General features: G+C 45.3%; 50 protein-coding genes. 28 read left to right on the top strand and 22 right to left on the bottom strand.

Annotated features, from left to right (window positions below):
• Positions 1–899 precede the first annotated feature (899 nt).
• Together QUB39_RS17075 and QUB39_RS17070 are read right to left on the bottom strand one after the other, a co-directional pair.
• Positions 900–3,893, bottom strand: a complete 2,994-nt coding sequence (locus QUB39_RS17075; protein WP_333058295.1) for a PAS domain S-box protein — start codon at positions 3,891–3,893, stop codon at positions 900–902.
• A 517-nt stretch (positions 3,894–4,410) separates the two neighbouring features.
• On the bottom strand, positions 4,411–4,665 hold the full coding sequence (locus tag QUB39_RS17070; protein WP_333058294.1) for a hypothetical protein: 255 nt from the start codon (positions 4,663–4,665) through the stop codon (positions 4,411–4,413).
• A 69-nt stretch (positions 4,666–4,734) separates the two neighbouring features.
• On the opposite strand from QUB39_RS17070, the gene QUB39_RS17065 reads away from it, so the two are divergent.
• Genes QUB39_RS17065 through QUB39_RS17055 form a run of 3 tightly spaced genes read left to right on the top strand, consistent with a single transcriptional unit; the run spans position 4,735 to position 6,223 of the window.
• Positions 4,735–4,905 carry a hypothetical protein gene (locus QUB39_RS17065; RefSeq protein ID WP_333207649.1) on the top strand — a complete coding sequence of 57 codons (171 nt, stop codon included), beginning with the start codon at positions 4,735–4,737 and terminating at the stop codon, positions 4,903–4,905.
• A 12-nt stretch (positions 4,906–4,917) separates the two neighbouring features.
• A complete protein-coding gene (trpD, locus tag QUB39_RS17060) occupies positions 4,918–6,033 on the top strand; it encodes an anthranilate phosphoribosyltransferase (RefSeq protein WP_333058292.1) in 1,116 nt (371 codons plus the stop codon).
• A 58-nt stretch (positions 6,034–6,091) separates the two neighbouring features.
• Complete coding sequence (locus QUB39_RS17055; RefSeq protein WP_333375064.1) at positions 6,092–6,223, top strand: hypothetical protein; 132 nt, start codon at positions 6,092–6,094, stop codon at positions 6,221–6,223.
• Between the two features lie 234 nt (positions 6,224–6,457).
• Here QUB39_RS17055 and QUB39_RS17050 read toward each other — a convergent pair whose 3' ends face one another.
• A complete protein-coding gene (locus tag QUB39_RS17050; RefSeq protein WP_333057153.1) occupies positions 6,458–7,102 on the bottom strand; it encodes a retropepsin-like aspartic protease in 645 nt (214 codons plus the stop codon).
• Positions 7,103–7,712: 610 nt separating this feature from the next.
• On the opposite strand from QUB39_RS17050, the gene carA reads away from it, so the two are divergent.
• From carA to QUB39_RS17020, 6 genes are all read left to right on the top strand, one after another.
• Positions 7,713–8,870, top strand: a complete 1,158-nt coding sequence (gene carA, locus QUB39_RS17045; RefSeq protein ID WP_333057154.1) for a glutamine-hydrolyzing carbamoyl-phosphate synthase small subunit — start codon at positions 7,713–7,715, stop codon at positions 8,868–8,870.
• Positions 8,871–9,058: 188 nt separating this feature from the next.
• Positions 9,059–9,415 (top strand): STAS domain-containing protein, encoded by a 357-nt coding sequence (locus QUB39_RS17040; RefSeq protein ID WP_333037230.1) that lies wholly within the window; start codon positions 9,059–9,061, stop codon positions 9,413–9,415.
• Positions 9,416–9,798: 383 nt separating this feature from the next.
• Positions 9,799–10,245, top strand: a complete 447-nt coding sequence (locus tag QUB39_RS17035; RefSeq protein ID WP_333057156.1) for a ribonuclease III domain-containing protein — start codon at positions 9,799–9,801, stop codon at positions 10,243–10,245.
• 216 nt (positions 10,246–10,461) lie between these two features.
• Positions 10,462–11,643, top strand: a complete 1,182-nt coding sequence (locus QUB39_RS17030; protein WP_333057157.1) for a transposase — start codon at positions 10,462–10,464, stop codon at positions 11,641–11,643.
• A 162-nt stretch (positions 11,644–11,805) separates the two neighbouring features.
• Complete coding sequence (gene rlmB / locus QUB39_RS17025; RefSeq protein ID WP_333057158.1) at positions 11,806–13,191, top strand: 23S rRNA (guanosine(2251)-2'-O)-methyltransferase RlmB; 1,386 nt, start codon at positions 11,806–11,808, stop codon at positions 13,189–13,191.
• A gap of 296 nt (positions 13,192–13,487) precedes the next feature.
• Positions 13,488–13,766 carry a DUF1816 domain-containing protein gene (locus QUB39_RS17020; protein ID WP_333057159.1) on the top strand — a complete coding sequence of 93 codons (279 nt, stop codon included), beginning with the start codon at positions 13,488–13,490 and terminating at the stop codon, positions 13,764–13,766.
• Positions 13,767–13,901: 135 nt separating this feature from the next.
• Here the strand turns inward: QUB39_RS17020 and QUB39_RS17015 are convergent, their stop codons facing one another.
• From QUB39_RS17015 to QUB39_RS17005, 3 genes are all read right to left on the bottom strand, one after another.
• Entirely contained in the window at positions 13,902–14,732 is an 831-nt protein-coding gene (locus QUB39_RS17015) for an alpha/beta hydrolase (RefSeq protein WP_333057160.1), read from the bottom strand.
• 55 nt (positions 14,733–14,787) lie between these two features.
• Positions 14,788–16,092 carry a serine hydrolase gene (locus QUB39_RS17010; RefSeq protein WP_333057161.1) on the bottom strand — a complete coding sequence of 435 codons (1,305 nt, stop codon included), beginning with the start codon at positions 16,090–16,092 and terminating at the stop codon, positions 14,788–14,790.
• A 213-nt stretch (positions 16,093–16,305) separates the two neighbouring features.
• Positions 16,306–16,761, bottom strand: coding sequence for a helix-turn-helix domain-containing protein (locus tag QUB39_RS17005; protein WP_333057162.1), 456 nt, complete (start codon positions 16,759–16,761; stop codon positions 16,306–16,308).
• A 1,244-nt stretch (positions 16,762–18,005) separates the two neighbouring features.
• Here QUB39_RS17005 and gatA point away from each other — a divergent pair.
• Positions 18,006–19,466, top strand: a complete 1,461-nt coding sequence (gene gatA, locus QUB39_RS17000) for an Asp-tRNA(Asn)/Glu-tRNA(Gln) amidotransferase subunit GatA (RefSeq protein ID WP_333057204.1) — start codon at positions 18,006–18,008, stop codon at positions 19,464–19,466.
• A gap of 142 nt (positions 19,467–19,608) precedes the next feature.
• On the top strand, positions 19,609–20,724 hold the full coding sequence (locus tag QUB39_RS16995; RefSeq protein ID WP_333057163.1) for an alpha/beta fold hydrolase: 1,116 nt from the start codon (positions 19,609–19,611) through the stop codon (positions 20,722–20,724).
• A 102-nt stretch (positions 20,725–20,826) separates the two neighbouring features.
• Here QUB39_RS16995 and QUB39_RS16990 read toward each other — a convergent pair whose 3' ends face one another.
• Positions 20,827–21,570 carry a pentapeptide repeat-containing protein gene (locus QUB39_RS16990; protein ID WP_333057165.1) on the bottom strand — a complete coding sequence of 248 codons (744 nt, stop codon included), beginning with the start codon at positions 21,568–21,570 and terminating at the stop codon, positions 20,827–20,829.
• Between the two features lie 306 nt (positions 21,571–21,876).
• Here QUB39_RS16990 and QUB39_RS16985 point away from each other — a divergent pair, with 306 nt between their 5' ends.
• From QUB39_RS16985 to QUB39_RS16975, 3 genes are all read left to right on the top strand, one after another.
• Positions 21,877–22,005, top strand: coding sequence for a hypothetical protein (locus QUB39_RS16985; protein ID WP_333057166.1), 129 nt, complete (start codon positions 21,877–21,879; stop codon positions 22,003–22,005).
• Positions 22,006–22,186: 181 nt separating this feature from the next.
• Positions 22,187–22,837: an ATP-binding protein gene (locus tag QUB39_RS16980; RefSeq protein ID WP_333057167.1), complete on the top strand. Its 651-nt coding sequence runs from the start codon at positions 22,187–22,189 to the stop codon at positions 22,835–22,837.
• Between the two features lie 463 nt (positions 22,838–23,300).
• Entirely contained in the window at positions 23,301–23,600 is a 300-nt protein-coding gene (locus QUB39_RS16975) for a DUF3593 domain-containing protein (RefSeq protein WP_333057168.1), read from the top strand.
• Positions 23,601–23,769: 169 nt separating this feature from the next.
• Here QUB39_RS16975 and QUB39_RS16970 read toward each other — a convergent pair whose 3' ends face one another.
• From QUB39_RS16970 to QUB39_RS16945, 6 genes are all read right to left on the bottom strand, one after another.
• On the bottom strand, positions 23,770–25,362 hold the full coding sequence (locus QUB39_RS16970; protein ID WP_333207650.1) for a helix-hairpin-helix domain-containing protein: 1,593 nt from the start codon (positions 25,360–25,362) through the stop codon (positions 23,770–23,772).
• A complete protein-coding gene (locus tag QUB39_RS16965) occupies positions 25,355–26,134 on the bottom strand; it encodes an LAGLIDADG family homing endonuclease (protein WP_333207651.1) in 780 nt (259 codons plus the stop codon). Before QUB39_RS16965 ends, QUB39_RS16970 begins: the two co-directional genes overlap by 8 nt.
• 1 nt (position 26,135) lies before the next feature.
• Positions 26,136–28,796, bottom strand: coding sequence for a DNA polymerase III subunit alpha (locus QUB39_RS16960; RefSeq protein WP_333207652.1), 2,661 nt, complete (start codon positions 28,794–28,796; stop codon positions 26,136–26,138).
• Positions 28,797–28,892: 96 nt separating this feature from the next.
• Positions 28,893–30,188, bottom strand: coding sequence for a transposase (locus QUB39_RS16955; RefSeq protein ID WP_333207653.1), 1,296 nt, complete (start codon positions 30,186–30,188; stop codon positions 28,893–28,895).
• 201 nt (positions 30,189–30,389) lie between these two features.
• A complete protein-coding gene (locus QUB39_RS16950) occupies positions 30,390–30,809 on the bottom strand; it encodes a lysozyme inhibitor LprI family protein (RefSeq protein ID WP_333207654.1) in 420 nt (139 codons plus the stop codon).
• A gap of 16 nt (positions 30,810–30,825) precedes the next feature.
• Positions 30,826–31,137 (bottom strand): DUF2499 domain-containing protein, encoded by a 312-nt coding sequence (locus tag QUB39_RS16945; protein WP_333154630.1) that lies wholly within the window; start codon positions 31,135–31,137, stop codon positions 30,826–30,828.
• 410 nt (positions 31,138–31,547) lie between these two features.
• Between QUB39_RS16945 and csaB the strand changes: the two genes are divergently transcribed.
• From csaB to trmB, 3 genes are all read left to right on the top strand, one after another.
• Positions 31,548–32,594, top strand: a complete 1,047-nt coding sequence (gene csaB / locus QUB39_RS16940) for a polysaccharide pyruvyl transferase CsaB (RefSeq protein WP_333057177.1) — start codon at positions 31,548–31,550, stop codon at positions 32,592–32,594.
• Between the two features lie 13 nt (positions 32,595–32,607).
• Positions 32,608–33,339, top strand: a complete 732-nt coding sequence (locus QUB39_RS16935) for a Uma2 family endonuclease (RefSeq protein WP_333207655.1) — start codon at positions 32,608–32,610, stop codon at positions 33,337–33,339.
• Positions 33,340–33,487: 148 nt separating this feature from the next.
• The gene (trmB, locus tag QUB39_RS16930; RefSeq protein WP_333057179.1) at positions 33,488–34,120 is read left to right on the top strand and encodes a tRNA (guanosine(46)-N7)-methyltransferase TrmB; all 633 of its coding nucleotides are present in this window, start codon (positions 33,488–33,490) and stop codon (positions 34,118–34,120) included.
• A gap of 204 nt (positions 34,121–34,324) precedes the next feature.
• Here trmB and QUB39_RS16925 read toward each other — a convergent pair whose 3' ends face one another.
• The gene (locus tag QUB39_RS16925) at positions 34,325–35,839 is read right to left on the bottom strand and encodes a phospholipid carrier-dependent glycosyltransferase (protein ID WP_333207656.1); all 1,515 of its coding nucleotides are present in this window, start codon (positions 35,837–35,839) and stop codon (positions 34,325–34,327) included.
• Positions 35,840–36,134: 295 nt separating this feature from the next.
• On the opposite strand from QUB39_RS16925, the gene QUB39_RS16920 reads away from it, so the two are divergent.
• Positions 36,135–39,497 carry a CHAT domain-containing protein gene (locus QUB39_RS16920; protein WP_333207657.1) on the top strand — a complete coding sequence of 1,121 codons (3,363 nt, stop codon included), beginning with the start codon at positions 36,135–36,137 and terminating at the stop codon, positions 39,495–39,497.
• A gap of 121 nt (positions 39,498–39,618) precedes the next feature.
• Here the strand turns inward: QUB39_RS16920 and QUB39_RS16915 are convergent, their stop codons facing one another.
• The 3 genes from QUB39_RS16915 to acsF form a co-directional block, all read right to left on the bottom strand.
• Positions 39,619–41,028, bottom strand: coding sequence for a site-specific DNA-methyltransferase (locus QUB39_RS16915; protein WP_333057183.1), 1,410 nt, complete (start codon positions 41,026–41,028; stop codon positions 39,619–39,621).
• A complete protein-coding gene (locus QUB39_RS16910) occupies positions 41,013–41,894 on the bottom strand; it encodes a hypothetical protein (protein ID WP_333057205.1) in 882 nt (293 codons plus the stop codon). Before QUB39_RS16910 ends, QUB39_RS16915 begins: the two co-directional genes overlap by 16 nt.
• A gap of 160 nt (positions 41,895–42,054) precedes the next feature.
• Positions 42,055–43,131: a magnesium-protoporphyrin IX monomethyl ester (oxidative) cyclase gene (gene acsF, locus QUB39_RS16905; RefSeq protein ID WP_333057206.1), complete on the bottom strand. Its 1,077-nt coding sequence runs from the start codon at positions 43,129–43,131 to the stop codon at positions 42,055–42,057.
• Positions 43,132–43,547: 416 nt separating this feature from the next.
• On the opposite strand from acsF, the gene QUB39_RS16900 reads away from it, so the two are divergent.
• Both QUB39_RS16900 and rpmF read left to right on the top strand, forming a co-directional pair.
• Positions 43,548–44,024 (top strand): TM2 domain-containing protein, encoded by a 477-nt coding sequence (locus tag QUB39_RS16900; protein ID WP_333057184.1) that lies wholly within the window; start codon positions 43,548–43,550, stop codon positions 44,022–44,024.
• Positions 44,025–44,200: 176 nt separating this feature from the next.
• Positions 44,201–44,374, top strand: coding sequence for a 50S ribosomal protein L32 (rpmF, locus tag QUB39_RS16895; protein WP_006632406.1), 174 nt, complete (start codon positions 44,201–44,203; stop codon positions 44,372–44,374).
• 42 nt (positions 44,375–44,416) lie between these two features.
• Here the strand turns inward: rpmF and queA are convergent, their stop codons facing one another.
• Positions 44,417–45,559 carry a tRNA preQ1(34) S-adenosylmethionine ribosyltransferase-isomerase QueA gene (queA, locus tag QUB39_RS16890; RefSeq protein WP_333207658.1) on the bottom strand — a complete coding sequence of 381 codons (1,143 nt, stop codon included), beginning with the start codon at positions 45,557–45,559 and terminating at the stop codon, positions 44,417–44,419.
• A gap of 148 nt (positions 45,560–45,707) precedes the next feature.
• On the opposite strand from queA, the gene QUB39_RS16885 reads away from it, so the two are divergent.
• On the top strand, positions 45,708–46,097 hold the full coding sequence (locus tag QUB39_RS16885; RefSeq protein ID WP_006632408.1) for a hypothetical protein: 390 nt from the start codon (positions 45,708–45,710) through the stop codon (positions 46,095–46,097).
• Positions 46,098–46,298: 201 nt separating this feature from the next.
• Here the strand turns inward: QUB39_RS16885 and QUB39_RS16880 are convergent, their stop codons facing one another.
• On the bottom strand, positions 46,299–46,892 hold the full coding sequence (locus QUB39_RS16880; RefSeq protein WP_333207659.1) for a YraN family protein: 594 nt from the start codon (positions 46,890–46,892) through the stop codon (positions 46,299–46,301).
• A gap of 14 nt (positions 46,893–46,906) precedes the next feature.
• Here QUB39_RS16880 and QUB39_RS16875 point away from each other — a divergent pair, with 14 nt between their 5' ends.
• Positions 46,907–47,422: a pentapeptide repeat-containing protein gene (locus tag QUB39_RS16875; protein ID WP_333042425.1), complete on the top strand. Its 516-nt coding sequence runs from the start codon at positions 46,907–46,909 to the stop codon at positions 47,420–47,422.
• A 376-nt stretch (positions 47,423–47,798) separates the two neighbouring features.
• On the opposite strand, the gene dnaG is transcribed toward QUB39_RS16875, so the two are convergent.
• Positions 47,799–49,817: a DNA primase gene (gene dnaG, locus QUB39_RS16870; protein WP_333207660.1), complete on the bottom strand. Its 2,019-nt coding sequence runs from the start codon at positions 49,815–49,817 to the stop codon at positions 47,799–47,801.
• A gap of 250 nt (positions 49,818–50,067) precedes the next feature.
• Here dnaG and QUB39_RS16865 point away from each other — a divergent pair, with 250 nt between their 5' ends.
• From QUB39_RS16865 to QUB39_RS16855, 3 genes are all read left to right on the top strand, one after another.
• A complete protein-coding gene (locus QUB39_RS16865; RefSeq protein ID WP_333207661.1) occupies positions 50,068–51,003 on the top strand; it encodes an NAD-dependent epimerase/dehydratase family protein in 936 nt (311 codons plus the stop codon).
• Positions 51,004–51,163: 160 nt separating this feature from the next.
• The gene (locus QUB39_RS16860; protein WP_333207662.1) at positions 51,164–52,096 is read left to right on the top strand and encodes an Rpn family recombination-promoting nuclease/putative transposase; all 933 of its coding nucleotides are present in this window, start codon (positions 51,164–51,166) and stop codon (positions 52,094–52,096) included.
• Between the two features lie 18 nt (positions 52,097–52,114).
• Positions 52,115–54,319 (top strand): tetratricopeptide repeat protein, encoded by a 2,205-nt coding sequence (locus QUB39_RS16855; RefSeq protein WP_333207663.1) that lies wholly within the window; start codon positions 52,115–52,117, stop codon positions 54,317–54,319.
• Positions 54,320–54,525: 206 nt separating this feature from the next.
• Here the strand turns inward: QUB39_RS16855 and QUB39_RS16850 are convergent, their stop codons facing one another.
• Both QUB39_RS16850 and QUB39_RS16845 read right to left on the bottom strand, forming a co-directional pair.
• Positions 54,526–55,263, bottom strand: coding sequence for a hypothetical protein (locus tag QUB39_RS16850; protein WP_333057193.1), 738 nt, complete (start codon positions 55,261–55,263; stop codon positions 54,526–54,528).
• Positions 55,260–55,586 (bottom strand): MgPME-cyclase complex family protein, encoded by a 327-nt coding sequence (locus tag QUB39_RS16845; RefSeq protein WP_172192102.1) that lies wholly within the window; start codon positions 55,584–55,586, stop codon positions 55,260–55,262. Before QUB39_RS16845 ends, QUB39_RS16850 begins: the two co-directional genes overlap by 4 nt.
• 114 nt (positions 55,587–55,700) lie before the next feature.
• Between QUB39_RS16845 and QUB39_RS16840 the strand changes: the two genes are divergently transcribed.
• The 3 genes from QUB39_RS16840 to QUB39_RS16830 all read left to right on the top strand — a co-directional run bounded on the left by QUB39_RS16840 (position 55,701) and on the right by QUB39_RS16830 (position 57,491).
• Positions 55,701–55,907, top strand: coding sequence for a hypothetical protein (locus QUB39_RS16840; RefSeq protein ID WP_333057195.1), 207 nt, complete (start codon positions 55,701–55,703; stop codon positions 55,905–55,907).
• Between the two features lie 197 nt (positions 55,908–56,104).
• Positions 56,105–56,263 (top strand): hypothetical protein, encoded by a 159-nt coding sequence (locus tag QUB39_RS16835; protein WP_333207664.1) that lies wholly within the window; start codon positions 56,105–56,107, stop codon positions 56,261–56,263.
• Between the two features lie 28 nt (positions 56,264–56,291).
• Positions 56,292–57,491: a glycosyltransferase gene (locus tag QUB39_RS16830; RefSeq protein WP_333207665.1), complete on the top strand. Its 1,200-nt coding sequence runs from the start codon at positions 56,292–56,294 to the stop codon at positions 57,489–57,491.
• The last annotated feature ends 180 nt before the right edge of the window (positions 57,492–57,671 follow it).

Raw genomic sequence — 57,671 nt, 5'->3', positions numbered from 1 at the left:
TCAATAAGCTTTTATGAACAGGCTTTTCGGCCTGTTCCACAAAGAGTGAATTTCCTTGTGGAACAGGCCGAAAAGCCTGTTAAGCGAGAATGGTGCAATATCTCAGTTGGATCTCACATCTTGCACCATTCTCAACTAGCCCTTGCATTTTGTCCCAAAAGGTGAAAGAAAGGGCGTAAAAACAATCAGGTAGGTCAATGTTAACCATTCGTGAACGAACCTGACTGTCAACGGATTACCGTTAGACCGCAGGCTTCTTTTTCCTTTTTTGCAAAGGCTTTTTATAGTGAGGTAGTTCCACCCCCACTTGCTAATATAGTACCAGAGTATTTCCAGGTTATCAAGAGGTATAAAAGAATAATTGTCGCTTTGGGTACCTACACCCGACGAGCCTTTCATCACGCGGGCGTAATTCCCAACGGGGTAAGGGGCGCAGCGCTCAGATTAATCCCCTCTAAATATACGTCCGGGACTTCCCGGCTGGTAGTTAAACAGTAAGTACCAGTATTATTAGTCGCTTTCTCAATCATTACCAATGGTAAGTGCGGGCAGTAATTCGAGTTGAGATCAAAGCCAGGGTTTTAGTAATACAGAACATAAGCAAAACTTCTCTATTTAACTGGTTCCCAAGCTCTGCCTGGGAACCGATGTAAGCGAGGCTCTGCCTCGGCCCAGACTATGGAGGCTCTTCCTCCGGATATGCGTTACCAGGCTCTTCCTGGTAACGAGTATAATCATTTAGGATTGCTATAGTAATACAGAACATAAGCAAAACTTCTCTATTTAGGGTTCCATACCCACGGTACCTTACCGCTTTAGTCCGAGCCAGTTTTATGAGGACTTTAGTCCTCACTAGAAACCGCGACTCGTTATCTCGATACGATCGCCCCGATCGCACTTTAGGATTGTTTGATTGGTTGTTCGATCGGCAACTCTATGATAAACTCGGCTCCGTGACCGAGTGCAGACACGCAGCTAAGTTTGCCACCGTGTTCTTGGACAACTTTGTAGGAAATGGACAGGCCTAAACCGGTGCCTTTGTCGGCGGGTTTGGTGGTAAAAAAAGCCTCGAATAACTGCTGGGAAACTTCTTCTGGCATACCGGGGCCGTTGTCAGAAATCCTAATTACAGCATTAGAGTTTTGGACTTCTGTCCTAATTTTAATCTTGCTGCGGTTAGCTTTGACTTCAGCAACTGAACGCCCTTCGTTGTATTCCTCGATCGCGTCGATCGCATTTCCGATCAAATTCATAAATACCTGATTGATTTTCCCAGCATAACACTCAACCAAAGGCAAATTTCCATAGTCCTTAATTACCGCAATTTCGGGATAGTTACCTCTGGCTTTCAGGCGACTTTGCAGAATCAGCAACGTTCCTTCAATGCCTTCGTGCAGGTTAACTTTGCTCATTTGAGAATCATCTTTGCGGGAGAAATTTCTGAGCGATCGCACGATTTCCCGAATGCGATCGGCCCCAACCTGCATCGAAGACATTGCTTTCGGCAAATCTTCTAACAGAAAGTCTAATTCGATATCCTTAATTTGAGCTTGAATTGCTGCCGGCGGCTGCGGGCAGTGCTTCTGGTACATATCGAGCAAATTCAGCAAATCTTCGGTGTAGTGGCCCACGTGGACGAGATTGCCGCAGACGCTGCTAACAGGATTGTTAATTTCGTGAGCAACACCGGCTACCATTTGACCGAGAGTAGACATTTTCTCAGTGTGAATCAGTTGAGCTTGAGTTTGCTGCAATTCGTGCAAAGTATTTTCGAGTTGAAGTTTTTGTTGGGTTAACTCTGTTTGCGATCGCCGCAAAGCTTCTTCACTGCGTTTCTGCTCGGAAATATCAGTAATTAACCCTTCTAAAGCTATCAATTCTCCCGAGTCGGAAAACACTCCCAAACCTTGCTCCCAAACCCATTTTAATTCGCCATTTTTAGAAGTAATTCGGTAATTTAGCTGATAGGGTCGATTTTCTTGTAAAGCAACTTGCACGGCATTCCACAAATTCTCGCGATCGTCTGGGTGAGTCAATTCCGATATAGAAACTTGCCGAGTGCCGATAAATTCTTCAGGAGAATAGCCGGCTAACTGATAGCAACCTTCGCTGACAAACTCCATACTGCGATCGGCATCGTTGCGAAAACGGTAGGCCATTCCCGGCAAATTGCTCATCAGCGTCGCCAAGGCCCGCTGGCTTTCCCGTAGGGCTTCTTCGGCGTGTTTGCGATCGGTAATATCCGTCATCACCGCCAGCATACAGAGTTCGCCGTCCAAATTAATCAACTCTGCTGACAGCAAACACACCACCACCGATCCCGACTTCATCCTAAACTCACATTCCTGATTGCGAACAACACCTTGTTCGTGTAAAATTTGCCTAAAATTCACTCGATCTTCCGGTCTTACCCAAATATTTAACCCCGGTACTGTATTCCAGGTCGTTTCTTCTAAATCATAACCAGTCATCAACAAAAAACTATCATTAACTTCAATAAAACGACCCTCAGCAAAAGTAGTAATAATCATCGGATCTGGGCTTGAGCGAAAAGCCTTAGAAAACTTTTCTTCCGATAAACTCAACTTTTTAATAGCCTCTTCCAACTGACTTGTCCGCTCTTTAACCCGGCATTCCAATACCTCATTAGCCTGCTTCAATGCTTCCTCAGCCTGCACCCGATAAGTGATATCGCGCACCACGCCTTGCAGCCCAATTTTGCCGCCGATATCCATAGAAGTTAGCAGCACTTCCGCCGGAAACTCAGAACCATCCAAACGACGGTGTCGCCAGTCAAAACGGCAATTTCCCGATCGCAAAGCCGTATTAATTCGCTCTTGAGAAAGACTCATAGAATCTTGTCCGTCCGGTTGCAACGGCGGGCTGAACTCCGAAGGATGCTTGCCGCAAAACTCCGACTCAGTGCTGCATCCAAATAACTTTAAAGTAGCCGGATTGCAATCCAAAAAACCCTCTTCGTCTAGCAGCATTACCGCATCAGTCGTCGATTCGTACAAAGTGCGAAACTTTTTTTCCGACGCCTGCAAAGAAGCAATCAACTGCATCTTTTCCTCAGCCGCCCGCTTTTGCTCAGTAATATCCTGCATTACTTGAGAAAAGCCCTGCAACTTTCCCCTTTCATCGCGCAAAGGAGTAACAATAATATTCGCCCAAAATCGCGATCCGTCTTTGCGAAGCCGCCAGCCTTCATTTTCGTATCTACCTTCGGCCACAGCCCGGATTAATTTTTCTTTGTGCTTGCCGATTTCAATATCATCTTTAGTGAAAAAACACTCCGAATTATTGCCAACTATTTCATGAGATATGTATCCCAAAATGCGTTCTGCACCAGAATTCCAGCTAGCTACATACCCATCTGGATCTAACATAAATATAGCGTAATCCTTAACCCCTTCTATTATTAAGCGCAGGCGTTCTTCGCTTTCTCGAAGTGCAGATTCTGCTTGCTTGCGCTGAGTGATATCTTCTACAAAACCTTCGTAGTAGAGCAATTTCCCTGATTCATCGCAGACAGCCCGCGCATTTTCAGCGATCCAAATTATTGTTCCATCTCGGCGATAAATTTGCGACTCAAAATCTGATACGATGCCCTTTTCTTGCAAAGCACAAACAAACTGATCGCGGCGATCGGGATTGACGTAAAGCTGATCGCTAATATCAGTCAGACAGCCCATTAATTCTTCAGCAGAATTATATCCGTAGATGCGAGCCAAAGCTGGGTTAGCGCTGATGTAGCGACCGGATTGGGTTGTTTGAAAAATACCCGACACAGCATTTTCAAACATACTATAATATTTTGCTTCCATTTGGTGCAGTGCCTCCGCGACATTCAGGCATTCTATTGCTTTATTTCCTAATTTTTGATTTCCCACTTTTGAATACCCTGCTCTTGTGTGTGAGTTGAATATTTTTGCTCTACCGCCTGTTAAAATTTAGCCGTTAGTTAGGCTGAAAGATGGTGTGTCGCAACCGGAGACGAGTGTGTTTATTCATCTGTCCTACTGGGCGGTTAGTTGTTAGTGATTGCTGAAATTTTAGTCGATCGGGTATTTATTTGAGGCTTGACTGGCTGTCACGATCGCATTGGCACATCGATCGGCCTGCGGTGCAGGTGTTCGAGCAAAACCCGCTCCTTGAAATCTCCTTGAATATATTAGCAGTTGAATACCCTGAAATAAGTTAGTAGCAAGGATGTTGTTACAATAAAAGGCCGCGACTTCTACAACCGCAAGAGTCTATTTTTAGGATTTGGGTGAGAGTACGATCGACTCTTACCCGAAGCAACTAACCCACTTGCAAGAGCTAAACGCTCGCTGTCCTTGCTGTCACTCGATTGGAGATTTGAGATTTTAGATTGAAGTTGACTCCACAGATGAATCTGAGGTTCTCCTAATGTCTAAAATTTTTTGCTCTCCACAACTCCTGTCGGAAACTTTTATCGCTCTTTGGGTGCCCTGAGTTACTGTTAAGTATTATTGCTGATAGATCATACAGCAGACTACTGGCAGTTGGGAGCATCTCATATTTGTAAAAACACTTCTTCTGGCTCCTTCCTTCTTCCTCTTCCCTCTTCCCTCCTGCCTCCTGCCTCAAAACTCCTGCCTCCTGTCTCAAAACTCCAATTTCTAGCTTGCCTGCTTTCATTGAGATGCTCCCTGGCAGTTTTACGATTTGGGGTTTCTATGTAAAGTTGGCACAACAATAGGGTAATTGTTGTATCAAAAAATTCATATTCTGCTACTGCGGGCGGAAAAATTCTGTAGCGGTGCTGGCATTTGGGCAAAAATCTGGGCCCGATCGCGCAAAATGTGGTCGGCAAGTCTGGTAAAATCCCGATCGATTCTCAGTTTGGCCACAAAGCTCGATCGAGCTAAATTTGACTAGAAACTAATATTAATGACAGATTCTCCTCTACTAGCAACGCCAGAGTTATCCCCTGCTTCAACCCAGACGCCGGATTCTCCTGTGTGGCCAGCCCTCCTGCAACAACTATTAGACAGACAATCTCTCTCACGCGCCCAAGCAGCCGACTTGATGCAGGGATGGCTAGCCGAAGCTATTCCCCCCGTCCTCTCAGGAGCCATTTTAGCGGCCATCCAAGCCAAAGGCATCTGGGCCCCAGAATTGGCAGGAATGGCTCAGGTATTGCATTCTCAGTCGCTTGCAGGCGAGTCGGAGAGCGTTTTCAATCCCAAATCCTCAATCTCCAATCTCAAATTAATTGATACTTGTGGCACAGGCGGCGACGGCGCTTCCACGTTTAACATTTCCACTGCTGTAGCTTTTGTGGCCGCCGCGGGCAAAGTTCGAGTCGCGAAACACGGAAATCGCTCCGCATCGAGCAAAGTGGGTTCTGCTGACGTGTTGGAAGCACTGGGAGTCAACCTCAACGCCGATCCCGCGAAGGTAAAAGCTGCGGTAGACTCTGTGGGCATCACCTTTTTATTTGCGCCTGGGTGGCATCCCGCACTTAAGGCTGTAGCGCCGATCCGGCGCACTTTGAAGGTGCGGACTATTTTTAACCTTTTAGGGCCCCTTGTCAATCCTATGCGCCCTACAGGGCAGGTAATCGGGGTGTTCGATCCTAGTCTGATATCAACTATTGCTCAAGCTTTGGGCGAGTTGGGGACTGAGTTAGCTGTAGTCGTTCACGGCAGAGAAAAATTGGACGAGGCGGGTTTGGGTGATGTGACTGATTTGGCGGTTTTGTCGGATGGCAAAGTGGAACTCACTACTTTAGACCCGGAAAAGGTAGGATTGACACCAAGTGCGATCGGCTCCTTAAAAGGCGGAAATGTTGAGGAAAACGCCGAGATTTTGCGGAACGTTTTACAAGGCAAAGGTACGCCCGCACAAATGGATGTTGTAGCTTTGAATGCGTCTTTGGCTTTTCAGGTGGGAGGCGCAATTCCTATGGGCTCTCACGCAGCAGGAGTTTCTATGGCTAAGGACATTTTATTGAGCGGTGAATCTTGGTTGAAGTTGCAGCAGTTAATTGAGTTTTTGAAATGAAGTCAGTTGTCAGTTGGGAGTTGGGATTTGGGAGTTGGCAGTTGACAGTTGTTATATCATGTTCTGTCGATTGACCGTGATTCCTGTATGGGCGGGTTCACCAGCAATAGTCGCCAAAAACCGACAATCTCAAAAACCCGCTTCGACTATGTATGATGCGCGATCGATCGGACATGATATTAGTTGTTAGTTGACCCGAAAGCAGTTGGTAGTTGTTAGGAAAGCAGTTGCTATAAATAACCAGTAATCAATAACAAATAACAACTAACAAATAACAACTAAGGAATGAGAATTAAATAACTTTCACTCTTGAAAGTGGGATGGGCGTCCCGCCCGTCATGAGTGGACGGGCGGGACGCCCATCCCACAATAACAATTAAAATTGTAAGTTATTTAATTCGCGATCCTAACTGCTGACTTCTGTTTAAGACCGCGATCGAAATTCAATGACATCTTGCTTAATAGTCACATCTTTATTACCAAAAAAGTCGTGACCCAACAGTCCGATATCTAGGGATGGCGAGATGGCAACAACTACATTGTTAACCGCTAGACCACCTGCTTCCATAGAACTCAGGCGACCGAGGGGAAAAGTAGCCACTCCGTTGGGAGTTTGTGCTTGCACTGTTCCCTGGAGAACAACGCCCAAGGCTTTAGCCATTGCTGGTGTAATTACTGTGCCACTAGCTCCAGAATCTACCATCATCTCGAACTTTTGTTTGCCGTTAAACGTGACTTCTATGACCGGGATATTAGCTGCTCGGCGTTTGATTTTTGCCTGAAACACTCCCGACTTTGCCGCCGCCGAAGTGGTGGGCGTCAATGCTTCGGGGAGAAAACCGCAGACTGATTGGCTGAGGTTGAGGGTTCGCCCTGACGAGCTCCGCATGAAGCATCCCTCACTTTCTTGAGCCACGGCTGGCGAGGAGTTGGCAACACTTCCTAGTAAAATTGAACTGCTTAGAGAAATAACCCCTGCTAAAACCAGTAAAGGTGGGCGCAGGTTTTGAGGGATCGGTAGAGGCTTTTTTGAGTTTGAGAGTAAAGGCAAGGGAGATTTGCTGGCCATAGTTTGATTAAACGCTTTAGCTCGATCGTAACAGCGACAACTGCCTTTTGGTATAGATATAGAATTTCCGCCCGCCTCCTAAGCTGCTGGCAGATAAATTGCTGGCGCAGGGGGAGATGAAGAATTTGCACTTAGGATCGCGAATTAAATAACTTACAATTTTAATTGTTAAGCTGTTGTGCATTTAAATAGAATGTCAAAAAACAATCTAATTCTTGTGGGGTGGGCCGTCTAGCCCGCCCTGAATATGCAATTTAAATGCGTGACAGCTTATTGTGGGATGGGCGTCCCGCCCGTCCACTCATGACGGGCGGGACGCCCATCCCACTTTCAAGAGTGGAAGTTATTTAATTCTCATTCCTTATAGCCCTTGATAAGCGGGCATAGGGCATAGGCCTCCGTGGGCATAGGGCATAGGCCTCCGTGGGCATAGGGCATACCTCACCAAGATTGAGAACTGCTGTATGGCTGCTTGTTGATTATCTCCGGCATAAGTGCCTTGGTTTTGCGAACCCTGGCACAAATTAAAATAATATCTGTACATTGCCGACTAGCATCAAATCCCTGGCAGTGGTAAGAATTAAACCAAACGAAAGTAATTAAGGATGCCATGTCACTTTCAACTGCACAACCCGCTCTCCTAGTCCTGGCTGACGGTACTGCTTACCGCGGCTGGTCGTTTGGCGCTGACGCCACCGTCGTTGGCGAGGTAGTATTTAATACTGGAATGACGGGCTACCAAGAAGTATTGACCGATCCCAGCTATTGCGGTCAAATTGTCACTTTTACTTATCCAGAATTGGGCAATACCGGGGTAAATCTTGAAGACGAAGAATCCTCGCGCCCGCAAATTCGGGGTGCGATCGCCCGGAACGTATGCAGCCGCCCCAGCAACTGGCGCTGCTCACAATCTCTGCAAGACTATCTGAAACAGTACGATATCCCCGGAATTTACGGGATCGACACCCGCGCCCTCACTCGCAAAATTCGCACGGTGGGAGCGATCAACGGTGGCATTTCGACCACGATTCTCGACCAGGCAGAGCTTTTGGAACTCGTGCAAGATGCCCCCAGCATGGACGGGCTGAATCTGGTCCAGGAAGTCACCACCCGCAAGGTTTACGAGTGGTCTGAAGCCACGGACTCGGTTTGGGAGTTCAGTCCTACAGTCAAACCTGAAGAAGGCAAAATGTGGACGGTGGTAGCGCTAGACTTTGGGATCAAGCGCAACATCCTGCGGCGTCTGGCGAGTTACGGGTGTCGGGTCATCGTTGTCCCCGCTGACACGTCGCCGGAGGAAATCCTCAAATACAACCCGGACGGCATTTTTCTGTCCAACGGCCCCGGAGATCCGGCGGCGGTAACGGAAGGGATCGCGACTGCGAAAGCTTTGTTAAAGTCGGACAAACCCGTATTCGGCATCTGCATGGGACACCAAATTTTGGGACTTTCCTTGGGTGCAGAAACTTTTAAACTTAAGTTCGGCCATCGGGGATTGAATCATCCAGCGGGTTTAACTCAGCAAGTAGAAATTACTAGCCAAAATCATGGTTTTGCGATCGACCCCGATTCCCTAGCCCCCGAAGTAGAGATTACTCATCTCAATTTGAACGATCGCACCGTAGCCGGATTGAAGCATAAAACTCTGCCGCTGTTTTCAGTGCAATACCACCCCGAAGCCAGTCCGGGCCCGCACGACGCCGACTATTTATTCGATCGATTCGTGCAGTCAATGCGAGACAATCAGAAAGTAGCCAGCAGTAAGTAGTCAGCAGTCAGCAGTCAGCAGTCATTAGTCAGTAGTCATCAGAGGCTGTTTGTGTCGATCGCTTCTGACTAATGACTCATGACTAATGACTCATGACTAAAAAACTGTAGACAAAAGACCAAAAAACTCCTATAATGAAGCCTCGACTTTAAGCCATATCTAGCTAGGAGGGTGTCATTCCTGAGTCATTGACCCTGACCGTTAGCCTCAGAGGCACTCGCGAAGTCAAGAATAACTATCAGTTATTTCGCTTGACGGGCCTGCTGGACGCTTTTTCTGAGGCAACTTTTCGGAAGGTAATAAGCAAATGTATTGACGAGGGCCCAAAACACGTAATTTTGGACTTGTCTCAGATAGATTTTGTGGATAGTTCAGGCTTGGGCGCACTTGTGCAACTTGTCAAAAAAGCCCAAACCTTGGAAGGGACATTGCAAATTGTCTCAAATCCCCGCGTAACTCAGACTGTTAAACTGGTTCGCTTAGAGAAATTTCTGTCTTTGCAGCCTTCGGTTGATGAGGCGGTAAAAAACGTCAAGGATGCTTGACGCCAAAGTGAATTAAATTAGCTATCCGGTTCTCAACGCTGGATAGCAAATTTTTATTTTGGGGCTGGTAAAACAATACCGATTTTCCCAGAAGCTGCGACACGCACCAGCCGCTATTTCCCCGATGCTTAGAGTTTCGGTGGAGGGGCAGTAAAATATGTGTGGCAAACACGCGGAAAAATGGTACAAAAATTAGAGCATCCCGATTTGGTAAAAAGCCTTTTTTAGGAGTGCGATCGTCGCGCCAAGCTTTGCCTATATATCTCGCTTCGTGCTCTGAGAGCGAACAGTCCTGTAAAAGCTATAATTGCGGAAGTGACGAAAGACGAAATAAGTAAGTAACTAGAAAAACCAAGCTGTGCGGAAGTTTTATTTAAAAAAGTATGTCGCCGATCGCAGATGACGGACTCAAACTGAGTCTGACGGATATCAGTTTAAATCGAGTGCATCCTGCGAGGGCTACACCAGCAGAAATAGAAAGAATTTCGCCCGCAGCCTGGGCATATTTGGGAGATGCAGTGTACGAACTCTACATTCGGAGTTCGTACTTAGTCCCGCCCAGAAGATTGCAAGCTTATCACGAATTGGTGGTGGGGCAAGTACGAGCCGAAACTCAAGCGCGTCACTTGCGATCGCTCTCTCCTTACTTGAACAGTACAGAATTAGCAATTGTCAAGCGCGGCCGCAATGCTGCAGCGGGCCGTTCTAAGCGAGCAGATCCAGAGATATACCAACAAGCCAGCAGCTTAGAAACTTTGATCGGATATTTGTACCTCACCGATCCCGAAAGATTGACCGAGATTCTGGCACTTTTAGAACTTGAGACTTAAAGGATTTAGCAGTTAAGAGTTGGGAATGGGGAGGGAGTAATTAACCATCCTGGCACGGCTAACATAAAACCGCAAAAATCTCGATCGGCAAAACAAGATTTATCAAAGAAATGGGTTTAAAACCCCGTCGTTCTAGGACGGCTTTAATTCCTTCTGAATTTTCCCGATCGTGTTAAAATAGTATGGCATACTAAAGTAGTAAAACAGCTAAAAATAATGAAAGCAAGGTTCCAATACAGATTCTATCCAACCGATAGACAACGCCAGAGTTTGGCTCAGTTGTTTGGTTGTGTAAGAGTTGTTTGGAACGATGCTTTGGCTGTTAGCAGATGTGGCAAATATCCTGGGTACAACACTCTATCCAAGTCTCTAACTATATCTAAAAAGACAGAAGAAAGGGCATGGTTGAACGATGTTTCGTCCGTGCCGCTGCAACAATCCCTCAAACAGTTAGAGGTTGCTTACAAAAACTATTTTGATTTCCTAAAAGGGAAGAGAAAAGGCAAGAAAGTGGGTCAACCCAAATTCAAAAAAAAGACTAACAGTCAGTCTGCAACTTTTGCTAAAACAGGTTTCTCTATCAAAGGTGAGTCCGTGGATCTGGCAAAAATTGGAAATGTTAGCCCTATTTGGTCTAGGGAGTTACCATCAGAGCCTAGCTCTGTAACTGTACTAAAGGACTGTGCTAATCGCTATTTCTTGAGCTTTGTAGTAGAAGTTAAGCCCGTTCAAATTGATGCTAAAAACCCAAGTGTCGGAATTGATTTAGGGATTAAAACTTTTGCTGTGATGAGTAATGGGGAGAAAGCTAAAAGTCCAGACTATAAAGTGTTAGATCGAAAAATTCGTAAACTCCAAAAAAAGCTAGCTCGGCAATCTAAAGACTCGAAACGCAGAAATAGAACTCGGATTCAGATAGCCAAACTGCACAATCAAATTGCAGACACCCGTAAAGATTTCTTGCACAAGCTGTCAACCAAAATTGTTAGTGAAAACCAAACTATCGTTTTAGAAGACTTGAATGTGTCTGGAATGGTCAAAAACCGCAAACTTGCTAGAGCTATTAGTCTTCAGGGATGGAGAGAATTCCGAACTTGGTGCGAGGCAAAGTCTGAGAAATTTGGTCGAGACTTTAGAGTAATTAGTCGCTGGGAGCCTACCAGTCAAATTTGCTCGGATTGCGGCTTTAAGTGGGGAAGACTGGATTTAAAAATCAGATCGGTTCAGTGTTTGAATTGTGGCACTGAACACGAACGCGATGAGAACGCTGCAAAAAATATAAACAAAGTCGGGATAGGGCATTGCCACGACTCTAAACGGACACAGAGACAGAGTAAGACGACTTCGGTTGCGTCAGTCAGTGAAGTGTCAAGAATCACCGCACTTTTAGGGCGGTGAGTATGTCAATAACTAGCTATTTGAACAGAGCAAAATCCTTGCTCCCTCGCTAGACTATCTCAAATCTCAAAGCCCAAAGATTGCTCCCTCAATCAAGAATCTCACATCTACAATCTACAATCGACTAGCCTTCAGCCAAAACCTTTTGACCACAAGAAACCAATGAGAAAATTTACCAAACCCAACTTTTCGCGATCGAATTCCGACAGCAAGCCATTCAAAAGCGAAGGCCGCCGTCAGGACTCACAACCATCCTCTCCCCGCTTTGAACGCAAGCCCCGTCCCGATACTCGCGGAGTAGACGCGCCTCAAAAGCGATCGACCTTCGCCCCACAATCGCGAGAAATGCCCGTGAGAGCAATTTTCAAACGGAGAGTCGATGCCGACAGCCAACCGGAAATTCGCAGAAATAATCATTTCAAAGACAGAGACAGCAGCCCGCAGGAATCCAGGGGCAATTATTACCAAGACAGAGACAGAGATAGCAGCCCGCAGCCGGCCCGCAACAATTTCCGAGACAGAGACAGAGATAGCAGCCCCCAGCCGGCCCGCAACAATTTCCGAGACAGAGACAGAGACAGCAGCCCCCAGCCGGCCCGCAACAATTTCCGAGACAGAAACAGAGACAGCAGCCCGCAGGAATCCAGGGGAAATTATTACAAAGACAGAGACAAAGACAATAGCCCGCAGGAATTCCGGGGCAACCATTTCAGAGACAGAGACAAAGACAGAGACACTCGCCCTGTTGACACTGCCTCCAATACAGTCGTGCAACCAGACGCAGACACAGACGACATGATTTACGGCCGCCATGCGGTACAAGCAGCTTTAGAAACAAACCAAGTCCTCAACCGGATCTGGGTTGTTCCCCACCTGCGCTACGATCCCCGCTTTCATAGCTTGCTAACCGAAGCCAAAGCCAACGGCAGCATCATTGACGAAGTTGACGATTTGCGCCTCGACTACATCACGCGCAAAGCAAACCACCAAGGCGTAGCGGCTCAAGTATCAGCCTACGAATACCTGGATTTGAGCGAACTGATCGCAAAGGCTAAGTCGGCTTGCGAAGATCCAGTAATTGTGGTAGCAGAAGGACTCAACGACCCGCACAATCTAGGGGCGATTATTCGCACCGCAGAAGCATTGGGATCTCAGGGCATGGTGATTCCGCAGCGGCGGGCGGTTGGGATTACCTCAGCAGTGAGAAAAGTGGCAGCAGGGGCATTGGAAAGCCTGCCCGTGGCGAGGGTTGTCAATCTTAACCGGGCGCTGGAAGAACTCAAAGAGGCTGGATTCTGGATTTATGGCACTGCAGCAGGCGTCAGTCAATCTATAGAGACAGTCAAGTTCTCCGGGCCGACTGTTTTAGTGGTGGGTGGTGAGGCTGACGGTTTGAGCCTTTTGATACAGCGCGGATGTGACGGATTAGTTTCAATTCCTTTAAGGGGCCAGACTCCTAGCCTGAATGTCTCGGTAGCAACAGGGATGGCTTTATACGAAATTTACCGTCAGCGCGGGCCCAAAAAGTTTCACGTACACGGATCGTAAAGGTGGTTGAAAAAAAGAGCACAACAGAGTAGTTTATTGTCAATGCCGCCCAGCATGGAGTGGCACGACACCCGGAACAAGTAAGGATAGTCGATCGACTGTCGTTACTTGTTCCGGCGAAAGTAGAAGAAGCCTAGCCCCTAGGTTCAAACAGGAATTCGACACAAATCTATTTAGATATATTTAAATAGGTTTGGAGCGGTTCTTGGCAGCAGTCAGCCACGTGTAAATAACAAAAGCCTAGGCGTGTTCGCAGCACCCTGAAAACACCGTCAAATACATTAGAAGAAAAGCAGATGAAAGAATTCTTGATTAGCTTGCTCAACTTTTTCGGATTGGCTTGGTGGGTTGAAGTTAAAACTTCAGCGCCGCGGTGCATTTACTATTTTGGCCCGTTCTTAACCCAAGCAGAGGCGGCAACTGCAAAAGCAGGATATGTAGAAGACATAGAAAATGAAGGGGCAGAAGGTGTTAGTGTTTCGATTCACCGCTGCAAACCAATTACTTTGACGGTTGCAGAAGATTTGGGAAAGCTTGGTGATGGAGGGCTGTGGCCGGTTTTGAGCGGTCAGTAGAAGCAGGGGGAATTTTGAGTTTTGAGAGGCCTACGCTTCCCTCGCAACGCTGTGCGGTTTTGAGTTGTCAGTTGTAACTTCAAAACAGTTGAGTGTTGGGTGATTAATTGCTTGTGACAAACTCCAAATTTAAGACTAGCAATTGCCCACTGCTTCGGGGTGACTCTCTATCCAACGATCGATGTCTGCGAGTACCCGATCGGGAATTTCCCAAGGGAACAAGTGGGCTGTATTGGGATAACACTGCCACTGACAATCATGGAGGTGGCGGGCGGTTTCTAAACTGGATGCTGAGGTGATGTGCCGATCGCCCTCTCCGGCCAACACCAAGCACGGACAATGAATGTCGCCCAGGTGCAGCAGTCGATCGTATCCAGCCCTCAGAGCGGTATTTAACGCCTTGGTGGCCGTGTTGGAAGTCTTGAGGTAGGCGGGGGTACCTGCCTGTGCTAAGTAGCGGTAAGGGGTGGCTTTATGCTGCTGTATCAAGTAGCGAAAGAGCGATCGCCTCGCAAAAGTATCAATATTCCACTGCCAACCCGGTATCACCCAATTGATAATTCCGGCTAAACCAGTGTAAAGGTTATCTTGCCAAGAGATGGGAGGGTGACTTCCTCGCGGTTTTGCTGCGGATGCGAGTACAATTAAACCGGTGACTCGCTGGGGATATTTCATGGCTAATTCCAGGGCTAAAATCCCTCCCAAAGACCATCCGATTACCAAACACCGATCGACTCCTAATCTGTCTAATAGTGCTTCTAAATCGACCAGATGATCGGTCATTTCAAAGAAAGTTGAGGTGCGGCTGTTGCCGTATCCGCGCAAGTCTGGGGCGATCGTCTGGAACCGCTTTGATAGGTGTTCTGTGAATACCGACATACAATCGCCGGAACCTGGATGGCCGTGCAAGCAGAGAATAGGAAATCCTTTGCCTTTGACGGAAACACTGAGTTGTTGATGCGGCATTTTTTAACTGTTTGGGCGGTGCGTTGTCCCCGCTATAAATTGTATATTCCAGCGGTCAAAAGCTGGGGTTTCGGACCATGTAATCGGCAATTTTAGAAATAGACTGGCGCATTTGTAGCTCGCCGCTGCGGCTGTCAATCACAGTAATCACATAGGCCTCGTCGTCAATGCTCATCGCTAAAGTTGTGCCGAGCACCTTGGAATTTTGACCGGTTTTTTCGCCCAACCACTGAGCTTTAGTTCCTTGCAAGGCGGCAAATCCCAGAGCGTGATCGTACTGGCGGTTGAGAGTTTCTATTAATAGTTTAGCACCGGGTGTTTCGCCGTTGTAAATTTGCACCATCATTTCGGTGAGTTCGTTAGCAGTCAGGCGGTTGCGACCAGAACCGGGGTTGGAGGGCATAATTCTTTCCCCCATTAATTTGAAGTTGACGCGGGTGACTTCGTAGCCGCTATTATCTAAATATTGATTGATGTAATCCGAACCTAAATAATCGATTAGTTGATTGGTGGCGATATTGCTGCTGCGATAGATCATTTCTTCTAACAGTAGCTGTAGCGGATAATTGCGATTAGACCTAATCTTTGCCGATGCGTCTTCGGTGAAATTACCGCGAGTGACTAATACTTCCTGGTTCAGACTAATTTTTTCTTTTTCGACTTTTTGCATCAGGGCGACAGCAATCGGCAATTTAATTAAGCTGGCTGGACTGACAGGAGGTACATCGCCCCGCAGGTGTACGCACTCTCTAGAAAGGTTGCAAATACCGATCGAAGCTTGAGCCGACAAACCGCTTTCCCGGGCAAGTGCACCCAAAACATCAGATTTTGCTTGCTGCACTTGAGAGGTTGCTGCTGTTAAATTTCCCCGGTATTCTTGAGTTTTTGAGGCAGTGACGGAAGCTAAAAATGAATTTTGAGGAACTTCCTGCAAGTTGTTGAGGGCTTGATGCCAGAAAAATTGAGTTTGCTGCGAAGATGCGATCGACTTATTGGGCTGCTGTTTAGTTTCTACGGCTCTGTTGGCTAAACGGACTGCTTGCTGTAAGTTGTCGTTAGCCCTCTTTTCTACTAATATTTGAGCTTCCACCGCTTGCAACTGCTGTAGCAGTTGTTCTTGAGGATTGGCGGCTGCGAAGGGAACTAAGCCGGAGAGGATGCTTGGTTCTGGGGAGGGAGATGAGGGTTGTTCTAATTCGGCAATTAGCCCATCGCGAATTTTGTAGAGTTCGTCTAGGGAACGGGGGTTAGATGATTGAGAGAATGAACTTGCGATGGTTAACATCTGAACCAGTCCAATGCCGGCTACTACTGCCGCCATCTTGTTGGCGATCGACAAAAAACGCCTGATATCTGGCATATTTAACATCCTCAACACAACCAAATTCTATATAAGCAGCTATTGTTACATCAGTCAAACGATTTTAGATTTTAGATTTTAGATTTTAGATTTTTTCTTCAATCTAAAATCTAAAATCTAAAATAGTTCGATCGCGCCAATGTGGCAAAATAACCAAAATAAAGGGAGCGATCGCACGAAGGCAATCAACCCCCTCTAAATATTGCGAACTATCTACTTTCTGCGCCGCCGTCGCCAGTCAGCACCCAACCGCTTGAGGTAATCCCAGCCGCGTTGGGGCCAGACATGATCGCTACCAATCTTTTCGGCAATCCAGCGAGCGACTTTGGGGCCTGTCCAGTCTCCGCCGTCGGGGGCAGGGCCTAGCAGGGCTTGTCGCAGTTCTTCTTGCTGTTCAGGATTCAGCAAGGATTTTGCAGGAGGGGGCTGGCGGTCTCCGCTGCGGTTTCTCACAGAGTTAGGCCCTTCTCGGTTGTAGCGCTGGACAATTTCTTTGGCGTAGTCGTAGTTGAGGCCTACGACTTGGGCTGCTTGTTTGATAGTCCAATTTCGGGACACTAACAGCAGCAAGTGCCAGCGGCGCGACTCTGTGGTGTTTTGTGCCTGCCGGTAGCGAATTTTGAGTTCCTCTGCCGTCAGGTGGGATTCTAAGTGAGCTTTAGGTGGCATTCCTCCAACGGGGCATCGGGAACTTCTTACCATATATCTTTGGTTTTGGGGATAATTCCGGATGAAATTATTTTCCTGGGGATCGTGGCGGCAAATACCTAGCGTTTTTTAGCGCAGATGCACGCAGCTAGTCGCATTTGAGGAAGGACCAAGAATTTCAAACGTGGTACCCGCCACGTGATTTATCCGTGGAATCAATCCAAAATCTAAAATCGAAAATCACTTATTGCCCCCGCATTTATCCGTGGGGTCGCCTCTAAAATCTAAAATCGAAAATCTAAAATCGATTGACTGCTGTTTTTTTTGCAGGTGCGCGCAACAAAAGACCTCGGTGTGGCGGTGAGCGTTTCGAGCTTTTTTGTGAACCCCTGATTTCTGACAGGCTTTTTGAGCTCTAGTACAATGGGCGTGGATCGGAAAAGGTCGATTACTATTTTCTTCGATCGCGCCGCAGCCATTAATTCACTCGGCTGACTGATAACTTTCAGTGATTGTTGACTAAAAAACTGCTCTTCCTAATCTGACCATAATTATTAGGGTATCGACAGCCATACTCTAATATTTTATTAGCATCCTTTTCTATTTTTCCTTCATGTTTTTCGGAATATTCAGGACGTGATTAATTTCACAAGAAATCCGAGGCAGATGCTGCTAACTATGCTATTAAAAATAAATCAGATATAACAAGCGTGGGATTTTTTATATAACAAAAATTTTAGTAAAGTCTGAATATTCCAGCAATAAAGCAGTCATTATCTGGGATTATTTGATTTTTTAGGGCATCTTTTTTCCCATAAATCCTGGGTTGCATCGAGGACAAACTGGGCTGTAATATTTTAGAATTTAGATTACAGAATTTGGAATGACTGATTTCCTAATGATTGCGATCTTGCATAGACAGTCTTGGAGACCGAACCTAATTATGTAGGGGTCGCATTGCACACCTTACCCCTTACTCATATAAATCTGGCGTCAAACCACTTTTTGCATCAGTGCTGATACAGTTGCATTCTTGGTTTGTTAAAAAATTAGGTAAAAAACTCGATCGCTATTTGGTGGCCCGTGGGATTTGGGTAATTTAATCTATTGTATATAAAATGACCGATCGCCCGTTAGCGGAGCCCTCTTCGAGGCTCAAACTTTCGCCACAAAAATAGCCGACTTTGCCTTCGGGCTGTAAGCAGGTACAATTGCCAGTTATATTAACTGTATTGTCTCAAAGTAGAAATGATAAAGGTACGAGCATGGCATCCATCCGCGAGTTGCACCGACAACTGGTCAATAAAGAACGCTCTGCTGTGGAAATTACTCAAGAAGCATTAGACCGAATTACCCAGCTAGAGCCGAAGTTGAAAAGCTTTCTGTGCGTGACAGCAGACAGCGCACTGGCGCAGGCCCATAAAGTGGATGCCCAAATCGCAGCCGGAGAGCAAATTGGCCTGTTGGCCGGCATCCCGATCGCCGTTAAAGATAATATGTGCACCGAGGGCGTTCCCACAACCTGCGCCTCTCGGATTTTGGAGAATTTTGTTCCTCCCTACGATGCCACCGTCGTCTCGAAACTCCAAGCAGCCGGTGCGGTGATTGTGGGTAAGGCGAATATGGACGAGTTTGCAATGGGGAGCTCGACAGAAACTTCTGCTTATCAAGTTACCGCGAATCCTTGGGACTTGGAGCGCGTGCCCGGAGGGTCTTCTGGCGGTTCTGCCGCAGCGGTAGCCGCTGGAGAATGCGTCGTGAGTTTGGGTTCGGATACTGGGGGATCAATCCGCCAACCTGCTGCTTTTTGCGGGTTGGTGGGGCTGAAACCGACTTATGGGTTGGTTTCTCGCTACGGTTTGGTGGCCTATGCTTCTTCTCTCGATCAAATCGGGCCCTTTGGCCGGACTGTTGAGGATTCGGCGATTTTGTTGGGGGCGATCGCCGGTTACGATCCGAAAGATTCCACGAGTCTTAATGTCCCAATTCCTGACTACGCTCAAGCTTTAAGACCCAGTTTGCGACCGAAGGGTCAGATTAGAATTGGTGTAATTAAAGAAACTTTTGGTGTAGGGCTGGACTCCGGGGTTAAAGACGCTGTTACTAAGGCGATCGAGCAATTTCAACAATTGGGCGCCGAAATTCAAGTCATTTCTTGTCCCCGGTTCCGCTACGGTTTGCCCACTTACTACATTATTGCTCCCTCGGAAGCTTCGGCAAATTTGGCGCGATATGATGGAGTTAAGTACGGTTTCCGGTCTCCAGACTCCGATAATCTTTTGGATATGTATGCCAAAACCCGCTCTCAAGGGTTCGGTGCGGAAGTTAAACGCCGGATTGCGATCGGCACTTACGTATTGTCGGCTGGATATTACGATGCCTATTATCTAAAAGCTCAAAAAGTTCGGACTTTGATTAAAGAAGACTTTGAAAAAGCTTTTTCTCAAGTTGATGTTTTAGTCTGTCCCACTGCTCCTACTACCGCATTTAAGGCAGGCGAAAAATTCAATGACCCCCTGAGTATGTATTTGTCAGATTTGATGACTATTCCGGTGAATCTTGCTGGTTTGCCAGCTTTGAGTTTGCCCTGCGGATTTGATGATAAAGGACTGCCGGTGGGTATACAACTGATTGGTAATGTTTTGCAAGAATCTCGGTTGTTTCAGGTGGCTCACGCTTACGAACAGTCTACGAATTGGCACTTGCACCACCCCGAATTGCATTAATTTCTGAAAATCGGCGGAATACGGTGGCGGAAGTTAGTAATCGATCTTGGCTAATTGTCTGAATTAATAATTTGCCATTAGCTTTTGAGCGATCTCTAATTTCCCGCGTGCTCTATCTATGAACAATTTCCTAGTATTCCTTTTGTCTAAATCGCTAATAGCTTTTGGGATAGTTTTGGCCGTTGCTTATTCTGCTGCTTGTGTATTCCTCTTTGTAGCGCAAGGTAAGTTTATCTTTTTTCCTGCGCGGGCGATCGAAACTACGCCAGATGATTTTCAGTTGCAATATCAAGATGTTTGGTTGCCAATTCCAACTAAAACAGGCGCGGTGGACAGCGTTCACGGGTGGTGGATTCCTGCATCGGAAAATCCCCCCAGCCCCCCCGAAGCTAGGGGTGGAGCAAGAAAGGGGCAGGCTGTTCCCTCTGTTAACACCGGAGACTCGGATACCCCCCCCAGCCCCCCCTTGCCAAGGGGGGGAGCAAGAAAGGGGGAGGCTGTTCCCTCTGTTAACACCGGAGACTCGGATACCCCCCCCAGCCCCCCCTTGCCAAGGGGGGGAGCTAGAGGAGTCGGAACGTCCCCGCAAAGTGAGAGACCGGCAGTCGCTCCGGTTCCCCCCCTTAACAAGGGGGGGTTAGGGGGGGTAGTTTTGTACCTGCACGGCAATGCTTCAAATGTGGGATCAAATGTCGAACACGCTTATCGATTTCATGGGTTAGGTTTGTCGGTATTTGTGATGGATTATCGTGGTTATGGCAAAAGCCAGGGCGATTTTCCGAGTGAATCTCAGGTTTATGAGGATGCTCAGCTTGCTTGGGATTATTTGGTGAAACAGCGGGGGATTAACCCGAATCAAATTTATCTCTACGGTCATTCTTTGGGAGGGGCGATCGCGATCGATCTAGCCTTGCGTCACCCGGAGGCGGCAGGGGTAATTGTAGAAGGCTCTTTTACTTCGACGCGGGCGATGGTGAATTTCCAAAAAGGGCTGTTTTGGATGTTTCCGATCGATGTTTTGCTGACACAGCGGTTTGATTCTCTTTCAAAAGTCGATCGCCTGCAAATGCCTGTGCTGTTTATTCACGGGACTGCTGACAATGTAGTTCCAGTGGAAATGACCAAAAAACTGTTTGATGCAGCACCTGAACCCAAACAGTTGTACATAGTTCCTGATGGAGGTCACACTAATGTGGCAGATATCGGGGGCGCAGAATATCTGCAAATACTGAGCCAATTTTTAGGTTGTTCACAGTAGATCAAAGCTCTTGGCGGTAACAGGTTAAGTTTGATATCTGTACCGCCTACTCGCACTTCTAACTGTACATATTAAACAGAGCAGTTATCGCGATGATACTACTTAGTAGAACCTTAATACATTAAGCCACCAGTCATTTAAGGCATAGCAGTAATTACAGTAATTGTTCGCGCTTATAGCTTCTTCTTTCTTAACCTCGCAGCCTCGCCAAGATGTTTTTTGGTTTGGCATCCTGGCACCGCAAAGATTGGCATCTGTGAGATTAGCTTTGTTCAATCTCGCATCCCTCAAGTCGGCATTTCTCAGGTCTGCACCGCTGAGATTTGCACCGCTTAAATCGGCTTCTTTGAGGTCTGCACCCCTGAGATTTGCACCGCTTAAATCGGCATTTCTTAGGTCAGTTCTAGTTAGTTTAGCGGCGCTCAAATTACTGCATTTTAAGTTAGCCAACTGGAGGGATGCGTCTGGCAGAAAACTCTCGCTGAGGTTGGCATTTTCTAAGTTGGCTCCCCTGATGTCGGCCCTGCTCATGTCGGCTTTGCTGAGGTCGGCGTCGGCCAAAAAGGCGTTTCTCATGTTGGCGTTGTTTAAATTAGCTTCCATTAAGTCAGCCGCAGTCAAGTCGGCATCAACTAAGTCAGCCCTGCTGAGAGTGGCGCGGCTCAAGGAAGCGCCAAACAAATCTGCACGGCTCAAGGAAGCGCCAAATAAGTCGCATCCGGGACATCCTCTGGTTTCTAGCAGCCGCTTTACTAGGGACAGATTTTGAGCTTGTAAGGGAAGTGCGGCGCAAAATGGGAGTAGCATTATCGCTGCTGTCAGAATTTTCAGTTTGATTTTGGTCATAGTCTTGGTAAGTCCTGTAACTGCCTTTCAACACCGATTAGTCTGCTGGACTTACGCGCGGGAGACCAAAAACCCGGTTTCCTCGTTAATTCATCGCTGTCCAACCCAAGATTCTAAGCAGAAACTGGGTGGTTTGCGTAAGTCCTAGTCTAGTGGATGGACGCGGCTCGACGGTGTAAGGTTCGTAGGCGTAAGCCGGGGCGTAGCCATCGCGCTCTCCATCGCGGATATTACCTACGCCTTTGGGATGAAAGCCCGCACATCAAGGCTCCCTTGCAGCGAACGGCGATCGACCGGAGGCGCTAAATGCCAGGGATTCTATATCTGGCGACGGCAGCAGCAAGTGGCAGACTCCGACAACGGATAAGTATTGGTAATCGATGCAGTGGGATTTTGCTGCCGAGGGCGATCGTTCTCCCTACAGGCGATCGGTAAATAAGCCAATTGGCTTAGACTCTTAAGACATATTGCTGATGCGCTGCCTTCTATAAAAAAGATAGCATTTTTGTATGATCCCCGAAATAATACCGAGCCAGCAAGTATAAAAAAAATATACCAAATGTATCGGCGGGTGGGAAAATAGGGTACAGCTAATACTTTCAGACGAGGAAAATAGATGTCCAACAGCATAGATCAACTTGCAGAAGGTGGCAGGGGGATCAAACTCATGTGGCAGATTGCAGACGAGATCAGTTACACCCGGACTCTCGACGATCGAAACTGTTTGTGGCTGAGCAAAAGTTACGAAGTAGAAGGTTGCAATCGCTCCCAAAATATAAAAAAAGCTAGCGTTTTAGATGGGTTAATGAATTTATTAAACACCTGGGATTGGCAGACTGAAACAGAGCAGGAAGAAGAGCTGCATGAAACTTTTATTCAACATATTAGCCTGCAAGTCAACACAGATGTCAATGCTTTAACTCAAGTTTTGTTGTGGTTTGAACAGTTGAAAGATATATCGCTCCCCAATGAAGTTTGGTGGAAGATTCAGTTGGGGTTGGCTGAAGGTTTCACTAATGCAGTTCGCCACGCTCACAAAAATCTGCCAGTAGAAACTCCTGTGCAACTCGAAATTACGGTGTTTAATGGACGGTTGGAACTCAAAGTTTGGGATTGCGGGCCGTGTTTTGATTTTGATGCTAAGCTGAAGGAAATTATTGCAGCAGATAGAAATAACGGCTTGGATTTAGAGGTTTTGAACGAGGCTTACTTGATGCCTAGCAGACAGAAAACTTTGGAACCGTCTCTCTTTCTAATTGCTGGGTAGCTTTGGGGTGATGGACAATGGGAGCATCTCAATGAAAGCAGGCCTCCGCTAGAAATTGGAGTTTTGAGGCAGGAGTTTTGAGGCAGGAGGCAGGAGGGAAGAGGGAAGAGGAAGAAGGAAGGAGCCAGAAGAAGTGTTTTTACAAATATGAGATGCTTCCTGGACAATTAACAGACTGGCACGGTAAAAAATGTGTTAGTAGGCTAAAAACGGTGTTAGGGGGAAAATTTACGGGTTTTGTCTCCGCGTGGGTGAGGGGTTTTGAATACTGCCCACCTGCTGCGGCTTGGGTTAAGAGCTATGGTATTGGGTGATTCTATAGCGGTTCGATAGAAACGGGTGCATCTGTCGAATTAAATATTATAATTAAATATTAAAAACTCAACATTAAAGGTTAAAAATTATTCACACTAATTTTTGATATTTTAATTTATCATAGTATCTGGTCGCTCACCAATTACTAATGATTTCCAAAGAAACTTTATTTGTTCTGTCTCTATTTCCCTACTTGGGATTTCTCTGGTTTTTGACTCGATCGGGAAAAACACCCCGTTTAGCTCTGATGGGATTTTACGGGACTCTCGTTTTTGTAGCGGTGACGATTCCCGCCGCAATTTACGCAAAAGTTGCCTACAACGAGTCACTAGCAAATGTAGATTGGCTGCACGGTTCTGCGGAACTATTCTTGACACTTGCCAATATTTTATTAGTTTTAGGCTTTAGAGAAGCGGTGATTAAAGCCAAAGCATCCTCACAAGAATAAACTTGAGAGGGTAGTCGGGATTAATGCGAGACTTTCATTTGACTAGCGTCTGTTTAGGATCGCGAATTAAATAACTTACAATTTTAATTGTTATTGTGGGATGGGCGTCCCGCCCGTCCACTCATGACGGGCTATAAGAGCCCATCCCACTTTCAAGAGTGGAAGTTATTTAATTCTCATTCCTTAGTTGGGCGAGATAATTGACATACTGGTGAAGGCGATCGGTTTCAGTGTCAAGTAAACGACTAGCCCAAGAATGTACATTAAGTTGCGATCGCATTTCTCGAAATACCGCAGCATCCCCGCGATTTTCTAGAGGAAAAACCCAAGCATCAAATCCAGCCGACTTGAGCCGGCTAACAGTTCCCTCGCCATCTTGCACCCACAATTGAGGGCTAATGCGAAGGGGTTGACAGGAATATTCGCCGACAACCATTCCCCCCACAGAAACGCTAGCATCTTCTCCACGATTGGAAAGTTCTTGCAAAATAGCTTTGAGGGAATTGAGTTTTTTCCCGTCTTGTACTTGCTGCGGTGTCAGCTTGACAATCACCATTTCTAAAACTTCGACAGGTTTTGTCGATCGTACAACGTTGACTGGTTCCGCCGGCCAATGGTTATTTATTTCCGGTTGGGCCCTCTCGATTTCCTCTTCAACCTGTACTGTTTCCACCGGCTTTGCAGTGTCTACAATTATCTGAATTTCCTCTCCATCTTTCTCGATTTTTCCACTAATCAGTAAGATAGCATTCTCTACAATGTAAGGTTTCACTTGTTCGTAAGACTTGGGGAACACCACAGCTTTTATTTGAGCAGTCAAATCTTCTAATTGCAAAATTGCCATCGCATCGCCTTTTTTTGTCACTACCATTTTGATAGCGCTGAGCATGACAATAACTGATACTTTCCCCTTTTTATCTGCTAACTCTTCGAGAGTCACCACATCGGGGTCTGGGTTTACTTGCATGAGAAACTTTAGGGGATGTTCTGACACATAAAAGCCAAGCAGTTCTTTTTCTAAACGCAATTTTTCTTGGTTGTCATAATCTTTTATTAATTTAGATTTTGGCGCGGACTCATAGGTATTGACTGACTTGCCAAAGCTATTCCCACCTAACAAGTCAAAAAGATTACCTTGGCCGCTTTCTCGGTCTCTTTTGCGCTCTTGCGCCCATTTAATTACCCCTTCGAGGTCGTGTACTAATTGATTGCGGTTGTGTTCAATTTTATCAAAAGCACCGCATTGAATTAATGCTTCTAAAGCGCGGCGGTTGACAGAATGGAGATTTACGCGATCGCACAAATCAGCCAGCGATTTAAACTTACCCCCTTCCTGCCGCGCCGCCAAAATATTTTCAATTGCCGCTTCTCCCACATTTTTAACCGCCGAAATTCCAAACAAAATTTTATCTTTTGCAGAGCCAGTCATCTGTTTCGGCATCGGTGTAAAAGTAAGTTCCGAGCTATTAACATCGGGCGGCTCAACCTCAATACCCAGCTTGAGACAATTGGCAATATATTTCTGTACTTTATCCTGATCGCCCCTGTTAGCCGTCAGCAGTGCAGCCATGTATTCTAGAGGATAATTCGCCTTTAAATAGGCAGTTTGATAAGTGATATAGGCATAGGCCATTGAATGGGATTTATTAAAACAGTTAGATGCCACCAAACTATTTTCTAGGATAAAGTTATGTTCTCGTTCAACGCCTATGTCATAGACCTCTTGAGTTCCTAGTGATTTTCGACTAATAATTTTAACCATGTTTGTAACTCCTGAGAATAGCCTCTATTTTAGTTTTCTTTCGTTGCAATCCCAAGCTGGGATATTGATACACAAAATCATAGAATGCTTGTATATTTTTTCGACTAAAGATTCTCCAATAATAAACTTTTTTTAATTGATGCTCTTGTACAGAACCCATCCCTAGGTGCATTGCTAGTTCGCGGGCAAATTCAAAGGAACCAACAATGCAGACTAAACCGCCACTTCTACCTTTGTTTGCATAAGCACAACCGTCACCATCAAAATAGCCTAACACATAAGACCCTAAATATTTTAAGTTAGGGAAATAGGTAACTTCCGAAAAAGTTCTTCCTGTTATGATGCCGTAGCTCTGTAAAGAGCTTGCCAGCTTTTCAGAAGAAAAATTTATTCGGTAGTGAGGAGCATAATTTTGAGGCTGAATAACTCTAATTTCACCAGAGTATTGTAGCTCTATGCTGAGCATTTCTGTAAGTTCTTTGTCAATAGATTCAAAAGCTACATAATTAGTTTGAGTAACGCAGCCATCAGCAGCTATCAATCCTAATAAATAAGCTTTAGCTTGAGAGTCAATTACATCAAAATAGCTCTCATTTAAAGTATAGCGGTTTCGCCGCTTAGTATTAATGTTCGCTTCTTTTAAAACCCTTGAAACTGCTCTTTCGCTTACACCAAGGTAGTTAGGGATGTCTCGACACTCCATGCCCTGATTAAAAGCAGAAATGATTTTTTCCTTGTGTTCCGATTTTAGCTGCCTATAGTCGAGATACATTTTATATATCTGAGCTAGAGTTTATTTGTTTTAAGTCTAATCCTTGTTCAAAGATTTCGTCAATGGGCAGCATTTGACCGCCAACAGTCATAAACTTGTGATCTTTTGTGGCGCGAATTATCGAGCCATCTTCCAGACAATACTCAAAGACCTCCTGCTGCCCCCGGCGATGCCACTGTGAAATTGACTGTGTATAAATATAACCGTTGCTATCAACACTATAAACAGTACATTCAATTTTTTCCTCAACGATTTTGCCAATAGCCATGGGCCCATATTCCACCGTCAATATCTTCGTGTCATAGCTCAAACAATATTCCGCGAATTGTAGCATCTGGGCGAACAACTTTTCAGCAATTCTTTGACTTACTCCATTCTTAGTTGCCCCATCGATAAATGTTTCTTTTTGCTTCTGCATTTCATCAGCTTTCTTCTTACCCATTGCGCGCCGCAGCAAGTCAGCTTGACCCAAAGAATAGCCCGCCAAATCTTGAGCCATCCGCATAATTTGCTCTTGAAAGCAAAGCGTTCCGTAAGTCTCTTTTAAAATCGGTTCTAATAGCGGATGATCGTACTCAACGGTTTTACCGTGCTTGCAGTCAATAAACTGAGGAATCAAACCTGCATCCAGCGGCCCAGGTCGGTAAAGTGCCAAAATAGAAGAAATATCATCAAGACAGGAAGGTTTGAGTTTTTTCACTACATCCAGCATTCCAGAGGATTCTAACTGAAAAATACCTTCTAAATCTCCTCTTTCTAAAAGTCTATAGGTTTTATCTACATCATCTGGTAACTTTTTGATTCTGCCAAAAGTCTCTTGAGCTCTGCGCTCAATATCAGAAGGTAGCATTTCTGGATCGACAATTAGATTTTGGGTTTGTTTAATATAATCAACAGTTTTCTGGAGCGTTGTTAAATTTTTTAAGCCCAAAAAGTCCATTTTCAGCAGCCCCAAAAATTCCAAATCTTCCATGAAATATTGGGTAATCACAGCACCCTCATTATTTTTTTGCAGCGGTACAAGTTCATCCAATGGCTCTGAAGAAATTACCACACCTGCTGCGTGAACGCCATAGGTTTTGTTGGTTCCTTCAATGCGAATTGCCATGTCAATCCACTGACGGACTGGGACTTCAGTACCAGTTTCTGCATTTATGCAAATTGTATTTTCATAGTTGTCTTTAAATTCCTGTGCAGGTGTGTCATTGGAAATCATCACTTTAAGTTTTTCCGGTTTTCCCCTGGACACGGGAATTAATTTAGCCATTTCGTCGGCTTTTTTGTAAGGAATACCTAACACTCTGGCAACATCTTTCAAGACAGCTTTTGATGTCATTCTGTTGAAAGTAATAATTTGCGCTACGCGCTCGCTACCATATTTTTCCGTAACGTATTTAATCATGTCGTCCCGCCTTTCTATGCAGAAATCGCTATCAATGTCTGGCATAGATTTCCGTTCGGGATTGAGAAATCGCTCGAATAGTAGTCCGTGGTGTACGGGGTCTATATTGGTGATTTTGAGGACGTAGGCAACTAGAGAACCTGCGGCAGAACCGCGTCCTGGCCCTACTGGAATATCGTTGTCTCTAGCATATTTTATGTAGTCCCAAACTACTAAAAAGTATTCCGAAAATCCCATCTGCTGAAGCATTTTCAGTTCGTATTCTAGTCTTTGTTTGTAGACTGGGGGGATTTCATTTCTGGTGCGGGCTTTGAGGCGTTCTAAGAGTCCCAGCCAGGATATTTCTTCTACATAAGTATCGGCTGTATGTTCGGGGGGAATTGGAATTGTGGGAATTCGAGCTTCTCCTGTGAGCTCGTATCTCGATACTTTATTTGCGACTTCTAGGGTATTTGCGATCGCCTCTTTGATTGTTTCATCATCCAAATGGTCTCGAAACAGTTGCGCCATCTCCTCTGCGGACTTAAGGTATTCAGTACCGCTGTAGCGCATCCGCTTGTCTTCTTCAATCAGTTTGTTGGTGTTAATGCACAGCAAAGCATCGTGTGCTTCTACGTCGTTGCAGGAAATATAGTGAGAATCATTGGTGGCAATTATTTTAATTTTGAGTTCGCGGGCAATTTTGACGATTTCAACATTAACAATCCGGTCTTCCGGGGAACCGTGGTCTTGAATTTCTATATAGTAATCTTCTCCAAATACTTCTTTATACCATGTGGCTACTTCACGGGCAGTATCTAGCTTGTTTTGCAGAATCATTTGGGGAACTTCGCCGCCCAAACAAGCACTGGTAACAATTAAACCTTCGGAGTATTGTTTTAGCAGTTCCTTGTTGATGCAGGGGCGGGCAAAAATACCTCTTTCTGGCATTCCCTTTAAGTGGGAAATTGTGGTTAGTTTGACTAGGTTTTTATAACCTTGGGTATTTTTAGCTAAAACAACTTGATGGTATTTTCTTCTACCTCGAACTTTTACTTCAATGTCGCCGTTGACGACGTACATTTCATTGCCAATAATCGGCTTGATATTTTTATTTCGGCAAACTTTGATGAGCTCGATCGCCCCGTACATCACCCCGTGATCTGTAAGGGCGATCGCGGGCATCCCCAATTCCACCGCCCGTTCTGCGAGCTGCTGTAGCTGAGACGCCCCATCTAGTAAGCTATAATCGCTGTGAATGTGCAAACCAACGAAGGACATAGCGATTTTGGATTTTAGATTTTAGATTTTAGATTGTACACCATCCGGATAGAGAAAGATCAATTGACACTCCCCGGTCTGAAGACACGGGGATTCTTAAGGACAAACTTTGGGGGATGAACCCACCCAAAGTTTGATTCTTAAAGGGTTTGTCAGCAACCCACTACCCACTCGCTCAACAATTGAGTCTATGGCTACATTTGATTTTCGGATGATATTGGCAGCACCATTTACATCTGCATTCAGTATTAATCCGCTCGCCGAACGGTACAAACCTCTTTTGATTCTTTTACCTGATGGTTGCCAATTGTCAGGTTTTTCACCAACTTTAACTGGCAGAAAATCTCGGTTTAAGAAGCTGGCTTTTGAAGTGTAAGATTCATCCTGTTCTACAAATCTCCATCCTAGAGAATCGCATTCTTGTTGTAATCTTTCTTTGACTTTAGCTGTCGGTATTTGGACAAAGTTCTGATTGGTTTTTCCTCCCATATTGACCTCTTGCTTCTGTCCTTTATTCCAACCAAAGGCTATGACATTAATTTGGTAACTTTCGCAATAATCTATGATAGTTCTGACAGCTTTATTAACCGCATCTCTCATTCTTCTGGCGCGATTTTCCGATAACTGTTGCAGTTTTTTTGACGAGAATCCTTGAGGTAGCTTATGTCGGGAATGTTCTGATTGAACTCTGGCTTTTTGTTTGTTAAACTCTTGGTTCCAAGATTTCAGCTTATGACCATCAATAATAAATGGCTTACCATTGCTAGAAACACAAGTTAGCCAGTTGTTGATACCATGATCTATGCCCAGAATCCCTGTTACTTCGAGACTACAGCTAGGAGCTTGCTTGGTAAGAGATTCATGGACGTATTCAATCCAGACCTTACCATTTCTAGGGATTAACCTGAGTTCTTTAATCTGGCAACCCTTAAGCCTTTCTGGTAGTGGAATCCAGAGAGCATCTGTCCCGAAGTGTTCTTTCCCTTGCTTTCCTAGAGGGAGTCTTACCCTATTGCCGACTATTTTTAAGGCTTGTCCCGGATAGGAAACTTGGTACATACCGCCTTTGGTTCTGTACTTAGGCAATCTGGGTTTTTGATTGATTTCCCCTTTTTTGACTAACCTTTCTAAGGCTCGGAAAGAGCTGAAAGATTCAGCAACAGATTTAAGGGATTGTTGCGCGACTTGCGAGTAAAGTAAGCTGTAATTCTCGTTAGTTTTAGCAATCCTGTACAAGTCGGGATATTTAACCGCACTTTTGTCTTTAAAGTATCGTTGCCGACTTTCGTAAGTCCCGACATTAAACAGATTGTTTGACCATCTCAGCAGTTGCTCTACAATGGATTTGTCGAATCCCTTTAAATGCCAGATATCTTTTTGTACTGCATACATTTGACTTTCACCTCCCTTGATTAATTTTACTGCATTTGGTAGTTGGGAAATTGGTAGGCAGGATAAATCCTGCGATGCCCTTTCATCCCTGGACTAAAGTCACAGGGTTTTCAGGGAGTTTTTTATAAAAAAATTTGGGACTCAATCGTTGTTCTCTCGTAGGGTGGGTATCGATTGCATTACTAAATAGCGATCGCACTGTTACAAACTTGCTTGTTTCAAATAACGATCCAAGTCTTTAACCCGTTCTTGTGTCACCCTCGCTCTGCAATAACCGTAGGTAGAAGCAGCCAAAGTTCCACCTTCAAACTGCCCCATTTCATAATTGCAAGATTCATCTCTAAACTTGAGCCAACTACGCTGTGCTACTATCAATCTTTGCTTTTGTTTGCTGTTGAGTTTCGGCTGAAGTTGCTGATATACTTGATTGAGTTTTCTGTCTGCTGCCTGAAACTCTTGACTGGAACACGCATTCTGCTCCTGTGTAGTTTGAGGACTTTTGCAGTTAGGCTGTTGGGCAAGTTGCCAGGAAGTGTTGCTGGCTTTGCTGGGAAGCAAAAATCCGGCTGTCAACAACAGCGAACTCGCGGCTAATTTGACCCAAATAGTGATTTTTTTCAAAATATTTACCTCTTTTTCAATCTTTAATTTTTTCTGGTTGAGCCGATCGCCAAATCCACCAAGCCGCCGCCCACAAAGTAAAATTGCCGAATAGAGTCATCGCCGCTTGCAGGGTAACAATCCATTCTAGGGCTGGGGAGTTGTCAAAATAGTGCCATGTACAGGCACACATAGCGCTGACGAGAGCGGGCAGCATTCCGGCGGAAAGGGCCCACCAAGCTCGGTTTTGAGTGACTTCGCCGTAAGTCCAAATTAACCAGATGGCGGCAATCCACTCGACGACGCTAGAGACGTGAATAATCCAGGTGGGAATTGACAAAGCGTGCATTTTTTGTATGGTGAACGAAGATGAAAGATTTATCGATCGGGACTTAGGCAACTGTCATATAAAGTATGATGAGTCAGTCGATTTTAGATTTTAGATTTTAGATTTTAGATTTACTCCACAGATGAATCTTGGAGCTTGAGCTTTAGTCTAAAATTTTAGGAGCATCCACGACTTAAGTCGGGACTTGTACCTGTTTTTGGGCCCGTCATACAATTTTAGATTAGCGATTCGAGATTTTATTAGATTTGCGATTTGAGCTGACTGATGACGTAAAGCCTTGAAGTTTGCTGACAGTAACATTTTTTTGGGTATTAGTATTATCAAATTTCAAATCTCAAAAAAATCTAAAATCCAAAATCTAAAATCTAAAATAGTTACATTCCCCATTACCAACAAAGAAAAGAGTAGAAATGCGAGCAATTTTGTGCGGCTATTACGGTAAAGGCAACGGCGGCGACGAGGCGCTGTTGGCATCGCTACTGCAAATGTTACCTGATGGCGTGACGCCGATCGTCCTGTCTGGCAATCCTGTCGAGACAAATCAGCGGTACGGGGTAGCTGCGCGCGATCGCATGAATGCCTTTCAAGTTATCGAAGCACTCCGCACCTCCGACGCCCTAATCTGGGGCGGCGGTAGTTTAATCCAAGACGCTACTAGCATGGTGAGCCCTTTCTATTATGGGGGTTTGATGGGATTAGCGCAGCAGATGGGCTTAAAAACTGTTGCTTGGGCCCAGGGAATTGGGCCTTTGAAGCGCGAAATGACTCGCAAGTTATCTCAGCGCTGTTTTGCTGGATGCACCGCCGTCAGCGTGCGGGATAAAGGTTCAGCTACTTTACTTGCAGATTGGCAAATTCCCTTTACTTTAGCGCCCGATCCCGTGTGGGCTTTGGAGAATTCTCCCGTGTCGGGTTTGTGGGATTTACCTGCGCCCAGAGTAGCTGTTTGTTTGCGTTCTCACTCTACACTAACTCCCGCCCGTTTGTCAATCTTAACTCAAGCTTTAGTTGACTTTCAAAAAGCAACTCGCACCTTAATTTTGCTGCTGCCTTTTCAAGCGTCTCACGACTTAGAAATTGCCCAACATTTGCACGAAGCCCTGCCCAAAAGGAGCTGCATTCTCAGTTTAGACGATCCGAGAAAGTTGAAAGGAGTGTTCCGGGGTGTCGAAATGGCGATCGGGATGCGCTACCACAGTTTAATTATGGCCGCATCCGAAGAATGCCGCTGTTTTGCTCTCAGCTACGATCCCAAAGTCAGCCAGTTAATGGAAGAGCTAGAAATGCCGGGATACTTATTATCAGAATTGCCAGACGATCCTTATTTAATCAGCAAAACCTGGATCGAACATTATGCTAACGGCGACGCCTTATCGCCAGACAGGATAAAATTTATAGTAGAGCGATCGCTCTTTCATCGCGAAGTATTGCGAGCCGCGCTCCAGCAGTCTACGTAAGAGGTAAAATACCGTGACAGCCAGTACAGCCGACTTAAAAATTACCTGGGAAAAATTGCCAGACGACTTCATTTTAGACGAGGAACCTGTGGAAAATATCGACCAGCCCTTGCTCGCTGCTACCTTGCGCGAAATCCTAGAAATCGCAGGGCTAATTTTAACAGGAATATTAGTTGCCCCAAACATGGGAATTTGCGCTACATTAAACGGCAAGCTAGTTATTAAAGATCCAGATTGGTTTTATGCCCGCAACGTTCAGTCGCTTTCCAGTCAAGAAATTCGCCGTAGTTACACTCCCAACTTAGAAGGAGAAGTCCCGGCGATCGTGATGGAATTTTTGTCAGCTAGTCCCAACGATGAATATTCTAGTAAACAAACTTATCCCCCCGGCAAATGGTATTTTTACGAGCAAATATTGCGCGTTCCAGTCTATGCACTTTTTGAACCAGCCGCCGGAGTGTTAGAAGTCTACCATTTGGATTCATCAGGAAAGTATGAAGTACAACCACCCGATGCTTTCGGCCGTTATTGGATTTCAGGAGTTGGGTTATTTCTGGGTGTTTGGCAGGGAACAAAAGCCGAAAGAACGGGATATTGGTTGCGGTGGTGGGATGATAGCGGAGAGATGTTATTGTGGGGAGTAGAGATGGTAGAAAGGGAACGGCAGGAAAAAGCAAATGTTCAACAGCAAGCCGATCGACTAGCCGCCCAATTAAGAGCAGCAGGCATTGAACCAGAAGCCTAATGCAATAATGAGCAATTAAAATTTTCCGCGGAAAAATTTTAATTGCTCATTAATTAAAAAGTATTGAACAACATCGCAAACATCAATATTTATCGGCGTTAATCAGCCTTCATCAGCGGTTAAAAATTACATTCAGGAGACAGCAAAATTGGCAAGAGTAAGAGTGCGGGAACACGTCAATCCCCTATCAATTAGATATCAAGCATCTGCAAGTCCCCCGGATTGGACTAAAATCTATGCGGACTTAAATTTACCGCTGCATTTAGATATCGGCTGCGGCAGAGGACGGTTTTTGTGGCACATGGCGCAAGTACAAACTGACTGGAATTTTCTAGGATTAGAAATTCGGGAACCTCTGGTAGAAGAGGCGAATCTTTGGCGGGACGAAAAAGCCTTGACAAATTTGCACTATTTGTTTTGCAATGCGAATAGTTCCCTGAAGCCGATTTTAGAAACTTTACCCGCAGGTACTTTGCAGCGAGTTAGCATTCAGTTTCCCGATCCCTGGTTCAAGAAAAAGCACCACAAACGGCGGGTGGTACAGCAGGAATTAGTCAACGAATTGGCAACTTATCTGGCAATTGGCGGCGAAGTTTTTATCCAGTCAGATATTGAGGAAGTAGAAAGCGAAATGTGCGATCGCTTTTCATCTCACCCCAGTTTTAAACGTCAAAATGGCGACAACTGGCTAGCAGAAAATCCCCTGCCTGTTCCTACTGAAAGAGAAATTGCTACTCTGAAACGGGGCGAACCAGTTTATCGAGCACTGTATCAAAAATAATGCTCGCTTTTCCCAACTCACCTTTGTCATAAATGTTATAACTTACATCTTGCACCTTGGTTAGGAACAGGCAAGATGCCTGTTCCACAAAACTTAATTTTCTTGTGGAACTTTATTTAGGAACAGGCAAGATGCCTGTTCCACAAAACTTAATTTTCTTGTGGAACGGGCATCTTGCCCGTTAATAAAAAAATTATTTCTAGCTTAAACCCAAGATGGCAGCCACATCCTAATTTTCCATTCCATTTGCGACAAAGGCAGTCCCAAATAGATAGGCATCCAGAAAATAAAAGCACCCAAAACCAGAAAAATAATTGTTACCCCCATCCCTCGGAGTCGAGTTTGAGGGCTGTGCAGCCACCTGTCAACCCACCAAGCAAGTGCTAAGGCTGAAAACACAGAACAGCCCATATAATGGTACAAAAATATGCAGCGAGTCACCTTCACCCAAGGCAGCAAATTAGCGGCCCAATTAACTATTAAATATAACCCCAGCCACATTTCAGCAGTCGGCGGAAACAAAATCGGCCGCTGCTGTTCTATGGTGTCAACAGAAGCCTCGCTGCGCGTTTGCAGCCACACCAAAATCCGGTGAACTAAAACTCCTATTACTAGCACTAAAGCTAAGGTTGACAGCCACCAAAGGAAGGGATTTCCCATTGCGTGAACGTCAAAAATTACCTCAGTTGCACCTTCAGGTAAAGGCGGCAAAACCGGATCTGGTTGGGCATTGTTGCTAGCTTTTTTGAAGAAGTAAACTATCGGGCGCAGCATCAACGGCCAACCGTACCACGCGGAACAGTAAGGATGTACATCTGGGCCGCTTTTAATCCGCTGGTGATAAGTCAAAATTTCCGTTTGCATCTGCCAGAAATTGGGAGTTGGATTAAAGTGCAGGTGAGGAATCCAGGATATGCTATAAACTAAAATAGGAATAATAGCTAGACTAAACCATACTTCTATAAAACTGAGTTGAGTCAGTTTTTGTACGGGACTTTCGGGAGGAATTAGAGCCGAATTAACCTCGCGAACCTGTTCTTCATCTTCTTTGTTTCCCTGAATAAAACGAACTGCCCAAGCGCACAGCAACATCAGATAAGTACCGAAAAGAAACCACAATCCGTTCCATTTGATAGCCGCAGATGCGCCGAAACCTATCCCGGCTAGCACCAGCCAAAACCAGCGCTTCTTACCTTCAGCTTCTACTGATTTTAAAATAAATAACTGGCCTAATATTCCAAACAAAACTAGATAAATGTTGTTCAGCGCGTAGCGAGATTCAACTAAAAACAAACCGTCGCAGGCGATAAATAAAGCAGCCAGAAAAGCAAAGGTGCGGCGCCCAACGAGCTGATAAGCTAGGGCTCCGACAACTAGGGGAATAAAGGAACCTGTGAGAGCATTCAGCCAGCGGTAATCCCAAGGAGAAAGCAGGGAGCCAGCCATACTGTTGACGGCGGTTTTGCCGAAGGGAAGGTGAGTGCCGATCCAAATGCCGATCGCAATTATGTACTGGCTCAGAGGCGGGTGAGCGTTGAAAAAAGGAGTTTTTGTGAGATAATTGTTGGCAAATTTAGCGTAATAAACCTCGTCAAATACTAAGGTGTTAAATCGCTCTAGTTCCCAAAAGCGGAGAGTTAAGGAAAATAGAAAAATGCCTAGCATTGCTAGGGAAAAAATAACATTCGATTTGTTAAATTGTGTTTTCTTGATTTTCATAAAACAGCAGCAAATAATAGATCCTAAATTTGAGGGCGATCGCTAATTTAAAATTCCTGAATATAGAGTAACCTAAAATAGGACTTGTGCAGAAACCGAATTTTTGATGAGAAACCGGGTTGTTTGGAAACACCCGGCTTCTAATAATGCTTGGAGAGTGCAGCGAGAAGCAGTAACGACTATTGTTTCACCAAATGCTCCCGATCTAATTGGCCAGCCGGAAGGAAAAGCGCGGATCACAAGGTGCGATAGATTATGATAGCAGCTAATCATGTCTTTTTTTGAGCGAGTGCTTATGAATCCCATACTTTCGATTTGGGGGCGTTGGGGGTTAGCTGTAGGTGCGACTATCTTGATGGGATCTGCCGCCGCGCCAAATCCCCAGACATTTGAAAGTTTTGCTGATTTTTGTAGCAACAAAGAGAATTTGACCCCTGAAGCCAGACATACGGTGGAGGTGTTGCTATCAAAAGCAAAAACACAAGAGTGCGATCGCGCTCAAAAAACACTGACTAATCTCACAGAACTTTCCCTGATTCGCAATCAAATAGTCGATATCAAACCATTATCAAAATTAACCAATCTGAGAAAGCTCAACCTCAGTAGAAATCAAATAACAGATGTGCAACCCTTATCGGGACTAACAAATCTGAGATCTCTCGTCCTCAATTTCAATCAAATCTCAGACGTGAAACCATTATCGGGACTGACTAATCTGACGGATCTTTTCCTCGAAGCCAATCAAATCGTCGATGTAAAACCTTTAGCTGGATTGACTAATCTAACAGGGCTGTCCCTCGCATCTAATCAAATTGTAGATGTGACACCTTTATCGAGAATGACTGAGTTAAACTTTCTTTATTTGAGTGACAATAAAATCGCCGATGTGAAACCATTATCGGGATTGACAAATCTGATATTGCTTTTCATCGAATCCAATCAAATCGCAGATATCAAACCTTTAGCGGGATTGACAAATCTGACCGCCCTACACATCAGTAGAAATCAAATCGCAGATGCCCAACCTTTAGCGGGATTGGTATATCTGACCACCCTCGATGTCAGTAGAAATCAAATCCCGGATGGGGAAGCCGATCGATTAATTCAGAAAAACAAACAACTATTAAATCAAAAAACAGATGAAGCCGATCAATTGATTCAGGAAGCTAGGCGATTATTCGCTCAAGAAACAGCAGCATCTTATCAGGAAGCCTTGCAAAAGTTTGATGCAGCGCGTTCGCTTTATCAAATGCTTAGAAATAGGGAGAAGGAAGCTTACACGCTGCATCAAATGGGCTTCATTACTAATAGATTAGGAGACAGACAGCAAGCCCTGAACTACTACAATCAAGCCCTTGCTTGGAATCGGACTTTAGCCGATCGCCCTAAACAAGCCGTCATCCTCAACAATATCGGCGCCGTCTACTATGCTTTGGGAGAGAAACAGCAAGCCATCGACTACTATAACCAAGTCCTTTCCCTAATTCGGGAAATGGGCGATCGCCCTGAAGCAAGTATCAACCTCAGCAACATCTCGGACATACCCGCAAACAGCGACACATCTTTGGGCGATCGCACTGCGGAAGCCACCACACTCAACAACATCGGCTTAGCCTACAACGATTTGGGAGAAAAACAGAAAGCAAAAGAGTATTTCAACCAAGCCCTTCCCTTATTCCGCGCTATGGGCGATCGGGCTAAGGAAGCCACTATCCTCAACAATATTGGCTTAGTCTATTCAGATTTGGGAGAAAAACAAACAGCCCTCGACTACTACAAACAAGCCCTCGATTTGAGACAAAAAGCGAGAGATCCGCGTGGAGAAGCCCACACCCTCAACAATGCAGGTAATACTTACTCAGAATTGGGAAAACAGCAGAAAGCAGAAGAATATTTCAACCAAGCCCTGCCACTGTTTCGCGCTGTGGGCGATCGTCCTGGGGAAGCCCTCACCCTCTACAATAGGGCTATTCTCAAAGGCGATCGAGGCAATTTAATCGCAGCCCTCACTGACATTGAAACCTCCATCAAAATCATCGAAAACCTCCGCACCAAAATTACCAACCACGAGCTCCGCATCTCATACTTTGCCACCGTACAACACTATTACCAGTTATACATTGACCTGTTAATGGAACTGCACAAAACCAATCCCAACTCTGGTTACGATCGCAAAGCCTTAGAAGCCAGCGAAAGTTCCCGTGCCCGCAGCCTTCTCGAACTTCTTCAAGAAGCAAACGCCGATATTCGCCAAGGTGTAGCCCCGGAATTATTGCAGCAAGAACGCAATTTACAACAGCAACTCGATGCCTTAGAAACACGCCGAATCGAAACTCTAAGCCGCCCCAATCATACCCCCGCAGAAAAAGTAGAATTAGACCAAAAACGGCAAACTTTACTAGGACAATATCAGGACATTCAAGCCCAAATCCGCTCCACCAGTCCCCGGTACGCCACCCTCACCCAACCGCAACCTTTAACATTGGCACAGATTCAACAACAAATCCTCGATCAGAATACAATTTTACTCCAGTATTCTTTAGGGAAAGAGCGCAGCTATCTCTGGGCTGTGACTAAAACCAGTATCACCAGTTACGAATTGCCCAAACAGGTTGACATCGAAAAAGCCGCCCGCAATTTCCGCAATGCTGTGACTAACCCGCGCTACCGAAACATTCCCGCTCGAGTTGCTGAAGCTAACAACACGCTTAGTCAAATTATTTTACAGCCCGTAGCAGCACAACTCGCTCAAAAACGCCTGCTGATTGTTGGCGACGGCATTCTCAATTACCTCCCCTTTGCCGCCCTCTCACTCCCCGGAAAATCCGGTGAAAATGGGAATCCGCCTTTAATTGTAGACCATGAAATTGTGCTGCTGCCTTCCGCTTCCACCTTGGGAATCTTAAGACAAAACTACAATGACAGACAACCCCCAACTCGGACTTTAGCAATGCTCGCCGATCCAGTTTTTAGCGCTGACGATGAACGACTCAGAATCCAGTCTAATAGCGCCAATCCCCAAGCAATAGAATCAGTAAATCTCGGTTTAAGCCGCTCTAGCCGCGCCAATAACATACAGTTGAGCCGTTTACAATTCACTCGCCAAGAAGCTCAAATCATTCAAGCGTTAGTTCCTGCCACTTCTCGCACCGCATCTTTGGATTTTGAAGCCAGCCGCGCCGCAGCAACCAGTCAGAACTTAAGCCAATATAAAATCATTCATTTTGCCACTCACGGTTTAGCGAATAGCACTAACCCGGAACTATCGGGAATCATCTTGTCACTGGTAGATGAAAAGGGGAATCCCTTAAACGGATTTCTGCGACTTACTGATATTTTCAATCTCAAATTAGCAGCAGATTTAGTAGTGTTAAGTGCCTGTCAAACCGGATTAGGGCAGAACATTCAAGGCGAGGGCATGGTAGGATTGACACGGGGATTTATGTATGCAGGGGCTCAGCGAGTTGTGGTGAGTTTGTGGAATGTGGATGATGAAGGAACAGCTACATTAATGTCGAGTTTCTATCAGGGAATGCTGCAAAAAGGGTTAAGGCCAGCGGCAGCATTGAGGGCGGCACAACTGGAAATGTGGAAGCAGGAAGAGTGGCGTTATCCTTATTATTGGGCGGCTTTTACTATTCAGGGGGAATGGCGATAAATTTTATGAAAAACAGCTAGGATATCAAGTCAGGTTAATAGTTGATAAATCTTATATGGTAATAGTCGAGCCAATTTTTGCGATGTGGCGGAATGCTTTTTGTGAGTTTTATTGTCCGCTGCTACTGCCATTCTCTCCATTGCCTCACAATATCTTCTAGTTCCCCAGCAAACGAATCAGTTGCATAAAGATCAAAGTTATTAATCATCTCGCTTTTTTCTAAGGGAGACTCAGCTTGAAATATAGATTCATCTAAGTTAAAAAGCGATAATTGGCGAGACTCGTCATCCGATGGATTCTGGTGTAGCGATGTTTGCTGGCTGACAAAATCGCCCATTCGTTCGCAACCCTTAGCAAAACGGCGCAAAGTAGTTGCGATCGCCTCAGAACTATTATCAATTCCTATCCATCTCCTCCCAAACTCCGAAGCCACACTCAAAGTCGTACCAGAACCAGCAAAGCAATCGAGCACTAAATCATCAGGATTTGATGAAGCTCGAATAATTCGACTAAGTAAATCGCGGTTTTTCTCAGTTGGATAACCTGTAATTTTAATATTCTGATTGTGAGCATCGCGAAACTCTAGCCAAATATCTTGTACGGGAATCCCGCTACTGCTATCCAAATATATCTTGCGACGGGGATTTCCTGTTGCAGACCAATATATTTCCCCTCTAGCATCCATTTCATCTAGTGTTTGAGGTGGAAATTGCCAATGCTTTCCCGGTGGCGGATTCATCCCTCGCCAAGACTTTCCAGTTTCGCCATTTCGCACTCCAGGCGCATGAATCGGAACCTTTTTATATCGCCGTCCAGTTTCCTTTTCAATGTATTCATATTCTTTGTTGGCGCGCTTATCTGTCCATTCTTCAACAGGACGATTCCAGACATAAGTATCTGATTTACTATAAAACAGGATAAAATCTGAAACATTGCCGTAAGTCTTTTTTGTGTAGTTCTTTGGATTACATTTTTTGCGAGTAATCCAATTTCTAAAATTGCGTTGACCAAAAATTTCATCCATAATCACCTTGATATAAAATGCCATTTTATCATCAAGATGGACATATATTGAGCCGTCATCAGCTAATAACTCTCTCAATAGTATCAACCTCTGACGAATAAATTCAATATAGCTGTTACCTGCTAATAAGTCAGAATAAGCATCAGTCTGAGATCGCGATTTAAATATAGTTTTCGTTGCAAAAGGCGGATCTATGTAAATTAATTTTACTTTACCTTGAACAGAGTTATCTTGAAGTAAATTTGCTAAAATGGGCAAGTTATCACCATAGTATATACGGTTTTCATCCAGCCCACTTGGCTGTTCATTGTTAGCCCACAATTTTACACATTTAGCTTTCTTAGTGCCTAAAACTTCACTAGCAGGCTGTTTTCCCGGATATAAAAAACACGCATCCAAGCTATTGTTTAATTTACTTTCATTAAGATTGGATGTAGCTTGATCTTTCGATTGTTTTTTTGAAATACCAGTAGCCATTCTCACTCCTATTTTTAATAACGCAGCCATTCCACTGTAATTCGGTCTGGAACCATACGCAGTGTCAATACCATAATCTGATCTGGCCAACTATTTTCAATATCTGCGTAGTCATCCCACATTGAACCGAGTAAAAGACCAGGCCCATCATTCAAAAAAATTACCTTAGTTCTTAAATTGTGATTTTGTGCGTAACTGAGGATTTCATCAGCACAGCTACGATAACCGCCTGTTCGATCGTCTTCTTGTGCACCACCTCTATCTGAATCATATCGTGCTAATCCTATTGCCAGCAATTCATTTTCATTAATATCGTAGATTGCAAAATCAACTGGGCGTTTCGGGTTGGAATAGTTTGCGAAGACATTTCCCATCAGGATATCTTTTCCGGCTCGCTCTGGCCCTCGGATTGCCAAGTATGGAAAATGTAAGCGGAATAAGGAAAAAAACCTTTCAGTTAGGTCGTATCCTTTGTTGCCACGACTTTTGTATTCCCACAACAAAGCGGACATTGCCTCGTCAGGAATAGGACGAGTCATGTATGCAGCTTGAACTTCTTGAACAGACCTAAAACGAGATCCAAACTGATTGCAAATATCCGCTGTCTTTTTTTTCCTTCTGAGCATTTCAACTGGAATCTCAGGGCTAACATACTTGCGAAACACCCTGAGAAGTTGAACTCGCATCCATGTGCTAGGAACCTCAGAAATCTGTATAAATAGGCGCACTGATGATTCAGAAGTCCTGAGTAATTGCCCAAACATTACTAAAACTGGTTCGTAAAGTTGGCAAGCCTCTTGTAAGATATCTGGATAGTATTCTCCTGTCATCAAAGTTATCCAGTTGTGTCCATCTGCTTTGTAGTCTACAAAAGAGTTGCGTCTTCCCGATATCATATTACTCACCCTTCATCTCACAATTAACTCCTTCATAAATTTCGCTTGAATTTGAAACTCGATCGCACGATCGAGCATCAAAACTAATCTAACATTATACCTAAAAAAAGCGGCTCTGCTTGCCGCAGAACCGCCGTCACAGAGGATGAAAAATCAAAACTTAACGCACAGCGCCCTGTACTGAAGGTGATTCAATTGTTTTCATGAAGTACAGCTTCAACAACTGCCAGCCGTTCGACAAGTACAAAGGCAATTTTTGGAAGAATTGCAAGAATTTCGGAGTATTAGAAGCAACAATTGCTGTCAACTGCTGATTGTTCTTGAGGCAAATATCCAGCCGTTCATAAAATTCTGGATTGTTCACGTCCAGCATGACGGGGAATACGCGGCCTGCTGTTTCGTTGGTCTTTTTGATGACTTCGATGTCGTATTCGCGAGCATCTAGACCGAGCGATCGATAAAAACCCGCACGCTGGATATCATTGAGATACATTGTCGCGAACACCGACAGCAAGAAGAAACGGCACCACAGCTTAGCGCGCCAATCGTTCAACATCTGAGGCTGAGCTCTCATCACCGCATCGAAGAAATCTCCGTGGCGGTTTTCATCCTGGCACCAATTTTCAAAGAATCGGAAAATCGGATAAATCTGGTCTTCAGGATGGGCTTTTAAGTGCTGGTAAATCGTGATGTAGCGCCAATAACCAATCTTTTCAGACAAGTAAGTCGCGTAGAAAATAAACTTCGGCTTAAAGAATGTGTAACTGCGGCTCTTTGTCAAGAAACCCAAATCCAGGGACAAATTAAAGTCGGACAGCGCTTTGTTGAGGAATCCGGCGTGCCGCGCTTCGTCGCGGGACATCAGGTTGAAACCCTCGGCGAGCACTGGATTTTTGTCTTTGAGCCTGCGTCCCAATTCTTTGTAAAGCAAGAACCCAGAAAACTCAGCGGTGCATGAACGTTCTAGAAACTCAATGAACAACTGGCGTTTTTCGCCGTCAATGTGATCCCAAGATTGAGCGAACTCCTCATCCCGCACGAAGTGGTTTTTGTTGTAGTCAACGCGGAACTCTTGGATAATTGCTTCTAGTTCGGCTTCGTTTACCGAGATGTCCATTTTGGCCATCTCGTCAAAATCTGTTGTGTAAAATCTCGGCGTGAGAATAGTTTCTTTGGCTGGGGCTTTCACTCCCGGCCGCAGTTCTTCAAAAGTGGGTTTTTTGAGGGAATCTACCATATGTTTATTGGATTTCTGCTTATAACTACTCGCTTGTTTCCATTGTCGGGTACTGCGGGCGATCGCGCTCGTGTATGTCCGGCCAGCGCTGGCGGCGCGCTTGCTTTGGCGCTCCGTGTGGAATCCAGGTCTAAGCTGCTGTAATTTCCACGCCCTCCAGTTTACCAAGCTCTCGCCCGCGAAAATATGTTGCTGGCGTTAAGAATTGCTACGCAAAATTACTCATGGGCATGGGCATGGGGCATGGGGCATGGGGCCTAGGGCATGGGGAATTGGGGAATTGGTAGTAAATAACCAATAACTTCGGACTATGCACAAATATCTGCTGGTGTCAAACTGTTCAAACACCAGATAGAAAGTACAAAATGGATAAAAGGACTCCAATTCTTAGAATAACCAGGCAGGACGGTCAGAAAATGAGCAATTTAGGTGTTAGTTACCTTTTATGGGCAGCTTGTTTTTTCGGCCCCTTCGGACTCCACCGCCTCTACAACGGCAAGATTGGTACGGGTTTGCTGTGGCTGTTTACCTTTGGTTTGTTTGGGTTTGGGCAATTGTTTGACTTGCTGCTGCTGCCGAACATGGTGGACGAACACAATGCCAGTCTCAGGGGCAAACTCGGCGTATCTCGCGAAGGTATACCGCTATATCCCAGCAACGGGGCGATCGCCGCGACATATTCCAAGCAAACTCCAGATCAGTTAGGGGTTAAACTCCTGAAGGCAGCTTATACCAAGAACGGAAGATTATCTGTCACCCAAGGGGTGATGGCAACCGGCGCTACTTTTGCCGAAGTGGAAGAGGCTTTCACGGCACTGCTCAAAACGGATTATGTGAGTATCGAGAACGATGCAGTAACTGGCGTCGTGATCTACCACTTTCACGAACTTTAGCTGCTGCGGGTGCGTGATCTAGGGGATTTTGTCTATTTTTCCAGAAGCTAATCGCTGACGCACCTTACTACTTGATATTGGTTGGTGAGCAGTTATTGCCGTTTTTTGAGTAAGCATTGCCGACAAAATCGGCTAGAATGTTTGTTTGTCTATATAAGCAGAAAGTATTTAGCGTCATGGCAGTCCCTAAGAAGAAAACCTCCAAATCCAAGAAGAATATGCGTAAGGCCACATGGAAGCGCAAAGCTGTCGTGGCAGCTCAGAAAGCTCTGTCTCTGGGCAAATCTGTTCTGACTGGACGTTCCAACAGCTTCGTGTATCCCGGCAATGAAGAAGAGGAGGAAGAATAGAAACGGAATACCGGGCATGGGGCGAACCCGATGCCCGATCGATCAATCCTTTTTTGCTGCTGGTAAAATCAGCATGGCATCGCCAAAGGAATAAAAGCGGTACTGATGCTCGATCGCTTCTCGGTACAAATCCAACAGCCGAGGCCTTCCAATCATCGCACTTATCATCATCATCAAAGTAGAGCGGGGCAAGTGAAAATTGGTAATCATCCCCTCTACAACCCGCCACTTGTAACCAGGGTAGATAAACAAATTAGTCTGGCCGCAAAAAGGTTGCAAGGAAAAATCGCCACTCGCGGCGGCGGCTCCCTCTAAAGCTCGCACTGCTGTTGTACCCACGGCAATGATCCGCCCGCCTCGGGCTTGAGTTTCCCGGATTTTCTCGACGGTGGCGGCGGGTACTTCCACCCATTCGCCGTGCATTTTGTGAGCCGTCACGTCTGCCACCTCCACCGGGCGAAACGTCCCTACTCCGACGTGTAAGGTGACAAAAGTTTTTTCGATTCCCCGCTGTTCCAAGCGGCTGAACAATTCTTCGGTGAAGTGCAGGCCTGCTGTGGGGGCAGCCACCGCCCCAAGCCGATCGGCATAAACAGTCTGGTACTGTTCCGCTGAAGCTTGGGAATGGTCGATGTAGGGCGGCAAGGGTACGTGGCCGTATTCGTCCAAAAACTTCACCAGATTCTCATCTGTGGGGATGTCAAACTCCAACAGCCGTCCCCCTGTGGCGTCGTCCCTCTCTATAACTGTTGCAGTCAATCGACGACGATGGGGGGGCATCGTGGCATCGGTTCGGCAACAGCAAGGAGCTGTGGTAGAGTCCTCACAGGCAGGGGCGATGGGATCAAACTCAATTTTTGCTCCCAACTTTAAGCGTTTCCCCGGTTTAACCAAAGCCAGCCAACAGTTGTGCTGCCGTTCTTCCATCAATAATATCTCCACAGCCGGGCCGTTGGGTTTGTGCCCGTAGAGCCTCGCTGGCAGCACGCGGGTGTTGTTCAGTACCAGCAAGTCGCCCGGTTGCAGCAAATCGGGTAAATCCCTAAAAATCCGGTGTTGCTGGCTGCTAGGAGAATCTACAGCCAGCAAGCGAGAACTGTCCCTCGGCACTACGGGATTTTGGGCAATGCGCGAGGGCGGAAGTTCGTAGTCGTAGCCGTCCAAAGACCAGTCCATCTCTGTCATCAAGTGAATTCCTGTGCGATCGATCTGTCAACTGGGTAACAAATTGGGTAAAAACCCCCATCCAAAGTCGGGTGCTTTTCCCCTTGTGGTGGCGGGTATACCCCGCGAGGATAGAGGTATAGCATCAGCTTTGCTCATAAGGATCGTTATGGAATACCTCTACTACATCGCCAATACTAGCCTTACTCTGAGAGTCGTGGATTACCTACGCACGGCTCATCATCTTCCCTTGCAATTTATCACTGTTATTCACCAAATTGACGGCTGGGTGGTAAAGGTGAAAATGAGCCAATACTTAACTCCCGAAATGCACGGGGATTTTCGGGCTTTTATGAACGAACTCGGGATTCCTTACGATCCTGAAATTCGCTTGCAAATGGCGCTTTGGAGTTTGGAAACCGGACAGTCGCCACTGAGCGTGATGCGCCGCTACCAGGTGGCCGTGGTTTGTCACGGCAGCCCTGACCGCAAAGAAATTGAAGCGTTTCGCCAGCAGTTTGTCAAGGGTCTGGGATATTGCCCGGAAACTCTGGCCTAGATTGCTACGCATATACATTAACTGTGATGACAGAACAGGAGAGGGAGAGAAGGGGAAAGCGGGAGAAGATTTAACGCTTTTTTCAGCTCCGTTAAAGCTTAAGAGAGAACTGCGCGACAGCCTAGGCAAGTTAACAATTAAAAATGACCTAGGGGCATTGGTTTGAGATTTTACCCTCTAAATTTTAATTATTATATATTTTTAAATGCTAAAAGCCGATCGAATGTATTCTTGCAGGGTGAGTCGGTAGTTACCTGCAACGGCGGATTGAGAGTTCGCTGCTGTTAATGGTGGTAAGATTTGCTTAGTGTTTTGTTGTGAAGGTTCGCACCTGACTAAAGCGACATCAAAGCGACAATAATTATTGGCTAAATCTGGATGGGTGCTTAAAAATATTTCGGCTGTTTGCCAAAGTTTGGCTTGTTTTGTGGTATTAATAGCCAACATTCCACCCGCATCCCAATTTCCCCGGCGGCGAGTTTTCACCTCTACAAATGCTAATGTTTGGGATGTGTGATTGGGAAGACTTCGGTTTTTTGCGCTTTCTTCATCTCTTCCGAGTGCGATGATGTCAATCTCTCCCCAGCGACAGTGCCACTGGCGGTGCAGGATTTCCCAACCTTGCTGCTGCAACCACTCGGCGACTAAGTTTTCTCCCAATGTGCCGATATCCCTAGAGTTTGGAGATTGGGGGGAATTGGAGTCAGCGGTGGCAAGCGGGCGATTCCCTACGGGATAGCTACGCTTGACGCGCTTTCTGGTAGAATTCAATTCAGAACTGTCACGACTGCTCATTAGCTTGAACTTGTATGATGATTTCTCGAATTCGCCAACATATTTATACTTTCTTGCTGAGTTTTGTTATTTTAGCAGTAATTGCCGCTGGGGCGATCGGCATTAATCCCGCACCTGCTTTCGCTTTGGATCACGACAAAGAAATCCTAGTCGGCGCTGATTTTACTGGCCAAGTTCTGACTGACGACAGCTTTAATAAAGCCAATCTTCGCAACAGCAATTTTACTAATGCAGATTTGCGGGGCGTCAGCTTTTTTGCGGCCAATATGGAAGAAGCAAATTTAGAAGGCGCTAATTTCACGGGTGCTACTTTAGATTTAGCTCGCATGATGAAAGCGAATTTAACTAATGCTATCCTTGAGGGTGCTTTCGCTTACAATACCAGGCTGGAAGGAGCTATCATTGACGGTGCAGATTTTACTGAGACACTGCTGCGAGACGATATGATAGAAAAACTTTGTAAAGTGGCAAAAGGTACTAATCCCGTGACAGGTAGAGATACTCGCGAAACTCTTTTTTGCGATTATTAAAAGGGTCGTTGAATAAAGTAATAAAGTCCTTAGTACAAACGGGTTCTTAGTAGGGACTTTATTCCTTATATCAGTTTAAAAAAATGTAACCGCACGCAAGCTTCAAACCCAGGGCTGTTTCATTCTCTTGTAGGGGCAATCCGACCCCTACTCCCCGTGGTTGCCCCGATATCTGAAACCCCTACCCGCTCGTCTATGGGCTGGGCGGGCACTCTTGGCACCGCCCCTACAAAACCCTGCTTTTCGGTAGGGGCAATCCGACCCCTACTCCCCGTGGTTGCCCCGAAACAGCCCTAGCTTCCCACCTATATCGAACGAGTCATCTCCAATCTCCAATCTCCAATCTAAAATCTAAAATCTAAAATCTAAAAGGGTATTAGCCCCAAGGCACGGATGTTAAATCGTAAAAATTAACTTGACGCAGCCGCTCTAATTCCTTGAGCCATTCTTGTTCGGCACAGAATAGTTGGTGATATTCTATAGCCTCTTCGCCACTGCTAGCCGCCTTGGCTTTTTCCCACATATTGAGTGCAATCCGGCGGCGCTTCATGCTGATAATTTGCTCGATACAGGCGAGGGCCGATCTAATTACTAGAGGTGCGCGATAAACATTTCTTTCTGAGAACTCATTCAAGTGAAATAAATGCGAGATTTGATTGAGTTGATTGGGATATTCAATGAAGCTATCTTGTAATTTCAATATTAACTCTGAAGGCGCTACTTGTAAAGACATTTTGTGCAATATTTCTGCATTCACAATCTGGTGCCACAAAAATCTGTGGTGAGAAAGGCTAAACTGCACGTCTCTAGCTTCTATTGCTTCTCTGACATCTTGGCGGTATTCGGGACAGTGCAAATAAATCTGCAATAATTGCGCTTCTGCTTCTTCTAAAAGACTGCGGGCTACGGCAGATAAGCTTGATTTTGAGCTTTGGTTTTCGCCGCTTGCACGCTGCTTTTTATATTGTTTGTTCGGCTTCAGCTTGTTTCTAATTAACAGGGGCATTGTCAAAGATTCGTCTTGACTCTGGCGCTTAGCCCAATCGCTGACTACTTGATTGAGCAAGTTTTCAGCAATCATTTTTGTGAGTCTAAAATCTCCTTTGCTGAGAATTTCGGCGCACTTTTGCAGGTAATGTGCTAGCTGATTGTCGTCAGTGATGTTAGTTAATAAATTAATAATTTTTTTTGTGACTTGCTGGGAAGTATCGGCTTGCTTCAAATCTTGATTTACGAGCATTTGTTGCAATTGCCAGTCGAGCCACAATGGAGCATTTTCGAGCAATTCTCGATATTGTTCTGGGGAGTATGTTTTGAGGTATTCGTCGGCATCTTTGCCGTCGGGAATGTTGAGCACCCGCAGTTGGACTTCTCCTTGATAAGCGAGTTTTTCTATTTCCCCAATCGCGCGTTCTGCTGCTTGAGTTCCTGCTTTGTCGGCGTCGAAGTTAAGGATAATTTGTTTGGAGTCAGTGTAGCGCAATAACTGCCGCACTTGGTTTAAACTTAAGGCTGTTCCCAGGGAAGCGACGGCGTTGGAGATGCCGGCTGCTTGAAGTGCGATCGCATCAAAGTACCCCTCTACAACCACTGCGCGATCGGCTTTGCTAATGGCTGTTTTTGCTGTATCTAAGGCGAATAAAGTTTTGCCTTTGTCGAACAGTTCTGTTTCGGGAGAATTGAGGTATTTCGGCTGTTCGTCGCCGAGAGCTCTGCCGCCGAAACCGATGACTCTGCCTTGGGTGTCGCGAATGGGAATCATAATGCGATTGCGGAAGCGATCGTAATAACCGCTGCCGCCATTTTTGCGCGGTACAATTAATCCAGCTTGTTCTACTAATGGCGCCGGATAGTTTTTCTGTTCTACTAAATAACTGTAAAGTGCTTCCCAACCTTGGGGTGCATAACCTAATTGAAATTGTTGGATAGTTTCTTCGGTTAGCTTGCGTTCTGATTTGAGATATGCTAAGGGTTCTTCTCCTTGGGTTTGTCGCAAAGCGTGTTCGTAAAAGTTGGCTGTTAGTGCTGAGATTTCATAGAGTTGTTCCCGCAGAGAAATTTGCCGCTGCAATTCTTGTCGGTGTTCTGGTTCGACTGTTTTGACGGGGACTTGATAATTTTTAGCTAGTTCTAATACTACTTCGCTGAAAGGGCGTTTCTCCAATTCCATGAGAAACTTAAAAGCATTGCCACCTGCACCGCAGCCGAAACAATAATACATTTGTTTGCCGGGACTGACAGTAAAGCTGGGAGATTTTTCGTCGTGAAAGGGACACAAACCTACGAATTCTTTGCCGCGTTTCCGCAAGACGACGCGACCGGAAATAACGTCTACTATGTCTGCTCTTTGTTTGACTTCTTCGATTGTTTCTGGATGCAGCCGGGGAACTTGCATAGGTCTATTTTAGGCGAATTGAAAGTATGTTTATTTTGAGCGATTCCCTGCGGGATAGCTTCGCTTCACGCACAATTCGATCGTCCGGTCGGCAGAAACCGGGTTTTTTACGAAAATACTGGATTTGAGTCTTTGATACTGGTGAAAAACCCGGTTTCTCTGGTGTTTACGCGTAATTGCTATTTGAGTAAAGCTAGGGCATAACTTTATTGTAAGATATTTACACTAACTGTAAGGAGCATCGAAATTAATGCGAATTTTAATGATGGGCGGTACTCGGTTTATTGGGGTTTATCTTACTAAGATTTTAGCAGCACAAGGGCATGAAGTGGTGTTGTTTAACCGGGGCAACAAGCCTGTACCGGTTTCGGGCGTGAAACAGATTCAGGGCGATCGCACAAATGTCGAACAACTAAAAGAAAAGTTATCGACGGTCGAGTTTGACGCGGTTTTTGACAACAACGGCCGCGAACTCAGCGATACAAAGCCTTTAGCTGAAATATTTAAAGGGCGGGTGCAGCACTTTGTTTACATGAGCTCTGCGGGGGTTTATTTGAAGTCGGATCAAATGCCTCATATTGAAGGGGACGCTACCGATCCTAAAAGCCGGCATTTGGGTAAGTGCGAAACCGAAAATTACTTGGCAGAGTCCGGTTTGCCTTGGACTTCGATTCGCCCGACTTACATTTACGGCCCTCAAAATTATAACGATTTAGAGGCTTGGTTTTTCGATCGCATTGTGCGCGATCGACCGATTCCGATTCCCGGTAACGGAATGCACTTCACGCAGTTGGGGCACTGTCAGGATTTGGCTAAAGCAATGGCGGCGGTTTTGGGCAACGAAAGGGCGATCGGGCAAATTTACAACGTTTCGGGCGATCGATTTGTCACCTTTGACGGTTTAGCCCGCGCCTGCATTCAAGCAGCAGGTAAATCCCCTGATGCTATTAAGATTGTACACTACGATCCCAAACAATTTGACTTCGGCAAAAAGAAAGCTTTTCCGATGAGATTGCAGCACTTTTTTGCTTCAGTTAATAAAGCTGTCACCGAGCTTAACTGGCAGCCGGAATTTGACTTAGTTTCTGGCTTAAAAGATTCTTTTCAGAATGATTATGTAGTTTCGGGGCGGGGCAAAGCTGAGATAGATTTTTCAGTTGATGACGAGATTTTGAAAGCCGTTTGAAGTTAAGTTATAGTGGGAGCATCTTAATGTCCGAAAAAATCTAGAACCCCACCCTAACCCTCCCCGCGAGTTCGGGGAGGGAACAAGAAAGAAAGCAAACAGACTGTCACAGTAAGGTTGGCAGCCGTGTTAAGTACAAATGTCGAAGGAGAAAAATAACATGAGATTTATCAATCCCAAAATTGATTTTGCCTTCAAGAAAATATTTGGCTCCGCCCAGAGTACAGACATTCTGATTAGTTTTTTGAATGCCATACTCTATGAAGGGCGATCGATAATTGAAAGTTTAGAAATCCTTGACCCTTATCTTGGCCCTCAAATAGCGGGAGTAAAAAACAGCTACTTAGATGTCAAAGCGCTACTTAATGACGGCACATATGTGATTATCGAAATGCAAGTTTTGAAGGTACAGGCCTTTGGCAAGCGAGTTTTGTACAATGCAGCAAAAACCTATGCACTCCAATTAACAAGGGGAGAACTATACAAGCAACTGCGACCTGTGATTGCTTTGACTATCACTGATTTTGAAATGTTTCGCGGCGAGCAAGATGTGATTTCGCATTTTGTCTTCAAAGAAAGAACTCGCCTGTCTGATTATCTACAAAATGATATTGAGTTAGTATTTGTAGAGTTGCCAAAATTTAAGAAAGAATTGGATCGACTGGAAACTCTTACGGACAAGTGGATTTACTTTATCAAAACTACTGGCACTTTGGATGAAGTACCTCAAACAATGGTCACAGTCCCGGAAATTCAGAAAGCTTTTGAAATTGCCAATCAAGTTAGTTTGACACAGGAGGAATTTAACATATTACAACAGCAAGAGTTTTTTGCTCAAGATCAAGAGGGTTCAGTGGCTTTAGGTCGGGAAGAAGGCAGACAAGAAGGCAGACAAGAAGGCAGACAAGAAGGACAAGTAGGGTTAATTATGCGTTTGCTAAGTCGCCGTTTAGGTCAAATAAACCCGGATATTGAAAGCCGCATTCGCCAATTGCCGATCGACAAATTAGAGAATCTTGCAGAAGCCATGTTAGATTTTTCTAATGCCGAAGATTTAACAGCTTGGTTGGAAGCTAATTCTCCAAAAGACTAGGAATATTAGGTAAATCTCATGCTTGGAATCACACTCAGCAATCGCTACAGTATTATCCGTCACTTGGGAGGCGGCGGATTTGCTCAAACTTATTTAGCGGAAGATAAGCAGCTACCAGGCAATCACCTCTGCGTCGTCAAGCAGCTTAAACCTCACGCAACTGATCCGGAAACTCTACAGGTAGCAAGACGTTTATTTGATACTGAAGCACAAGTTTTGTACAAGTTGGGAAATCACGATCGCATTCCCCGACTTTTTGCTTACTTTGAAGAAAATCAAGAATTTTACCTAGTTCAAGAATTTATTGAAGGTCACGATTTAAGCCAAGAAATTATACCCCCCCAAACCCCCCCTTACCAAGGGGGGGCTGGACTTGGCTCCCCCCCTTATCAAGGGGGGGCTGGACTTGGCTCCCCCCCTTACCAAGGGGGGGCTGGGGGGGGTTCCTCTTACCAAGGAGGAACTGCGGGAGTCATGCAGGAAGATGCAGTCATTTGTATATTGCAAGAACTTCTCGAAATTTTAGACTTTGTACACCAGCAAAATGTGATTCACCGCGATGTCAATCCCCGCAATATACTCCGCAGAGATAGAGACGGAAAATTAGTTTTAATTGACTTCGGCGCCGTCAAAGAAATTACTACTCAAATCACCACTCCTCAGCCCAAGAATAGCTTGAGTGTCAGCATCGGTACGCCCGGTTATATGCCCAGCGAACAAGCTCACGGCAACCCGAAACTCAGCAGCGATATCTATGCCGTCGGTGCGATCGCAATTCAGTTCCTCACTGGCATAAATCCTCACCAAATGCCAAAAAATACCGAGACAGAGGAAATAATTTGGCAGGACAAAACATCAGTCAGTCCTGAATTTGCGACTATTTTAGATAAGATGGTAAAGTACGATTTTCGGCAACGTTATTCTAGTGCCGGCGAAACGCTGCAAGCTATTAAAGAATTGAAAAATTCTTTCAGCGGTACAGTTCCTGTATTGCCTCCGGTTGCTGCTGCGAAGGGGCAGCTAAAATCCCGAAAAAAACTGTATTTTAAAATATTGTCGATCGCCAGTTTAATTGGCATCAGTATTATAGCATCTATTTATGGTGTAAACACTTTTAATTCTGCCAATGCAACTGACCTGTACAACCGAGGCAATACTCTTTACAATTTAAGCCGATTTGAAGAAGCTCTGGTCGCTTATGAGCGAGCAATAAATCTCAGGCCTGACTACGCGGAAGTGTGGCAGGAAAAAGCCAAAACTTTATATGAATTGAAAAAATATCGAGAATCGCAGTCAGCTTATGATAAAGCCATAGAATTAAAGCCGGAATACTTGGAAGCTTGGACGGGACGCGGTTATGCTTTGGATAAGTTGCAACAGTCTCAAGAGGCGATCGCATCTTTTGATAACGCTTTGAAAATCCAGCCAGACTATGCCGCAGCGTGGGAAGGCAGAGGCGATGTTCTCTTAGATTCGCAGCGGTACGAAGAGGCGATCACTTCCTACGAAAAAGCTGTAAAATTTCAGCCCAATTTGTACCGTGCCTGGTACAATCGGGGACAAGCTCACCAAAAATTAAAACAGTACGATCGAGCCGTTGAATCATATCAAAAAGCAGTTGAAATCAAATTCGATAATTATGAAGCTTGGTACAATTTAGGCAATGTCTTCCTAGAATTAAACAAAAACCAAGAAGCTTTTGAAGCCTACGAAAAAGCCGTGCGGTTTCAGCCCAAGTTTTATCAAGGGTGGTACAGTAAAGGCATCGCTTTGCTGAAAATGCGGAGGCATGAAGAAGCGGTGGAAGCTTACGAAAAAGCTGTTAAATTAAAACCGGATTATTATCAAGCGTGGTATAATTTAGGTTGGTCTTACCACGAATTACGCAAGTACGAACAAGCAATTGAGTGTTACAGCAGAGCCTTAGATTTAAACCCGAAAGAATATCAAGCGTGGTACAATAGAGGAAATGCTCAGTCCAATTTAAAGCGGTACGAAGATGCGCTAGTATCTTACAATGAAGCTGTGTATGTCAAACCTGACTACTCGGAAGCCTGGTACAGCCGCGGCAATGCACTGGTGGCGGTAAAAAGATACGAAGATGCGATCGCCTCCTATGAAAAAGCTATTCGCTACAAACCCGATTACCGAGCCGCAATGGAAGCAAAAAAGCGGGCAGAAAGTCAGCCCGAAAACAATCAGCCACAGCCAAAACAACAATAATTATTAATTAAATTTAGTCAGAACTTAAGCAATTGTCACAATTAGTAAGGTGCGTCAGATATTTAAACCCTCAATAATCGTTTAAGAAACTCACCTGACGCACCCTACAATGCTATTATTTCTTCTTCCTTGTCAAGAATGATGAATACTAGATAATTCATCCGTGTATCCGTGTTATCATCCGTGTAGTGCCTTCCTTCTTGCTTTCAGCGAACAGCGGGAGAAATTACGGTAACTCGGCGGCTGTCTACTAACATCGGCCAAAAACCTCGATCGCTCAATGCTTTTACAGCAGCAGTAGCGGCGTTTTGATCCGTTGTATAAGCGACGAATAAAAAGGGACGCTGGCCGTAGGAAGCTAAGCCTACTTGCGTGCCTAATGCTTCCCTGACTTGACCTGCTAATTCCGGTTGGTTGAAGTAATCTACTAACACTGCATAACCAGGGCCCAGGGGTTGGGGATTGAAGGCAAGATTGCCACTGGGAGAATTGGTGATTGGTTCTGAACCTGGTGCTGGCTGAGGGTTGTAGACTGGCAAATTTTGGGGTAGTGCCGCTGCGGGCGATCGTACTACGTAAGCTTGCAATCCGACAACATCTTCGATGTATTTAACCCAATCGCTGGCGATTTGCGAGTCGCGAAAGCCACCAACTCGCGTCACCGTGTCATTGATGTACCGACAAACTGTGTTGTTAGTATTTCCAGGGAAAGAGCGTTTTGCTCTTTCTTGCTGTTCGGGTGTTGTGGTGACAATTAACAGTAGATATTCATCGGACTGCGGCGGTTGGCAGCTCGACTGAGCTTTAACAGAACTCGATAAAATTGTCAATACCAAAAGGGCGATCGAAGTAGCAGGAAATAGGGGGAGAGACAAAATAAATTTGTACAATTTACCCCTAATTGTTGTTAGTTGTTTTGTCGGATATTTTGCTCTTTTATTCATGCTGTCTGTAGGGATGCAAGGGCATCAGGAATAGTTGGTGATGGTGCTTGAAATTCACCTGTCAGTACATATTCTAATCGCAGTTTCAACCAGGTGATGAAGACAGGATCGGTAGAAATAATAGCGGCGGCTGGCTGAGGGCATTTTGCTTTAACTTCTGCCATTGTCGGTGCTTCTAGGAAAGCCGGCTGCTTGACCAACCAGAAGTCTATTTGTTTTTCTTGTTCGTTGTAGTTGCGAGTTCTTTCTTTAAACACTTCATCTAGGGCTTCTTCTTCTAGCAAAAAGCGTTGGCTGGCTAAAACGTAGTAGTAGGTTTGCATTTTTGTCGGTTGTTAGAGGTTGACGGTTAGCGGTTAATGTCGCCTGTATCGGCCAGTTTTGCTGGTCAGGGGCGGGTTTGCCGAGTTGCGGCAGTTGGAGAGTTCTAGACTCTTGTGCCGTTTACTTTACCTTATTTGCTGTCATCTTGGGTAGATGCAGAGCAAGTCGCTTCAGAAAAATCTTTGGTGGTGAGTGTTGGGGGAGTTGTGAGAGTTGCGAGAGTGGCTGGTTTTTTGGGGATTTGGGCGATTATTTTTCGGGCTGGTGATTTTCGGGAAAATTTAGGTGACAATAGGAAATTAGATGGAATTGCAGGTTGAATAATTACCAATTATTGAGGCAATCTGGGGGCTGTTAAACCTGATTGGGAGTGGTTTGCATATATAAAAACTTGAGATAGTTTTTGATTGCTAACCCTAAAAAAAGGCTTTCAGGGCGAGCGAACTGCTTGCGGGAAAATCAAAGGTTTGTGACTACTACCTAAAAACAGTCCTGACTATTGTATTAAAAATGTAAAATGTGTGAATTGATTTCCTCTCCCCGGAATAGCGATCGCCCCGCTGTCACTTCCCCCATCCCACCAAAAGCGATCGCCCTCCGCCCCTGCTCAAATAAGCTCAACAAATCAGCTAAATTTGTTGCCCACGTATTGCAGCCAAAGGCTAAACTAATCTAAGCTTTACCATAAAATTTTCTCCCCGTTCATGAACATCGCTTATTTAGTCAACCAATATCCCAAAGTCAGCCACAGCTTTGTCCGCAGAGAAGTCCTAGCGGTTGAAAATTGCGGCATGAAAGTCGCACGATTTTCGATCCGATCCTGCGAGTCTGAACTCGTTGATGAAGCCGACAAACTAGAGCAAGAATCGACTAAAGTAATCTTAGGAGTTGGTTTACAGGGGTTAGCGTGGGGTTTGCTTCGCGTTGCCGCAACTAGACCAATTCGATTCATCGAAGCTGTGCGGTTAATGTTCAAAGTTGGCTGGCACTCGGAACGGGGGATTTTGCTGCATCTAGCTTATTTAGCAGAAGCTTGCATTCTTTTAAATTGGTTTGCAGAATCCGGTACAGCACACGTTCACGCTCACTTCGGGACAAATTCCACAACAGTCGCAATGCTGTGCCGCGTGCTTGGCGGCCCGACTTACAGTTTCACCGTTCACGGGCCTGAAGAATTTGATAAAGCCACACTTCTTTCCTTAGACGAAAAAATTAAACGATCGACCTTTGTAGCAGCAGTTAGTTCCTTCGGTAAAAGTCAGCTTTTTCGGTGGTGCGATCGCACTTTTTGGTCAAAAATTCACGTCATACACTGCGGCGTAGATGCTGCATTTTTAACTGCACCCTACGTCCCCATACCCGCAGCACCCCGCTTAGCTTGCATTGGCCGGCTCAGCGAACAAAAAGGTCATTTATTATTGCTAGAAGCTGCTAGCAAGTTAGCAGTTCAAGGCTTAGAGTTTAAGTTGGTACTCGTAGGAGACGGGCCGCTGCGATCGGATATTGAAAAGCAGATTCTGCAACTCGGCCTGCAAAACCATATAGAAATTACCGGCTGGGCCAGTGGCGATCGAGTTCAGCAAGAGATTTTAGCTTCACGCGCAATGGTATTGCCGAGTTTTGCCGAAGGTTTGCCCGTCGTAATTATGGAAGCCCTCGCTCTCAATCGGCCCGTAATTAGCACCTATGTTGCTGGCATCCCGGAGCTCGTAGAACCCGGTGTTTGCGGTTGGTTAGTTCCTCCCGGTTCCGCAGAAGCATTAGCCGTAGCGATGCGCGCGGTATTGGAAGCACCTCTAGAAAAGCTAGAACAAATGGGGAAAACAGGAGCAGAACGGGTTGCTCAACAACACAATGTTGATTTAGAGGCCAAGAAATTAGTGGCGCTGTTTGAGAGTGCTTGAGAATGGTGCAAAACCTATGGATTAACTGACATTTTGCACCATTATTAATAAGTCTTTCAAGGGCGGGCAGGATGCCCAACCCCTACTCCCCACAGGAAAATTAATTGTTTGTGGAACAGGCATCTTGCCTGTTCCTTGAATTAAGCTGTAATTCTTTGTGGAACAGGCATCTTGCCTGTT

Origin of the sequence: Microcoleus sp. AT8-B5, assembly GCF_036705565.1 — a bacterium.
Classification (GTDB): Bacteria; Cyanobacteriota; Cyanobacteriia; order Cyanobacteriales; family Microcoleaceae; genus Microcoleus.
This window is presented reverse-complemented; position numbering and strand designations above follow the sequence as displayed.

Bases quoted from the DNA above. Each gene is read 5' to 3' on its own strand.
- QUB39_RS17070 (WP_333058294.1), bottom strand. From the start codon at position 4,665: ATGAAAGCAGGCAAGCTAGAAATTGGAGTTTTGAGACAGGAGGCAGGA.
- trpD (WP_333058292.1), top strand. From the start codon at position 4,918: ATGACAGATTCTCCTCTACTAGCAACGCCAGAGTTATCCCCTGCTTCA.
- QUB39_RS17055 (WP_333375064.1), top strand. From the start codon at position 6,092: ATGTTCTGTCGATTGACCGTGATTCCTGTATGGGCGGGTTCACCAGCA.
- QUB39_RS17050 (WP_333057153.1), bottom strand. From the start codon at position 7,102: ATGGCCAGCAAATCTCCCTTGCCTTTACTCTCAAACTCAAAAAAGCCT.
- carA (WP_333057154.1), top strand. From the start codon at position 7,713: ATGTCACTTTCAACTGCACAACCCGCTCTCCTAGTCCTGGCTGACGGT.
- QUB39_RS17035 (WP_333057156.1), top strand. From the start codon at position 9,799: ATGTCGCCGATCGCAGATGACGGACTCAAACTGAGTCTGACGGATATC.
- QUB39_RS17030 (WP_333057157.1), top strand. From the start codon at position 10,462: ATGAAAGCAAGGTTCCAATACAGATTCTATCCAACCGATAGACAACGC.
- rlmB (WP_333057158.1), top strand. From the start codon at position 11,806: ATGAGAAAATTTACCAAACCCAACTTTTCGCGATCGAATTCCGACAGC.
- QUB39_RS17020 (WP_333057159.1), top strand. From the start codon at position 13,488: ATGAAAGAATTCTTGATTAGCTTGCTCAACTTTTTCGGATTGGCTTGG.
- QUB39_RS17015 (WP_333057160.1), bottom strand. From the start codon at position 14,732: ATGCCGCATCAACAACTCAGTGTTTCCGTCAAAGGCAAAGGATTTCCT.
- QUB39_RS17010 (WP_333057161.1), bottom strand. From the start codon at position 16,092: ATGCCAGATATCAGGCGTTTTTTGTCGATCGCCAACAAGATGGCGGCA.
- QUB39_RS17005 (WP_333057162.1), bottom strand. From the start codon at position 16,761: ATGCCACCTAAAGCTCACTTAGAATCCCACCTGACGGCAGAGGAACTC.
- gatA (WP_333057204.1), top strand. From the start codon at position 18,006: ATGGCATCCATCCGCGAGTTGCACCGACAACTGGTCAATAAAGAACGC.
- QUB39_RS16990 (WP_333057165.1), bottom strand. From the start codon at position 21,570: ATGACCAAAATCAAACTGAAAATTCTGACAGCAGCGATAATGCTACTC.
- QUB39_RS16985 (WP_333057166.1), top strand. From the start codon at position 21,877: ATGCCAGGGATTCTATATCTGGCGACGGCAGCAGCAAGTGGCAGACTC.
- QUB39_RS16980 (WP_333057167.1), top strand. From the start codon at position 22,187: ATGTCCAACAGCATAGATCAACTTGCAGAAGGTGGCAGGGGGATCAAA.
- QUB39_RS16975 (WP_333057168.1), top strand. From the start codon at position 23,301: ATGATTTCCAAAGAAACTTTATTTGTTCTGTCTCTATTTCCCTACTTG.
- QUB39_RS16970 (WP_333207650.1), bottom strand. From the start codon at position 25,362: ATGGTTAAAATTATTAGTCGAAAATCACTAGGAACTCAAGAGGTCTAT.
- QUB39_RS16965 (WP_333207651.1), bottom strand. From the start codon at position 26,134: ATGTATCTCGACTATAGGCAGCTAAAATCGGAACACAAGGAAAAAATC.
- QUB39_RS16960 (WP_333207652.1), bottom strand. From the start codon at position 28,796: ATGTCCTTCGTTGGTTTGCACATTCACAGCGATTATAGCTTACTAGAT.
- QUB39_RS16955 (WP_333207653.1), bottom strand. From the start codon at position 30,188: ATGTATGCAGTACAAAAAGATATCTGGCATTTAAAGGGATTCGACAAA.
- QUB39_RS16945 (WP_333154630.1), bottom strand. From the start codon at position 31,137: ATGCACGCTTTGTCAATTCCCACCTGGATTATTCACGTCTCTAGCGTC.
- csaB (WP_333057177.1), top strand. From the start codon at position 31,548: ATGCGAGCAATTTTGTGCGGCTATTACGGTAAAGGCAACGGCGGCGAC.
- QUB39_RS16925 (WP_333207656.1), bottom strand. From the start codon at position 35,839: ATGAAAATCAAGAAAACACAATTTAACAAATCGAATGTTATTTTTTCC.
- QUB39_RS16920 (WP_333207657.1), top strand. From the start codon at position 36,135: ATGAATCCCATACTTTCGATTTGGGGGCGTTGGGGGTTAGCTGTAGGT.
- QUB39_RS16915 (WP_333057183.1), bottom strand. From the start codon at position 41,028: ATGGCTGCGTTATTAAAAATAGGAGTGAGAATGGCTACTGGTATTTCA.
- QUB39_RS16910 (WP_333057205.1), bottom strand. From the start codon at position 41,894: ATGATATCGGGAAGACGCAACTCTTTTGTAGACTACAAAGCAGATGGA.
- acsF (WP_333057206.1), bottom strand. From the start codon at position 43,131: ATGGTAGATTCCCTCAAAAAACCCACTTTTGAAGAACTGCGGCCGGGA.
- QUB39_RS16900 (WP_333057184.1), top strand. From the start codon at position 43,548: ATGAGCAATTTAGGTGTTAGTTACCTTTTATGGGCAGCTTGTTTTTTC.
- rpmF (WP_006632406.1), top strand. From the start codon at position 44,201: ATGGCAGTCCCTAAGAAGAAAACCTCCAAATCCAAGAAGAATATGCGT.
- queA (WP_333207658.1), bottom strand. From the start codon at position 45,559: ATGACAGAGATGGACTGGTCTTTGGACGGCTACGACTACGAACTTCCG.
- QUB39_RS16885 (WP_006632408.1), top strand. From the start codon at position 45,708: ATGGAATACCTCTACTACATCGCCAATACTAGCCTTACTCTGAGAGTC.
- QUB39_RS16880 (WP_333207659.1), bottom strand. From the start codon at position 46,892: ATGAGCAGTCGTGACAGTTCTGAATTGAATTCTACCAGAAAGCGCGTC.
- QUB39_RS16875 (WP_333042425.1), top strand. From the start codon at position 46,907: ATGATGATTTCTCGAATTCGCCAACATATTTATACTTTCTTGCTGAGT.
- dnaG (WP_333207660.1), bottom strand. From the start codon at position 49,817: ATGCAAGTTCCCCGGCTGCATCCAGAAACAATCGAAGAAGTCAAACAA.
- QUB39_RS16865 (WP_333207661.1), top strand. From the start codon at position 50,068: ATGCGAATTTTAATGATGGGCGGTACTCGGTTTATTGGGGTTTATCTT.
- QUB39_RS16860 (WP_333207662.1), top strand. From the start codon at position 51,164: ATGAGATTTATCAATCCCAAAATTGATTTTGCCTTCAAGAAAATATTT.
- QUB39_RS16855 (WP_333207663.1), top strand. From the start codon at position 52,115: ATGCTTGGAATCACACTCAGCAATCGCTACAGTATTATCCGTCACTTG.
- QUB39_RS16850 (WP_333057193.1), bottom strand. From the start codon at position 55,263: ATGAATAAAAGAGCAAAATATCCGACAAAACAACTAACAACAATTAGG.
- QUB39_RS16845 (WP_172192102.1), bottom strand. From the start codon at position 55,586: ATGCAAACCTACTACTACGTTTTAGCCAGCCAACGCTTTTTGCTAGAA.
- QUB39_RS16835 (WP_333207664.1), top strand. From the start codon at position 56,105: ATGTGTGAATTGATTTCCTCTCCCCGGAATAGCGATCGCCCCGCTGTC.
- QUB39_RS16830 (WP_333207665.1), top strand. From the start codon at position 56,292: ATGAACATCGCTTATTTAGTCAACCAATATCCCAAAGTCAGCCACAGC.